Raw genomic sequence first — 57,671 nt, 5'->3', positions numbered from 1 at the left:
CGTGGCATCATCTTGCCGAACATTTTTTCTAAAAATCCTTTTTTCATCGGTACCATCTCATCCTTACGCAAGGCATTCAGCCCCCAAAATGTATGGAAAATGGTCACCTCATGATCATAGGCTGCTGCACCATTGGCAATAATATAAGCTGCCATCGCTTTATCATAATCTCCACTGAATAACACAATCGTCGTGCGTTTTTTCTGTTCTTCCATTCTGCTCCTCCTCCAACAATTACCTATGGGGGTATATAATAATCAAAAAATATATACATATACCGGTAAGGGTATATTACATCAAGTAAAAAAATCCGTCAACCTCCAAAGGCTGAGGAATTTCTTACCGGCTTTTCACCAATAGCTCAACTGCCTCTTTCACAAGACCTTCCGTATCCTTACCTTGTTCAAGACTTTCACGAACACATTGCTCAAGATTTGTACTCACAATCACACCCATTGCCCGATCAATAGCATTACGTGATGCAGACAGCTGAGTTACCACCTCGCGGCAATCCTTCCCCTGCTCCATCATCGCAAGAACCCCTTTAATCTGCCCTTCAATCCGGCGAAGACGATTCTTCATCTGCTGATTATACTCCATGAATAAGGACTCCTTTCTATTCTTTCTATGACAGATAGTATACCCTAAGAGGTATTTAGTCAAACGACTTGCCCTTTTCTTTTATAGAAAACGAATGTGAAAAGAATTGCACATTCCACCATTTATTGATAAAAAGTAAATAATCAACGAATAAGAAATCATTGAAGAAAAGAGGGCAACCCATGACTTTACAGCATTATATTGGATCAGGCAAAGAACTGCCGCTTGGTACCATTGGTCAAAATCCTACCTATAAACCACTCTCTGAACTCAATATCAAATTGTTTGATCAAAAACAAAAAAAGCACAAAACCTGTCAAAAAGAAGATCCTTTGATAAAAGTATTCGAAACAGAAGAGGATTTCGAAGGCATTCACATTGATTATTTAGATCCTTTCTATGAAACGGTAAGAAACAAATTCACACATCCTTTTGTTTATGAATTGGACATCATTCATTCTCTTCGTGCACTTTTTCGATTCATTGAAAAAGAGCTGTCAACAGGAGAAACCATCGAAATCTATTCTTGTCTAAATGAACTCGAAACGAAAGAAAAGGATGATCAATTGGATGTAGAAATTGACCTAAGCAAAAAACAATTTGGGAAACATATCGTTTTTAAAGACATTGATGAACTGATCGCTATGTTTGAATTAGAACACCTACAATATGTCTTAGTAAAGAAGTAGAGGAGAATTGACAAATTACATCAAAATGTTGTGCTATAAGAGATTGTAGAAGCCTAACAAAGATCAATTGAAGTTATGAATAGAAAAGCGAATATAAATGTAACAGGTAGTTGAAGGAACCAAAATTCCCTCAATTACCTCTTTGCAGATCTTCGTAAACTTTTTCAAAAATCTCTATTGGTATTGAATACTTCGTTGTCTTATCATTACGGTAATTAACCACTATATCAATATGATGTTGCTTTTTTTCAAATTCAATTATTGAATTCTCCCACCTATCTCTAACAGAAATAACACAATTACCGTTTTTCTTTTCCTTTTTCTTATAAACATAGTCCATTTTATCTCTCCGTTCGTTCTCATTATTTTGTATTAGATAAGCGAATATACGGCATGTCTCAATCAGAGATATCCAAGAAACATGAATATAAAGAAACTAAATGTAGTGAGCAAGTTTAAAAACGTATAAAGATAATTTCTACCATAAATACTTAATATAATACCAACTGGACCTAAGACATAATTCATTAACCAGATTCCGCTTCCATATCCAAATATCCAATTAGGGACCCAAAGTAGAACACCTATTACAAAGCATAGTAATGACAAATGGCTCATTGTTTTTTTAGACATCAGAACTCCCCACATTCTAAAATAGCAACCTATATTTTAACAAAATGATACACTCAAATTCTGACTTAGTCGCTACTCCTTAAGAAATTTAAGATGAAATTAAACTAATTATGGAAAAGCAGGTGACCCATGCCAAACAACCAAACACCCAACCCACTCATTACGGAAAAATCACCCTACCTCCTTCAACACGCCCACAACCCAGTTCACTGGTACCCGTGGGGGCAAGAAGCCTTCGACAAAGCCAAGCATGAAAATAAGCCAGTGCTTGTCAGCATCGGTTACGCCACTTGCCACTGGTGCCACGTCATGGCACATGAAAGCTTCGAAGATCAGCAAGTCGCTGACATCCTAAACGAGCATTTCATTTCAATCAAAGTCGATCGTGAGGAGCGTCCAGATATCGACTCGATGTATATGTCGGTTTGTCAGATGATGACGGGGCAAGGCGGCTGGCCGCTCAACGTGTTTGTCACGCCTGATCAAAAGCCTTTTTATGCGGGGACGTATTTTCCAAAAAGAAGTGCTTACGGACGCCCTGGCTTTATCGAGGCACTGACACAACTCTTGGATGCGTATCACAACGATCGCAATCATATCGAATCATTGGCAGAGAAGGCGACAAATAATCTGCGGATCAAAGCAGCAGGGCAGACAGAGAATACGCTCACCCAAGAGGCGATCCACAAAGCCTATTATCAGCTCATGAGCAGTTTTGATACGCTGCACGGCGGGTTCGGCTCTGCGCCAAAATTCCCGGCACCTCATATGCTTTCATTCTTGATGCGCTATTACGAATGGACTGGGCAGGAAAATGCGCTATATGCAGTCACGAAAACGTTAGATGGAATCGCAAATGGCGGTATATATGACCATGTCGGTTCAGGTTTTTCTCGTTATTCAACAGACGAAAAATGGCTTGTGCCGCATTTTGAAAAAATGCTGTATGATAACGCCTTGCTCATGGAGGCTTACACAGAAGCGTATCAGCTCACTCAACAACCTACATATGAAAAGCTTGTCCACCGCCTGATTCACTTTATCAAGCGAGATATGATGAATCCGGATGGCTCTTTTTATTCAGCGATAGATGCAGATTCTGAGGGGAAAGAAGGACAATTTTATGTCTGGTCAAAAGATGAAATCATGACTCATTTAGGCGAGGACCTCGGCGCATTATTCTGCGCTGTCTACCACATCACAGATGAGGGGAACTTTGAAGGGGAGAACATCCCTCATACCATTTCCACCTCTTTTGATGACATCAAGGCCTCTTTTTCAATTGATGACCAAACGCTCCAGTCTAAGCTGCAAGAAGCCCGACACATTTTACAATCTATCAGACAGCAGCGACCCGCGCCGCTTGTCGATGACAAAGTGCTCACATCATGGAATGCCCTCATGATCTCTGCGCTCGCCAAAGCAGGAAGGGTCTTTGTTTCAGAGGAAGCCATCCGTATGGCAAAACAGGCGATGTCTTTTCTAGAAACACACCTCGTCCAACATGATCGTCTCATGGTCCGATATAGAGAAGGTGACGTAAAGCATCTCGGCTTTATCGAGGATTATGCGCATATGCTAAAAGCGTATATGTCTTTATACGAAGCGACCTTTGAATTAGCATGGCTGGAAAAGGCAACAGCCATTGCCGAGAACATGTTTGAACTGTTTTGGGACAAGGAAAAAGGGGGCTTTTTCTTCTCAGGATCAGATGCGGAAGCGCTCATCGTTCGAGAAAAAGAAGTGTACGACGGTGCCATGCCTTCTGGCAACAGTACCGCACTCAAGCACCTTCTCATACTAAGCAGACTGACCGGACGTCAGGATTGGCTGGACACATTAGAGCAGATGTTCCAAGCCTTTTATGTCGATGTTTCTTCCTATCCAAGCGGTCATACAGCATTTCTGCAAGGGCTTCTCGCTCAATATGCAACGAAAAGAGAAATCATCATTCTCGGAAAAAATGGCGATCCTCAAAAAGAACAGCTTTTACAGGCGCTTCAAAAACGCTTCATGCCATTTGATATCATATTGACTGCCGAAACAGGACAGAAATTAGCAAAACTCGCGCCCTTTACAAAAGATTACAAAACAATTGATGGCAAAACCACCGTGTATATTTGTGAAAACTACAGCTGCCGCCAGCCAATCACCGATATCGACGAAGCAATGGCACAATTGAGTTTGTCATGAGATGACTATGAGAAGACAAAATGAGGACAAACAGATAAAAAACATGTCAATCCGCTAACAAATTGTCTGTACGGTTTTATTTTTCCTAAAAAACGGTTAGAATGCGCACTAGATGTTCTCATACCGAAGGGAGAGAAAATGATGAAAAAGGTATCATACACACTCATCGCTTGTTTGTTATCTGTTGGACTTGCAGCCTGCTCGTCAAACGATGCCAAACAAGATAAGCAAAACGATTCAGCCAAAAACAAGGAAACTACACAGGCTGACCAAAAAGAACAGCAAAAGCAAATGGAAGAGATGCAAAAGAAATTAGACGCACAAAAAATCGATGATCAAAAGGTCGTTGCGACCGTCAACCAAGACAAAATCACAGGTAATGAATATAATAGCGCTCTATCAACCATTCAAGGACAGCTTCAGCAATCTGGGCAAGACCCAACATCTAAAGAAGGCGCAAAAGCAGTTAAGAAACAAACCATTGATGCGCTCGTAGGTCAAGAGCTCATCCTGCAAGATGCTGAGAAGAAGGGCATCAAAGCCTCTGACAAAGAGGTAGATAAACAGCTAAAAGAAGAAAAGAAACAATTCAAAGACAACGCTCAATTTGAAGAAGCCCTTAAGAAAAGCGGACTCACCATGGATCAGCTGAAAAGTGACATTGCCGACAGCATCAAATACAGCCAGTATGTCGACAAAGAAATCAAATCAGCGTCCGTCTCTGAAAAGGATGTCAAAGCGTACTATGATCAATACGCTGATGAAATGAAAAAACAAAAGCAAAAAGCACCAGAGTACAAAGAGGTTAAATCACAAATTAAAAAACAGCTAGAATCTCAAGAAAAGCAGAAAGAAGTTCAAAAAGAAATTGAAAAACTAAAGAAATCTGCGAAAATTAATGTGTCTCTATAACAGCTAATTAAATCCGCCATTGTGCGGATTTTTTTCGTTACTTGATGAACTATTTTTCCAAAATAATGACAAAAGCCTCATCATAAACATCTTTTCCTTCCGATATGATGGGAGTACAAAAGAAAGCGTTATTAATTCTTTTGTCTCTTAAAAAGTACAAGATCAAACGCTGATCTCGTACTTTTGCTTCAGTCAATTGGACAACGAAAAGAGGAGGATCTTTATGTTCAAATGGTTTAAACCTGCTCCGCATATCGACAGGCTCGATGATGCCAAAACAGATGAGACGTATAAGAGGCTGCGGCTGCAAGTCTTTTTAGGCATCTTTATCGGGTATGCTGGCTATTATTTGCTGCGGAAAAATTTTGCTTTTGCTATTCCTTATCTACAAGAAGAAGGATTCACGAAAAGTGAATTAGGCTTTGTACTCGCAGCTGTCTCCATCGCTTATGGCTTTAGTAAATTCATCATGGGGATGATCTCAGACCGCTGTAATCCAAGATATTTTTTAGCAACCGGACTCTTTTTATCAGCCCTTATCAATATCCTATTTGTCTCATTTCCATGGGTGACGTCAAGTGTATGGATCATGTTCTTATTCATGTTTTTAAACGGCTGGTTCCAAGGCATGGGGTGGCCGCCATGTGGACGGACGATGGCGCATTGGTTTTCGGTTAGTGAACGTGGAACGAAAATGTCCATTTGGAACGTCGCTCACAATATCGGCGGGGGGATTCTGGCACCGCTCATCACCTTAGGGATCGTGCTGTTTGCGACGTGGAAAAGTATCTTTTTCTTCCCTGCCATCATTGCCATTATCGTCTCCTTCGTGATCATTCTTCTCGTCCGGGATACACCACAATCCACTGGTCTTCCGCCAATCGAGGAATATAGAAATGACTATCCGGCACAAAACTATGAGGATCAAGAAAAAGAATTAACAGTGAAAGAGATCTTATTTAAGTATGTGCTCAACAATAAATTCCTTTGGTATATCGCCATTGCCAACGTCTTTGTGTACTTCGTCCGTTACGGTGTCGTGGACTGGGCACCGACCTACTTAACAGAAGCTAAAGGCTTTTCACCAGAACATTCCCGCTGGTCATACTTTCTTTATGAATATGCAGGCATTCCCGGCACATTATTGTGCGGGTGGATTAGTGACCGATTCTTTAGAAGCCGCCGCGCACCAGCAGGCGTCCTCTTTATGGCTGGGGTGTTAATTGCGGTGCTTGTTTACTGGTTAAACCCTGCTGGCAATCCAATGGTCGATAACATCGCCCTCATCAGCATCGGCTTTTTAATTTACGGACCTGTCATGCTCATTGGACTTCAAGCCATTGACCTCGCTCCTAAAAAAGCGGCTGGCACTGCGGCCGGACTCACAGGCTTCTTCGGTTATATTGGCGGCTCTGCCTTCGCCAATGCGATGATGGGCGTTGTCGTCGATCATTACGACTGGACAGGAGGATTTATTTTATTGGTTGGTTCTTGTGTGCTTGCGATTGTCTTCCTAGCGATGACTTGGAATACAGGAAAGCGCGTAGAGCAAGCTTAATGAAAATCACATAAAAGATTCATATCCACCCAACATGCCCTTTACATCTATTTCTTATGATGAAGGCAGTTACCGTAAAAGGAGGATAAAATATGAAGAAAAGTAGATTACTTGCTTTCGTGTTGCTCTCTTTTGCTTTACTGTCTATTGCGTGGGTGCCGGCCACCGTATCGGCACATGAACATCTTTTATCTCCAGATCGTATTCTAACCGTTGCACATCGCGGAGCATCAGGGTATGCACCAGAGCATACCCTGGCTTCTTACAAACTCGCCACAAAGATGAATGCCGATTACCTCGAACTCGACCTTCAAATGACAAAGGATGGCCATCTCATCGTCATGCACGATGAAACCGTTGACCGCACCACAAACGGAACGGGCTCGGTTAAAGACCTCACACTTGCTGAAATCAAACAGCTGGATGCTGGTACTTGGTTTAATGAGGCCAATCCCGACAGACAAAATGCCAACTATATCGGACAGCGAGTCCTCACATTAGATGAAGTACTGCGCTATTTTGGCAAACGAGAAAATTATTATATTGAAACAAAAAAACCAGACATCTATCCGCAAATGGAAGAAAAGCTATTGGCAACCCTAAAAAAACATCATCTTCTCGGGAAACACACAAAAAAAGGGCAGGTCATCATTCAATCCTTTAGCCAAGACAGCCTGCTAAAGCTACAGAAATTAGCCCCACGCCTTCCAAAAGTACAGCTTTTAGACAGAACCCAAATGACGTCCATCACAGATGATCAGCTCGACTTCATCAAATCCTATGCAGTGGGGGTCGGACCGAATTTTAGAGCATTGACACTTGAAAACGTGCAACAGGTCAGAAGCCATGGACTCCTCCTCCACCCATATACGGTCAACAACGAAGCAGACATGACCCGATTACTGCAATACGGCGTCACCGGTCTTTTCACCAACTTTCCAGATGTCTTCAACCGTGTAAAAGCTTTGCTATAGTCTCATCTTATTTGTTAACAAAGCAGTCTATTAGTAACAAAACTAATAGACTGTTTTGTTATTTTTTATGCATATCACCTTTGTCTTCATACATGCCTCTTTCTTCTTATTGCATGATCAATCAACCTATGATAAATTGAATTTATACGATAATTGAAATAATAATCCGTTTATCGTATTAAAATGAAAGCGTTTTAAGGAGGAGTTCATATGAACAAGGCGTTAGAAGGTATTACTGTTTTAGACCTTGGTCAAATTTATAACGGTCCCTACTGCTCGCTAATGTTAGCATTTCAAGGAGCAAAAGTAATTAAAGTAGAGCCTTTAAAGGGAGAGAACTTAAGGGTAAGGCGAAAAGGGGACTGCCATGAATTACTTATGTTGAATTCAAATAAATACGGCGTATCAATCGATTTAAAAACCGATCAAGGTAAAGAAATTTTCCTAGATTTAGTGCAGAAATCTGATGTATTAGTTGAGAACTTTTCACTCGGCGTCATGGATCGATTAGGACTTGGCTATGATGTTTTAAAGGAAGTAAACCCTCGTCTTATCTATGCTTCTGGAAAAGGTTATGGGCTTAGTGGTCCTTATGCAAAAAGACCGGCGATGGATTTAACGGTGCAGGCAATGGCAGGAGTTATGGCGACAACTGGCTTTGCTGATAAACCTCCTGTTAAGGCAGGACCAGCCATTTGCGATTTCTTAGGGGGAATTCATCTATTTGGGGGGATAACGACCGCACTTTATCAAAGAACAATAACCGGAAAAGGTCAGTTAGTGGAAGTCTCCATGCATGATTCAGTCTATCCGACACTCGCTTCTGCTTTAGGTGCATATTACAGCCAAGGGGAGAAATTTTCCGAAAGAACAGGCAATCAGCATAGTGGGATGGCGACAGCTCCCTATAATGTGTATGAAACGAAAGATGGCTATATCGCTATTCTATGTGTCGCTGACAGACAATGGAGATCACTTTTAACCGTTATAGATAGAGAAGATCTTTTAGATGACAAACGATTCGAGACAAATATTGATCGATCTGCACACACACTTATCGTCGATGACATCGTCAGTAGCTGGACAACGAAACGTAATAAAAATGAGATTGCGGAGCTCTTTATTGAAGCCAACATACCTCATTCCCCTGTACAGACAATTGATGAGGTAGCAAACGATCCGCATCTAATAGAGCGCGAAATGATAAGAGAAGTTTCTCATGCTGTTGAAGGAAACATTAAGGTACCAGGTTCCCCGATTAGACTATCCGATTCACCTTTGGAAAAAGTTTTACCAGCGCCTATTATCGGCGAGCACACAGAAGAGGTTTTAAAAGACTTATTAGGCTACTCGGATGAACAATTAGAAATTTTCAACCATGAAGGTATTATTCGTTCAAATAATCAAGAGTTACAAAATAAGTAACCAAAGGAGGGCATTATGACTTCAACCATCTTAACAAATATAAAAAACCACGTATTAACGATCACCCTGAATCGGCCTGATAAAAAGAACGCATTTAATGCAGAAATGATTAGCGAATGGGTGCGTGCGCTTGAAGAGGCCAAAGATAATGACGATGTCCATGTCATTGTAGTCACTGGAGCAGGCAATGCTTTTTGTTCAGGTGGGGATGTTGGCGGGATGAAACAAGACCAAACTCCTTTAGATAATAAAAATAAGTTATGGGAAAATATCCATCGTATCCCATTGACCCTTAAACATATTGATAAACCTGTAATCGCAGCGATTAATGGCCCCGCTGTAGGTGCAGGACTGGACATGGCGTTAATGTGTGATATGCGTGTGATGATTCAAGACTCGAAAGTCAGTGAAGGGTATGTCAAGGTTGGCCTTGTTCCTGGAGATGGAGGTGCTTATTTTTTACCGAGAATTGTCGGGAAAGCGAAAGCTTTGGAACTTTTATGGACGGGGAACTTTATTTCATCTGATGAAGCACTAGCAATTGGACTCGTGAATCATGTTTATTCACAAGACCAATTCGAAGAGAAAACAAAAGAATTAGCAGAGCACATCGCTTCTGGTCCACAAATAGCCATTCGAATGACCAAACGTGCTGTTCAATATGCGGAGTCATTGGAATTAGAGGCAGCTTTAGACCTCATTTCATCTCATTATGCTGTTATCAAAGATACCTCGGATCACAAGGAGGGCGTACAGGCATTTAAAGAGAAAAGAAAAGCCGTTTTTCAGGGCAATTAATTTAAAGGAGAGTGTTTATTTATGGACGTTATTCACTATGAAAAAAAGGGGCAGATTGCTTACCTATACATCAATAAACCAGACAAGATGAATGCCATCGATTCAAAAATGTCTGATCTATTTTTAGAATTTTTAGAAGAGTATAAAAATGATAAAGACGCCAGGGTTTTAATCATAACAGGTGTTGGAGAAAGAGCTTTTTGCAGTGGCAGAGATTTAAGTGAAGTAAAATCAAATCCAGAGGCATTTAAAAAGAAGCCACTTAGGGGCCGGTTATTTAATGCCATTATCGAAACGTATAAGCCTGTCATATCTGCGATTAATGGCGCCGCTGTAGGAGCAGGCTTTGAGATTACATTGGCAAGTGATATTCGCCTAGCTGTTTCAAATGTCAAACTAGGTTTACCTGAAGCAAAAAGAGGAATGGGGGCTACTTTTGGAGCAACGATTTTACCTAAGCTTATTTCACCAAGTACTGCGGCAAAACTCCTTTTTACAGGAGCCCTAATAAAATCAGATGAAGCTTATAATCTACAACTGATAGATGAAGTCTTACCAACTGTCGAAGACCTAATGACAAGAGCCAAGGAATTAGCTGAGGAAATTTGCCTTTGTGCGCCTTTATCTGTACAGCGTATAAAAGAAACGATATGGAAATCAATGGACGTTCCCCTCTTCCATGCACTACAAATGGATATTGGACCTAATGTATATGAAAGCGAAGATAGATTAGAAGGAACACAAGCCTTTTTAGAAAAACGCCAGCCGATTTGGAAAGGTAAATAGACAACTATTTTGAAAGGAGGTTGATTGGATGTTTAAACATATACTTGTTGATGTTCAAGAACAAGTAGGAACGATAACAATTCATCGTCCAGAAGTAAGAAATGCACTAAATTATGCAACGCTTCAGGAGCTCGAACAAGCCCTAGATATGCTTAATGCACAAGAGAAAATCAGAATCATCATAATTACCGGCTCAGGAGAGAAAGCATTTGTCTCCGGCGCAGATATCAACGAGTTGAATGATAGAAAAGCGTTAGATTGTTTAAAACCAGGAATGCAAGGAGTTTATAAAAAAATGGAAGCCTCAGATAAAGTGACTTTAGCTGTTATAAATGGTCATGCTTTAGGCGGAGGGTGTGAACTTGCACTTGCGTGTGATCTTAGAATAGCCGTTGACCATGCAAAAATTGGACTACCTGAATTGAATTTAGCCGTTATTCCGGGAGCTGGGGGAACTCAGCGGCTAAGCAGAATGATCGGGAAAAGTCGAGCTCTTGAAATGATTCTTCTCGGAAAATTAATCACAGGAACAGAAGCAAAATCCATTGGTTTAGTTGCTCAATCATGTCCTCTCTCTCAATTAAATAAAGCAAAAGAAGACATGATCAAAACCCTCTTATCAAAAGGTCCTCTCGCTCTAAAATTAGCGAAAATGATCGTTCATCGAGGCTACGATTCAGATATAGATACTGCGTTGATGTTAGAAAAACTTGCACAATCAATAGCCTTTTCTACGGAAGATAAAACCGAGGGAATCAATGCCTTTTTAGAAAAAAGAACACCTGCTTATGATCGAGATGTCAATCCGCAGAATGAGAGTGAGGTTTAATATGAATAAAAGTGTCATTATCGATGCAGTCAGGACACCTATTGGGAAATTAGGCGGTGGTTTAAAGGACGCTTTAGTAGATGAGCTTGCAGCCAAAGTCATGACTGGATTATTTGAAAGAACTTCACTTCCAAAAGAATTAGTAGACGAGGTGATCCTAGGCCAAGCAAAGCAAAGTGCAGATTCATCAAATCTGGCTAGGCTCTCATTACTTCGAGCAAACTTTCCAATTGAGACCTCTGGCTATACCATTCATCGACAATGCGGTTCTGGCTTGCAGGCCATTAACAGTGCTGACTTACAAATACAACATGGTCTGGACGAGGTCATTGTAGCTGGGGGCGCTGAAAGCATGAGTACAGCTCCTTATTACTTGAGACACGCTCGGTTTGGCTATCGTTCAGGAAACGGGGTACTTTTAGATCCTAACACAGAAAGTCAGCCCTACTCTCAGCCTATTGAAGAATACGGATACTTAACAATGGGGGAAACTGCTGAAAACTTGGCAGAACAATATCAGATTGAGAGATCCGAACAAGATGAATTTTCTTTACGAAGTCAAGAGTTAGCGAATAAAGCCATAAATGATGGACGTTTTGACAGCCAGCTCATCCCATATGAAATCATCTCAAAAAAGAATACCACTCTATTTCAGAAGGATGAGCACCCTAGAAACACCTCTCTTGAACAACTATCTCATCTAAAACCAGTGTTCAAAAAAGATGGTACTGTTACCGCCGGTAATGCAAGTGGTCGTAATGATGCCGCTTCTGTTTTATTAATGACGAGTGAGTCTACTGCTAAAAAATATGATCTAACACCTAAATCTCGCATTATTGCACAAGCTTCTGTAGGGGTTTCACCTGAATATATGGGGATCGGGCCTGTGTACTCGACTAAGAAAGCATTAGCTCAATGTGGCCTTTCTATCAGTGATATAGGTCTTATTGAACTCAATGAAGCTTTCGCCGCGCAGTCGATCGCTGTCATTAGAGAATTAGCATTAGATATAAACAAAATTAATGTGAACGGTGGAGCAATTGCATTAGGGCACCCAATAGGGGCTACAGGAGCCATTCTTGCGACAAAGCTAATCCATGAAATGGAGCGACAAGGAACGAAGTATGGCATTGTCACACTTTGTACAGCAGGCGGGCAAGGAATCACAACGATATTTGAAAATCTACAAGTATAGGAGTGTATAAAATGACTCAAATCTCTATTATTGGGGCTGGTACGATGGGAAGAGGAATTGCTTATTCAGCTGCGTCCAATGGATTTACCGTCCTCTTATACGACATCGAAGCATCTTCTCTATCAAAAGCAAAATCTTCTATTCAACTAGAATTAGAAAAAAGCGCAGAGAGAAATTTTATTAAAACAGAGGATATTCATCCGACCCTACAAAGGATTTCGTATTCAGATAGTTTTGAGGAATCTGTTCGCTCAGCTGACTTAGTGATTGAAGCGGTGGTTGAAAACATGGCTGTCAAATTAGATGTATTCAAAAAACTTGATCAACTGACGAAGCCTGAGACAATTCTCGCTACCAATACGTCTACAATGAGCCCTACTGAAATTGGCGCAATCACCAATCGACCAGAGAAAGTTGTGGCAATGCATTTTTTTAATCCTGTACACAAAATGAAACTTGTTGAAATTATACGAGGACTAGATACCTCAGACGAAACAGTAAACTTTGTAAAAGAAGTGACGACACAATTAAAGAAAGAATATGTCGAAGTAAATGAATTTCCAGGATTCGTTACAAGCCGAATGAACTGCTTAATTGGGAATGAAGCAATGAATATGTTAATGGAAGGCGTTGCATCTGCCGAGGATATTGATAAAGCCTGTAAATTAGGCCTAAACCACCCGATGGGGCCACTAGCTCTGGCTGACCTGGTGGGCTTAGATTCTAGACTTCGAAATATGGAATATTTGCATCAAACTTTGGGAGAAAAATATAGACCTAGTCCATTACTTACTAAATATGTAAAGGCAGGAAAGTTGGGTGTAAAATCAGGTGAAGGCTTCTTTCACTATCAACAAAAATAAACGTGATCTTTCCATAAAGCGTTTATGCTCTATGGAAAGATCATACTACTCATCATAATTATTCATTAGAGAAGATATATCTTGAGCAGCTTCTTTTACAAGCATTGTGAAATTTTTTACCGTATCTTCTTTTTTTCGATAGGCAGGACAATGAATAGCAATACTAGCCAAAATCAAACCTTCTTTGGTCAAAATAGGAGATGATACATTTAAGGCACCTGCTGTAACTTCCCCTTCGGAGCAGCAATAGCCATTTTTCTTAATTAGTTGTAAGTCTTTTTTCAATTTCTCAATTTGTTGAAATCCTTGTTTTTCCGCTTCATCTATCACTAATTCTTGCTGTGAAGGAGTCAGGTAAGCCAAGATGGTCTTTCTTGATGCACCCTTATATAACGGTCTACTCAGCCCTACAGGTGAAGAAAATTTGATATTGTCTTTGCTCTCTACTGAGGCAATACAAACTCCTTCCATTTTTACAGGATCAAGTACATTTATACTAACGGTTTCATTCGTCTCAGAAGAAATTTTCTCTAAAAATGGGTGTGATTTTTCAACCAATTTCGGATTTGGATTAGCAAATATGCCCAATCGATAGGAGGACATACCCAATCGATATTTTCCATTTGAAACGTTTCTTGTTAAGTATCCCATTCCAACAAGTGTATTCACCAATCTAAAACCGATGGTTGGCGAGAATTTCAATATGTCGGAAATTTCTTTAACACTATATTCAGATTCACTTTTAGTATACAAATCTAATATCATGAGTCCCCTTTGTAGGGTTTGTGATAATGATTTATTGACCGTCATAGATAGACATCTCCTTAAACAATAGTAATCCAATTCCATTGTAACATCTTCATAATCAATATGATGATCATTCAGCATGATTTAAAATGATTGACTCATAAATAAACAGAATTTTAAGATTTTATTGTCTTGATTATTTTTTGATGTTATATTACAAATATCGGATTAAAAAACCGAATATCGATATAAACATGTAAATGAAAGCGTTTTACCATATAACCTGTGTTGAGGGGGAAAAACATGAGAAAAATGATGATGTTGATTAGTTTTATCAGTGTAGTGACACTTTTATTTTCGTGTCAGAATCAGCAAGGGGCAAATTACACGTTTCCAACTGGTGGCACTTCCGGTGTACTCTATTCAATCGGTGCTGCTTTTTCGCAAACAATGAATGAAAGCGATGTCCCAATCAATCTCACAAATCAAGTTTCAGGCGGAGCAATAGAAAATATACGTCTCATGGATAAAAAAGAAGCAGACTTCTCTTTATTTGGCGGAGATGTCGCTTTAGAAGCCTATGAAGGAAAAGGGATGTTTAAAGGGAATCCACAAAAAGATTCTTTAAGAAGTGTTTTTACGATCTATTCGCAGCCACTTGGCATCGTCGCTTTAGAATCCTCAGATATCCAATCAATAGATGACTTAAAAGGGAAAAAAATTGCTGTAGGCACACCTGGAAGTGGGAATGAAGTGCGGACAAAGCAAGTACTAAATGCTCTAGACCTTTATTACGATAAAGACTTTAAACCACAATTCCTTTCGATTTCAGAAAGTGTAGATGGATTAAAAGACGGTCAGCTTGATGCTATCTTTGTTTGGACTGGATTACCAACCCCAGGGATTATGGATCTAGCAAATATTCGAGATATAAAAATGATATCGCTTACAAACGACGAAGTGAATACAATTTACAGCGCCTATCCCTCTCTTTATCCTTTTGAAATTCCAGCTAAAACTTATAAAGGTGTAGATAACAACATTCAAACCATATCAGTTGATGTCAGCTTATTTGTTAATAAAGATGTCCCTGAAGATGATGTGTACCAATTGACCAAAACTGTTTTTGATCACTTAGATAATCTGCAAGGTACTGTCTCAACACTACGACAGCTAAATAAAGAGACTGCGGCAAAAACATTAATTGAGCTTCACCCAGGAGCAAAAAAATATTTTAAAGAAGCAAATGTAATCGATTAATAGAAGAGAAATGGAGGAGTCTTTATGGAGAATGTTCAATCGAAAGATCAGCCAGAAAGTGCTAGACGTATTACTATAAGAGTTATTCTATTGATCTCAATCATGCTATCTCTTTTTCATTTATTCACAGGTGGATTCGGTGTTCTAACAGCCATGATTCAACGTAATGTTCATTTAACCGTTGTTCTACTGCTAGTATTCCTAATCAAGCCACTAGCTAACAAAAAATTACGTTGGCTTGATACCCTTTGTATCATTATCAGTATCAGCTCTGGAATCTATATTTTTTATACGTATGATCAGCTACTTTTAAGAGTAGGAGCACCCAATGCATACGACATGTTTTTTGGCATCACTTTAATCATCGTTATACTAGAAGCAGCAAGAAGAGTGACTGGCTTTATTTTACCGCTAATAGGTTTACTGTTCTTACTCTATGCTTACTTTGGACATTACTTCCCTTCAATTTTAAAGACATCAGATATCTCACTAGAGAGAATCATTTCTTTAATGTATTTATCCACTGAAGGGTTATGGGGAACATCGTTAGGAATTGCTGCCACATTCATCGCTCTCTTTATTATTTTTGGAGCCTTTCTTAATACAACTGGAGCAGGAAAAGTCTTTATAGACTTAGCTTTTATCATTGGCGGTCGATTTAAAGGCGGTCCCGCCAAAGTATCCGTCATATCGAGTGCATTGATGGCCACGGTTTCTGGAAGTGCCGTCGCTAATGTCTCTTCAACTGGACAGTTCACCATCCCATTAATGAAGAAAGTAGGATTCAAGCCTCGTATGGCCGCTTCTATTGAGGCAGTGGCTTCTGCTGGAGGAAGTATTATGCCTCCCGTTATGGGCGCAGGCGCTTTTATTATGGCCGAACTCACAGGGATTTCATATGGAAAAATCATTCTTGCTGCACTTATCCCTGGCATACTATATTTTTTATCAGTCTTCCTTTTTGTCGATTTTGATGCGGGCAGAGCTAAAATGAAAGGAATAGAGAAAAAAGAGCTGCCTGTTTTCAAAGAGGTTTTTTGGAAGGGCTTTCATTTATATATCGGCTTAGGAACGCTCATTTATCTATTAGTTGTCTTAAATGCATCACCGATGTTTGCCGCTTTTTGGTCCATTGTTGCCTTAGTTATCTCTTATATCGCCATCTATTTTAGAAAGATTGACTGGAAATTTTTCCTTGAGGCTTTAGAGCAAGGTGCAAAAGGTATGCTGCTCATCTCAATGGCATGTGCTATTGCAGGAATTGTTGTAGGGGTGATTAACTTAACTGGTACTGCCGTAACATTAACATCTCTACTAATGAACCTCGGTCAGAACAGCATTTTACTCACTCTCTTCTTAACGATGATCGCTTGTGTCATTATGGGGATGGGTTTACCTTCTACAGCTGCTTATATCATTGTAGGTGTTCTTACTGCACCGGCTTTAATTGATTTAGGGATTGATCCTCTACTAGCACACATGTTTATCTATTATTTTGCAAGTCTTGCACCAATAATACCGCCTGTCGCACTTGCATCGTATACAGCTGCAGGAATTGCTGGAAGTGATCCATTAAGAACTTCTTTTACGTCTGCACGAGTAGGTTTAGTTTCATTTATTATTCCTTACATGTTTGTGTTCGGACCAGAACTATTAGGACAGGGTAGTGCAGTAGAAATAGCATTGGCTGTAACAGGCGCTTGTATCGGTGTCATTTTTTTCGCTGCTGCTTTAACAGGCTGGCTCAAAAGAGACTTGTTCTTTTATGAGAGAATCCTCAGCTTTGGAGGAGCATCCCTTTTAGTTCATACAGGTTTGTTAACAGATCTAATAGGTATTGGGATCATCGCCGTTCTATTAACATCTATCTTGATTCGAACCCAATTCAATGAAAAACCGCAAGATACGTACGAAGTGAATCAGTAAAATAAAAGTATCTAAATGAAGCTGTTTTAGCAATCTAATAAAAGCTAAGCAGCTTTTTTATGTAAAAATAAAATGTTCTATCTTTCTCGGTGTACCTACCCATTATGAAAATTCAATCATACAAAAAATACCCCAATCGTTAGGTTTCTCTAACTTTTGGGGTATTCCGCTAAGTGATAAGATTGTTAGTTACTTTGAATTTGTATCCATTGAAGCATCTTGGATCGGTTTCCGTTTCCCGATCCCAAAGACATAGAAACTTAGCGCTACTACAATCAAGAACCCAATTGCCACAATCAGAGAAATACGCGTATCCTGATTAATGAGCATAAATACAAGCACCATCAGTAAGAAACCGATTGTCAGATAATTAGAAAACGGAGCTAGTGGCATCTTGAATGGATGCTGATCAAGCGCAGCTCCCTTCGCTTTTCTAAAACCGATATGACTAATCAAAATCACAAACCATGGCACCATACCCGGAAGTACACTCGCACTATACACATAGACGAAAATGTTTGGTGGCGCAACGTAATTGAGGACAACTCCTACCGCTAAACCAATCAGCACAGCCAATGTTCCAAAATACGGCACACCATTCTTCGAAATTTTGGTGAAGAAAGCAGGCGCCTGCCCGTTCACACCTAGTGTATAAAGCATACGTCCCGCACTGAAAATCCCACTGTTACAGCCGGACATCGCTGCTGTAATGACAACAAAGTTAATAATACCAGCGGCGGCTGTAATCCCAATTTTCGCAAACGTCGCCACAAATGGACTGCCAAGGGTGTTCAGCTGATCCCAAGGATACACTGTCACAATGACAAAGATCGCACCAATATAGAAAATCAAAATACGCCAGATGATACTTTTGATGGCATTGGTCAGTGTCTTTTCTGGATTTTGCGCTTCACCTGCTGTAATCCCAATCAGCTCTACACCCTGATAGGCAGCAATCACGAGCGACAATGCAAACAAGAATCCGGTAAATCCACCTGTAAAGAATCCGCCGTGTGCCCACAGATTAGACAATCCAATAGGCGTTCCGCCATTTCCAAATCCAAAGAAAATAATGCCTAGACCTGCAATGATCATTAAAATAATCGTCACAATCTTGATCATGGCAAACCAAAATTCGAACTCACCGAACGATTTAACCGAAATCAAATTGGCCGCTCCCAAAATAATCATCGCAATTAATCCTGGAATCCACGCTGGCAGCTCTGGGAACCAATATTTCATATAAGCGCCTACGGCAATAATTTCCGACATCCCGACAATGACCCACTGGAACCAGTTACTCCAAGCTGTCATATACCCCGCAAGCGGATGAATATATTGATGACCGAATGTAGCAAATGAACCTGTACTCGGTTCAACGTATAACATTTCTCCCATCGCACGCATAATAAAAAAGATAAAGATACCACATACTGCGTACGCGAGAAGAACCGATGGACCTGTCCATTGAATGGCCTTGGCTGACCCCATAAATAAGCCAACACCAATCGTGCCGCCGAGTGCGATCATTTGAATATGGCGGGCACTTAACCCTCTTTTTAATTCCTTTTGAGCCACTTTTCTTCCCCCTCATCAACAAACAACATAAAAAATAAAAATCAGAATATTCATTCTGATTGAGAAACATCAATCTTTCGATGTATATTATCATAATAAATCTACCCTTAAAAAACAATTGTTTTTTTGAGGAAAACACTATTATCGAAATATTTCGACATAAGAAGATGCTCAAATTGTTTTATATTGATATAATCAATAACCAGAAAAATCTTCAAAAAAAGACCGCTCACACGGTCTTCTAAGCTCAAACTTTGAATTTATAGGAACATCGGCAATTGCTTTCCTAAAACACTTTTTTCTGGTAAATTGCAGTAGACAGTCCCCAAGACAGCAAGTAGATAAGCATAATCAGTACAGTTGACCCCGTATATACAATAGGGATCGATAAATTCATAATAAAATCAGTGATCCCACTGAATTGCTCTGCTAAATAGAGAACAACAGGCGGTCCCATAGCAGATAATACGATAAAGCCAATGATCACTGCCGTTGTGATATAACCAGGCTTTAAGATATAAAACAATGGAAACGTACATGCTGCGAACAATAAAAACAACCCGCTGCCAATCGCAATATCTGACAGCGAAAACAGCTTCCCAAACACAAATAATGCAGCACTTGTCAGCACGATCGCAATACTCATATAGAAAACGGCGCCAAGATAACGTGATGCAATAATTTCTTTACGTGTATAGGGCAAGGAATTTAATAGAATATTCGTTTCTGCCTTCTCATCATAAGCATATGTGTTAAATGGAATGAAGACACTAGCGACTAGAAACGTCAATACTGGATGGACATCCATGAAAATAAAAAATAAAATAAACGGAATAAAAATAAGTAACTGCTTCTTTTGCAAAATCACATCACGCTTAATTAAATGAAACATGCGCAACCCCGCCTTTCAAATAAAACATGATATCCTCAAGCGACGCTGGTTCAATCACAACAGCATCCCCAAAAATAAGTTTCACCTCATCAATTCGATCTGTTAATGCTTCAAATCCGGCTGCCGTTCGCTGAATATGGATAAACGACTTTTCTGTGTCTCGATCCAACAAATCTAGGCTCCCCTTCACCAGCGCATAATTCTCCGCTACCTCGTGAATCGACTGTTGAAAGACCAATCTTCCATTTTGTATAAACGCAATGTAATCTGCGATGCGGTCTAAATCAGTCGTCACATGCGTCGAGAAAAAGATCGTCCGATTTCCATCAATCATCAATTCTTGTAACGTGCTGAGCAGCTCTCTTCTAAAGACCGGATCCAACCCAGCAGTTGGTTCATCCATGATAATCAGCTCAGCATGATGCGACAGTGCAATCGCAAGGGACGCCTTCATCTGCATCCCTTTTGAAAAGGTTTTGATCGCTTTATTCAGCGGCAGACCAAACTGTTCAATATATTGATAAAAAAGCTGGTCATCCCAGCGTTTATAGGCAGGTGCCACAATTCGTTTGATGTCTTTTAAATTCAATCCTGGGAAAAAAACATTGGCATCGTAAACAAAGCCGATTCGTTCCTTAATCTCTTTTTCATGGGTGCGATAATCCAATCCGAAAATTTTAACCTCACCCGAATCTGGTTTTAATAAATTCATGATCATTTTAATCGTCGTCGACTTACCGGCGCCATTTTCTCCAATAAACCCAGTAACAAAGCCTTTTTTGACCTGTAAATCAAGATTCTGAACAGAAAAGTCCTTGAACCGTTTTGATACTCCTTTGAATTCAATTACATGCTCCACTCATCTCACTCCTCATACAAGAACTTTAATAACTGCTGCAATTCATCAAAAGATAAGCCTAATTCCTTGCCGTTTGTGACAACCGCTCCAAGCTGTTCCTCAATCACCTTCAATTTTTTCTCTCTCATGACCTCTAGGTTTTGCTCGGCAACAAATGACCCCTTACCGACAATCGAATAAATAAATCCTGCCTTCTCTAACTCTTCATATGCTCGCTTTGTTGTGATGACGCTGATTTGTAAATCCTTCGCCAACTTTCGAATAGACGGCAGCGCCGCGCCTTCCACCAGCTCACCCGTTAAAATCATCGATTTGATTTGATTCGTAATTTGCTCATAGATTGGCTCCTTAGAGTGATTTGAAATCGTAATTTGCATATAAAAACCTCTTTTTTCTGTACTGGTGTTTGAAACAAAATATTGTATATATACTATATATACATTATATACACACTGAAAGAATAATCAACTATTTTTTTAATTGCAACTCAATTAAAAAACCGCACAGCTCTTCAGCTATGCGGCCTTCCCAAAAAAATTTATCTCCAATATACCCATTTTCCCATCATCCACTCCACCGGACCTCTTCTCCATTTTTTCAAATAGAGATAGCTGATGAACAGCTGTGCAGTATACAGTCCGAGAGCGAGTAGCAGCCCAAACATTGATCCCAATTGTCCAAATAGACCAAGTCCATAAGAATAGAAAATTGTTGTACAAATGATCGACTGCGCCAAATAGTTTGATAGGGACAAACGACCAAGCCCTGCAAGCAGACGTTTAAGGCCTTGGGCTGCTTTCGAATAGTAGAATACAATAAAAGCTTGAATATACCCGATCGCCAACACATATCCACCGAAAATCATAACAAATTCACTCCAAGGCGCATCAATAAACGTTGCACATTTTAGTGCAAGCCCAACGACAATCATCCAGACCCAGCCTTTTCGATAGGCCATACCTCGATCTTCTTCTGTCAGATGTCCACGTTTACCAATCACCATACCTAGCAATGCGAACGGCCCCACCATCATCGTACCGAAAAGAAACCCTAGTATCGGCATAAGCGTAATGGTCACGATCGCCAGAATGATGGTCACAATCAGCATATCGTCTTCAACCGTAACCCGGCTGAGCAAAATATCCCCATACGCTCCCTTCGCATACACCTCAGTTAAAAGTTCATCGCTCCCATAAACGAGTTTCATCATATATGGCACAACAACTAAAGACAACGCCCCTAACACACCCGACCAAATCAGCATTGTCTTGATCCGGCTGCTCAAAAACATCATCAAGAAAAACGTACATGCTCCATAATAAAGAAGAATGTCGCCATTCCAAATAAAGATATAATGCAGCATTCCAAGCACAATCAGACCAAAGCCTCGGCGAACGACAATGGCATTCGTATTGAGTCCCTTAGCTTTTGTAGATTCAATCAGCTTGATAAAAGAATACCCAAACAAAAAGGAGAAAATCGGATAAAACGACCCCTGGAACAAAATTTCCGTTACATAAACGCCAAATTCCTGCCCCCAAAAGCTCGAATCAAACATTTTCTCAAAATCATAATCATATTGGAAATTAAGCATATTCACAATCAAAATACCTAATAAACTAAAACCACGTAAACTATCAATAAACTCAACCCTAGATCCCTTCAACACGACAGCTCCTTCGGACAATATAAAGATAAAGCATATTTATCCTACCACACTTTTTAAAAATTGGTTCATATCCCCATGTGAAAAGGTGTGTTTTAAGGTAATTTTAATAAAAAAACCTAGAATATACATTCTAGGTATCATACTGATGAATTATGAATGATGATTTTCTTCTTCTTCCCGCAGCACACGCTTCAAATAAAACAAAATTCCCAAACCGAATAAAATCAACGCCATTTCCAAGTCTGCAGAAATCGACAACCATTTCAGCATCATTAAAATCAACAAAACCGCTCCAATCCCTGCGAAAAAAATGACGTTTCTTTTTAATTCTTTGTTTGATTGAAACAACACTCTCTCCTCCACTATTTATCAATTGAATGTTTTTCTAACTTTTTCAATATTCTTTCCCAGCCGGTATCTCCCATTTTCCGATCTATTAACTGCCCCTCTTGATTAAAGAGGCAAAAGCTAGGTAATCCTTGAATCTTATACTTTGCAACAATCTCATAATCCTGATCCAATACAATAGGATCGGTCATATTCTTTTCCTCTGCATACTCTGAAACAACATATTCCGATTTTTCCTCTTCTGTATATGGAACATGGACACAGGTTAAATGAATACCCAGCTCATTCACACGTTGTAGAATATGATTGGTTAATTCTTCACAATTAGGACAGTTGACTGACCAAAAATAAAGAAGCTGATGCTGTCCCTTAGGTAAACTCCTTTGATCTGAAGGGTAAATCCAAGGTAGATTCTCAGGCCAGTTGAGTTTCTGCGTTTCCACTATTCATCCCCCTTTTCCTTTAGCTGAAAAGCAATAATCTTCCCTAATGCTTCCTCTGCTGCAAAAGGAGTAACGCTGCCTGTTGGATTTTCTTGTTCTTGTTTTAAGCACTCGTACATGTTTTTTTCAATTTTTGATGGATCAATCCAAGAGATACACCATGATGCCCAGAAACAAGTCGGTCCCTCATAACGTTTAGCCAGTGCCAGAAGGAATGGCAAGCTAGGCTGCCCAATCCTCATGAGTGACATGGCAGCGGCCATTCTTGTATCTTCTTCGTCACTTTCTAATAGCCGAGCTAGCGGTTCTGCTGCGTCCCCCGCATCTGCTCCAAATTCACCAAGTACAGCTGCTGCAATGTTCCGCAGAGAGCCTTTTTCTTTTAAAGCCTCAACAAGGACGGGCACTGCATCTTTTCCATATTTTCTTAAATCTCCTATTGCTTGAACGATCGTTACTTCATTTGTATTGGCCAATTGTTGAACGGATTGAGACAGCTTATTTTCTGGTTTCATTTACAATCAACTCCTCTTTTTAATGAACCGCACGGTATCGATAACAAAGCACATAAAATCCAGCTCCAGCCACTAGGGATACAATTGTAGTCAACAAGCCATCAGTGATGAGATGAATGCTAATAATGACCATAGCACTCATCACAGACGCAAATAGTAAGGATCGATAATAGGCGGCCAAAGCAAAACTCCTTTCTCGTCTCAGAGGCTGCATAAAGGCAAAGAGCCGTATGGCCAAAAACCATATATAAACTCCTCCACCAAATAAGGTCCCATACAATACATCCTGAATACCAGCCAATAAAAGAGAAACCAAGTAGAACGCATACAGCCAAAAGGTTTGAAACACTTCTAACAGAATGATTTTTTGATATAAAGCGCCTGGAAAAAGGTAGAGCACTCCTGTTTGTGCGTGTCTTACAATCCCTGCATAATATGAACTAAAAAGAACGGATGCCGCAATGACGATCAAGAATAGATTCAGCCAATCTGAAAAATAAGTAAAGACAACATAGTAAGTACCAATTAACAGCATGGTAAATAGCACATGGAAGGTGATATATTTTTTTATCAGCAATAATTCAATCCAAAGAAAAGCCCAAATGCCCGTTAATGTCAGAAGTCCCCACCATGTCCTGCTCTTTTTTTGAACGATTGGACTTGATTGAATATGTTTCCCCTCAAATTCCTCCCAAAATACTGCTTCCTTGACTAAAGACTCCTTCATCTCTAAACGATGACTAGCCCTGTACATCATCGTGAAAGATAGGAACATCACTCCCACAAAAATGAAGAAAGAAAGGATGGAAAACTGTTCAATCATACGTCCAGCTTGAAACATCAAAGAATCAGCAAAGTTCATCAAAGAGGGCTGTTTCATCATCAACTGATTCAAAACAAGCAGTGCAAAGCTGAAAAACATCAATACAAAGCCGAGTAAGAGCAGTCGCTTGTATACTCGAATGGTTCTAGCACAAGACACCGCAATCATCCAAGTTTCGACCAAACATAACAGCCCTGTCAGGATGAGTGATTTGCCAAGCAGAAACGGGTACTGCTGCGTCATAAAAAACAGAAGAAAATCCGCAGCCAAAGCAGAGATAATAAGAAGAGCACCTCGCCAGAAAAGGTGATACATCCACACACTGATAACAACCGTCCATAAAGAAGCGCCATTTCCATATAACCAAATGATATCGTTCATCTGACTAGGCAGCCGATTCGTAAACAAACCAACCCCCGTATAAAGAACAAACAGACAATGATCCATCCTGCTGCACTCGTATCCCAATCACCCATACTTGAAACCGTGCTAAGCTGAAAACCAATTGCCGTAATAAAGAGAAGTAAGATCAGAAAAGGCATTTTCTTTTCTTGATTTTTACTGATAAAGCGCCTTTGAGATTTCATCCATAATAGGGAGAGTGTGTTATTCACTTGACCACTCCCCCAGAAGTTGAATGACTTCTGCCCTCCAATCACTCTGTTCTTCCTTTAATTGAGGAACATCCATGTTCTTCATGATGGCACCGTCTCGAATCAATACCACCCTGCTGGCCGTATCGAGAACGAACTCCAGACTATGAGTCGACACAAAGACCGACCCACCTTGACTGCTTTTTTGTCTTAGCCAATCCGACAGCCACTGTTTTGACGGTATATCTAACCCAACAGTCGGTTCATCTAATATAAAAAGGGAGGCATCTTGAACAATGGCCCCTGCTAAGACAACACGCTGCTTTTGGCCTCTTGACAGCCTTCCGCACAGTTCATTCATCTTTTTTTCCATATTTACTTCTTTCAACGCTCCATATACCTTTTCCTTGATCTGTTTTAAGCCTTTATGATATCCACGTGCACGGAATTGAACATGTTCAGCAGCCGTTAGGTCTGGATACAAATAGGGGTGATCAGGAATAAGCGCGACTTGTTTTTGAACATGGGAATGACCAGGCGGGAAACCCTCTATGAGAATTTCCCCTCCATCTGGTTTATATAGACCCGTTAAACATCGAATCGTTGTCGTCTTCCCGGCACCATTAGGCCCAAGCAGTGCCACAACCTCACCTGCTTCGATGGAAAACGACAAATCCTCTATCCCATCACCATTGCTATATCGTTTGCTTACATTCTGAACCTCCATGAATGGCATCAAATCTCTCCCTTTGATTAGAGTGATGTATGCTTATCTATGGTGTGTTATAAAATCAAAAAACGAATGTCATTAGGCCTACTAATCTCTAACCCTAATATTACCATATAGAGAATAACAAGGTAATAGGAATGAGGTAATCTATTCTATATACAACGGAAAAAGAAAATAGATTATGTACAAAATAAAAAAAGATTGGGTTGCAGTATCCCAATCTTTTATCTATTAACCCAAAACTATCTCCTGACACGCCCAAGCATCCACCTCCGCCTTTAAAGCAGGAGAAGCCAATGCCACCACATAAATCATTGTCATACAAGGCAGATGATCGCCTAAAAACTGCCCCATGATTCGTTTCCTGCTCTCAGCATCGAACTCACCTACCAAATAAAACACTAGCTTCGTTATATCTTCTACTTTCATATCTGCCGCTTCTAGATTGCGTTTTACATTCTCTAACGCTAGCTCGAGCTGTTCCATCGGGCTTGCTGGGATGTTCCCATCGACTTCCATCCCCACTTGCCCCGATAAAGTTAACCACCGCTGCGGCCCCGTTGTTTCTATTTGATGAGTGTAGGGCGCAACTGGCGGGTGAATGGTCTCAGGATTACGTGATGTTCTCATGAATAAAATCCCCTTTTCTGAAAATACAGTCAATTTTTATCCATCATATCAAACTATCTACCGTATTCAGAGTTTTATGCTCATAGTAAACCTGAAGAAACAATTGCAATGGCAACCTATAATTCTTGTTTTCTAAAAAGAAACCATCCGATGAGAAAAAAGAAAATGATCAATACCGATACACCTAGCAAGCTTGTAAGCGCCTGATCCGAATAAGTCCCTCTATGAATCATCTCCTCAGCTGCACTTGTTACGCCTTTAGGTGCAAACTTCCCTAATGTTTCCTCATAAAATGAAGGAACGGTAAATAAAATAAGGTTGATCAAAAGCGATACACCGCCAGCTGTGACGGAACGCGTAAAGAATGCCGAAGCACAAATGGTTGATACCACAATCAGCAATAAGTTTGGATAATAAAGAAGCGTGCCTTTAACCACATTGCCCCAATCCACATGCCCAAATTGAATGTCCACATAATAAACAGAGGCAAGCACCGCCACCACCAAACTAAACAAAGTCAAACAAGCATAGGCACATATTTTTGAGACATAATAACTCATTCGACTGATCGGCTTCACCATAATCATCGCCGTCACCCCAGAGGCACGCTCTCCAGCAATCGTCCCCATCACGATCATAATGAGGATAAACACGCCGAGTGAATCAAATTTACTCAATGCACTGGCTAAAGCCTCTCCAGCACTAGGCTCTGGTATATAAAATGTAGACCCTTCAGGTAAATTAGCGGATTTCGATAAAAGATCCGGCAGCATTTTGAGCGTAATAGGCTGTGTAATCATTAAAATCGTAAAAATGATCGGCACAAATAAGATTTTATAACTAGTGAATAACTCCCTAAATTCCTTTTTCAACATCATCATGCCGTCACAACCTTCATGAAAATATCTTCAAGCGTTATCTTAGATAGTCGATATTGGAGAAGAACACCGCCAGTTTCAGTGATGAGAGCCGGCAGTTCCTTCAATGCCGTTTGTTGATTGTTGACTCGCACCTGATAAGCGTCTTCTGTCTCCATGCATTCCTCCACCCAATCCCGTTCTTTTAACAAAGCCATTAGTTTCGTATTCTGTTGTTCTAATTGAAATTCAATCACTGGCTGGATATAGTCTTCTTTGATCTGTTTCATCGAAGAGGACATCTCAATTTTGCCGCTGTTGATCATGATAATATGATCCGCCACACGTTCAATGTCATCTAAAATATGGGTCGACATAAAGATCAGCATCTCATGCTTTAGACGCTCAATCAAAGTCAGGACGTCTTTTCTTCCCATTGGATCAAGTGCAGAGACAGGCTCATCTAGGATGAGAACCTTCGGGCTGTTGATCAGTGCCTGCGCAATGGCAAGCCTTTGCTTCATCCCTCCGCTATAGCTACCAATGGCTCGATCCTTCGCCTCGTATATGCGGCAAAGCTTCAATAGCTCCTCTGTTTTGGAGCGAATGATGTTTTTCTCTAATTGAAATAATCCGCCAACCCAATGCATCCACTCCTGCCCTGTCATATCCTGATAAAATGCAGGCTGCTGCGGACAATAGCCGATCACATGACTAATGTCATCCATGTCCTTTGTCACATCCATACCTGCCACCTTTACGACACCTGACGTAGGACGAGCAAGCCCCGTCAGAATCCGAATCGTCGTTGTCTTCCCCGCTCCATTGGCTCCTAAAAAGCCAACACATCCAACCTCCCCAACAGAAAACGAGACATCTTTTAACACTTCATGCCGTCCATACGATTTCGTCAGCCCGTGACACTCCAACATATTCAAGCGAATCCCCCCTACTAAGATTGTTTACGACCAAAAATGAAATACGTAATAGGGCCGGCACTCGCCACAAACACAATCACCAAAGCCCAAACCCACTTCACCTCTCCTCTGATTCTCGATGGGTCTCTTTTCAACAAATCAAACAAACCAATCACCATCAAAATCGCTTGCAGCAAAATAAGAGGTAAAATCATCTTCATATCCATCCACGCCACTCCCTTTTCAAACGCCAATTTGTTTTGATATCACTTCTTTTGACGACATGAAGAGAGGATTCGTTCAAACAGATTTTATTTTTATCGATCGAATGATCTATAAGATATAAAAAGCCCAGTGAAGGTTAGTTCACTGGGCCTGCTTGTGATGATCATGACAAATCTCGCAAAATCTTTTCCATTTTCTTTCCCTTGGCTAATTCATCAATCAGCTTATCTAAATAACGAATGTTCTGCATGGTCTCTTCCTCAATGTCCTCTACTCGAATACCACAGATGACTCCTTTGATTAAACTGCGGGAAGGATGAAGCTCAGGAGCCTCAGCAAAGAAGGTTTCAATGTCTATCTGTTTATCTATCTGTTCCAGCAACTCTTCTGGACTGTACCCTGTTAACCAACAAATAATCGTATCGACTTCAGCCTTTGTTCGTCCCTTTCTCTCTGCCTTTGCGATATAGAGAGGATAGACTTTTGCAAAGCTCATTGAGTAAACTTTATGTTTGGTCATGTGCTCTTCTCTCTTTCTTTTTTAAATATTCAAGCTGTATTGCCTTCTCTAGGTGCCGCTCTCTTAGTATGCCTATTCCCTTTTTATTACCTGCATCTTTATTGAACGAAACGGAATCCTAGAAATATACTAATCAGTCCTTCGACCGTGGCAGGAACGCCAATCAACAAATAAGATCTTATAAACAATGCGATTTAAACGATATAGAAAAAAATAATTCCCCGTTTTTCTTTTTAAAGTACCGAATAAAAATAGCATCGCCCCCTTGAAAACGATCTATCTTTTGTGAAGAAAAGCAGCCTTAGATAGAAATTCACTAATATTATTCTAATACTTGTATACTTTATCTTTCTAAAATAAAAACTCATTAATGATTTATCTATTCGATACTTCATTAATGAGTTTGCTAATTATTAGAAATTCAATGCAAGTTGTTCTGACATTAATTCTGCTTGTTCGAGCACGGTTTCGACTGCTTGTTTACTAATTTCTGGTGGGTAACCGTATTTTTTCAATAGTCGTTTAACAATGACACGCATTTTTGCACGTGCAGAATCACGTAGATTCCAATCAATGCTCATATTTTCTTTAATAGACTGTGTTAGTTCATGGGCAATAATTTTTAACGTATCATCACCTAAAACTTGTTCAGCTGTATCATGCGAAGCTAACGCATCATAGAAAGCAATTTCTTCCTTCACCATGCCATTTTGCTCTCCACGTTTATATGCCTCATCCATTTCTTTTGCCAATACAATTAATTCCTCAATAACTTTTGAAGTTTCAATAGTACGTTTGTTGTATTTATTTAGCGAATTTGTTAGCATTTCTGAGAACTTACGCGCCTTAATTAAGTTACTACGCTGTACATTTTTCACTTTACCGTTTAATAAACGATTCAGTAATTCCACCGCTAAGTTCTTTTGTGGTAAAGCTCGAACATCTTCTAAAAATTGGTCCGATAAGATCGAAATATCTGGATTCTCTAAACCAAGCTCTTTATAAATATCAATCACATCTTCAGAAATAACTGATCTTGAAATCAGTTGATTAATCTGCGCATCCATTTGTGTCGCTGTTTTCTTTTTACTACCATCACTAATGGTTTTCACAATACTTGCTTTTACAGCCTTGAAGAAACCAATTTCATCATTTAGTTCCTCAGCTTCTTTCGACGTTGCACATAGCGCATAAGCTTTAGATAATTCTGTAACCGTATCTAAAAAACGTATCTTTTCTTCTTTACCAAGACCTATCACATGATCCATTGTATTGATAATAGCCTTAATGCGTTGTGATGACTTTTCAGATTTGAAACCCGAATAATCATGACCATACAACATTTCTAAAATTAGTTGATGCTTCTCTAACATTATATCTACTGCAAGTGCTGTATCGACACCAGCCGTTTCACGATCACTATCAGTATATTGTTTCAATGCTTCTTTTAAATTATCCGCAATACCAATATAATCGACGACCAAGCCACCTGGTTTGTCTTTAAATACACGATTCACACGAGCAATAGCTTGCATTAAGTTATGGCCTTTCATCGGTTTATCAATATACATCGTATTCATTGCAGGAACATCAAACCCTGTTAGCCACATATCTCGGACAATAACGATTTTTAACGGATCATCATTATCTTTCATACGACGAGCTAAAAATTCACGACGTTTTTTCGTACCGATGAATGGCTGCCATTCTACTGGATCGCTAGAGGAACCTGTCATAACAATTTTAATTGCACCCTTATCATCGTCATCTGAGTGCCATTCTGGTCGGATTTTAATAATTTCTTTATATAAATCAATCGCAATACGGCGTGACATCACAACGATCATTGATTTACCAAACATGGCTTTTTCACGTTCTTCATAATGATGAACTAAATCTTGTGCCATTTTTTCAACACGTGAACTAGCGCCAGCAACTGCTTCTAAACGTGACCATTTTGACTTTAGCTTTTCTTTTGTTGATAATTCTTGGTCTTCTGTAATATCTTCATAATCATCATCAATCGCTAATCCTTCTGGTAGCTCTAAAGGAATAACACGTGATTCATAGAAAATTTTAACCGTCGCACCATCTTCCACAGCCTGTGACATATCATATACATCAATATATTCACCAAATACAGCTGGTGTATTACGGTCTGTTGATTCTACTGGAGTTCCTGTGAAACCAATAAATGAAGCATTTGGTAATGCATCACGAACATATTTTGCATAACCATATTTCATTTCACCTTCATGGTTTTTTTGTTGCGATAACGCTGCACCAAAACCATATTGTGAGCGGTGAGCTTCATCTGCCATGACAATGACATTTGTACGGTCTGTTAAACACGGCATTTCACCTGTTTTTTCATCTGGTGAAAATTTTTGTAATGTTGTAAAAATAATACCGCCAGATTCTACACTTAGTAATTCTCGTAAAGAATCACTCGATTTCGCTTGGCTTGGTGATTGACGTAAAATATCCTTGGACACCGAGAACGTTTTATACAACTGATCATCTAGATCATTACGGTCAGTTAAAACAACTAATGTCGGATTATTATTCATAGTCTTAATAAGTTTACCTGCATAAAAGACCATCGATAAACTTTTACCAGAACCTTGCGTATGCCATACGACGCCAATTTTCTGGTCGCCATCTTCTTTTGTTGCTAGTTGTGCTTTCTCAACTGCTTTGTTGACCGCATGATATTGATGGTATGCCGCTAAAATTTTTAAAGTATTTTCACCATCAGATTGGAATAAAATAAAGTTTTGAATAATGTCTAATAAACGATTAGGCTCTAACATGCCATTAATCATCACTTCAAGTTGAGGTTCAGCTGGTCTTGCTAATGAAGTACCATCAACAGTACGCCATTTCATAAAACGTTCTTCATTTGCTGTAAGAGAACCAACGCGCGCATTAATACCATCGCTTGTAATTAAGAAAGCATTGTAACGGAATAGTGTAGGAATCGCTTGTTTATACGTTTGAATTTGATTGTATGCATCGGAAATATCAACATCTTCATTCGTCGCATTTTTGAGTTCCATGACGACAACAGGTAACCCATTGACGAACACAAGTACATCAGGGCGTTTATTTGATTGCCCTTCAATAATCGTAAACTGATTGACTGCCATAAAGTCATTGTTTTTATAATTTTCAAAATCAAATACATAGACAGAAACAGTGGGGTTATACCCATCTATTCCTTGTACTTGTATCTCAATACCATCTGTCGCAAGCTTATGGAATTGTTTATTATTCAAAATTAAATTTGGTGAAGCATTCGCTACAATTTTTTGAACGGCTTCTTCAATCACTTTTACATCAAGTGTTGGATTAATCTTTCGAAGCGAATCACGCAACCGATCAACTAATACAATATCTTGAAAACTAGCACGCTCTGGACTATCACCATCCGGTGCAATATCTGGCCCCTCTACAATGTCATAACCTAGTTCTTCTAACCACTCTAATGACGCAACTTCTAATTCTGATTCATTGTATTTAAACACTGATTACACCTCAGTTCATCAGGAATTTCGATTTCACCCGAAAGAAGTTTTGGAAGGAGAGTGTCGCGGACTTTTCTTAATATTAATGTTTCTTCTTTTAATTTAGTCATCATTTGCATATTTGGTTCACTGATATCTGTAAACTTTTTGATTAATTCATTTGGAGGAATAGCAATTAAATAATTTATAAGTGTTTCTGCCTTTACTCTTTGTCGTCCAGAACTGCCGTTCATATTTTTGATGGCATAATTTTTAAAATTTTGTTCAGATGCAAAGTAATAAGAGAATGAAGAAGCAATATTATTTTTCGTTCGAATCGTGATAAATTCTGTTGATCCCCATCCTACTTCATTTTCATTTAAGAAATCTACAAATCCAATTTTGCCATTTTCTAAACAGGGAGTTATTCGTGCTAATAGAGTATCCCCATTTCTGAACTTACTTCCAGATTTAAAAGGCTTTTGAATGTAATCGTATACCATTGCAGAAGTATTAAGATTTTTCATTTCTACAAATGTAGCTGTTTTATTTTTAGCTATCTTTTCTATAGGTGAAAATTCTAAAATATTGCCTGCCTTACATATCACCCAATCTTTAGGTATCTCCCCCAACTCACTTTCTACCATTTTTCCACCACTTGATTTATAAGGCTGTCCTTCTTCATTTGGAAATTCAAAATCGATAAACCAGTGTTTGAAAAGAGTTTGAGAGAATTGTTCTAAATTACGTATAATATCATTATTTTCTTCAATCTTAGAATCAAATAATGATAAGATATATCCTATTTTCTTTTGTTCAATGATATTTGGTAAAGACATCGAATAATCTAAAATAGCTTCTTTTTGTGCTCGTTGTCTACCAGAAGTTCCAGTCATTGATTTAATAGCGGCTTCTCTTACTTCTGGATGACGCATTAAATAATAAATAAATTGTGGATCACCTTTACCCTCTTTTGCTCTAACAACAAAAAATTCTGTTGAACCAAACGCAACTTCGTTTTCATCTAGAATATTTACAAAAGCTGTTTTTCCATTTTCTAAACATGGTGTAATACGAGCTACAAGAGTGTCTTGATTTTTAAACTTTGAGCCACTTTTAAATTCCGCTAACTCGTAACCTTTTATCCGCTTTATATTTTCATTTAAATGCTCCATTGCAATTTTTTTAGTTATAGTGCCTTTTTTTAATACCATTCTTGGATTGATTTCAAGTATATTACTTAATGGCTGTTCTTTAAAATTCATACCCAATACCACCTAACGCTTTGCGAATCTGTTCTTCTAACTCTTTTGACTTCGCAAATTGCCTTGATAATTCACTTGTTAAGTGTGCCATTTTTTCTTCAAACGGTTCACTGTCATCATCTTCTTGTTCTGCTAAACCTACATAACGTCCTGGTGTTAAAATATGGTCGTTATTGCGTACTTCTTCAACTGTTGCCTCTTTACAAAAACCTAATTCATCAGTATATTCTTGTTCATTCGTACCACGCCACGCATGGAATGTGCCAGCAATCTTTTGAATGTCTTCATCAGTAAATTCTTTATGTGTACGATCTGCCATAAATCCTAAATTACGTGCATCAATAAAGAGCATTTTATTATTGCGTTCACGTTTGCCAGTCTTCACTTTATTTTTCGATACGAACCATAAACATACAGGAATTTGCGTTGAGTAAAATAGCTGACCTGGTAGTGTCACAATACATTCAACTAAATCATTTTCAATTAAGTTTTTACGGATTTCACCTTCTCCACCTGTATTAGAAGACATGGAACCATTTGCCAAAACAAACCCTGCTGTTCCTGCTGGTGCTAGTTTTGAAATCATATGTTGTACCCAAGCATAGTTAGCGTTACCTTCTGGTGGAATTCCAAATTGCCAACGCATATCATCTTTTAGTTTATCGCCGCCCCAATCTTTAATATTGAATGGTGGGTTCGCTAAAATATAGTCTGCCTTTAATCCTTTATGTAGATCATTCAGGAATGTATCTGCATTATGCGGTCCAATATTCCCATCAATTCCTCGAATTGCTAAGTTCATTTTACAAAGTTTCCATGTTGTCGGGTTCGACTCTTGGCCATATACAGATAAGTTATCAATACGTCCTTGATGTTCTTTTACGAACTTAGATGATTGAACAAACATACCACCTGATCCACATGCAGGGTCATATACTCGTCCCTTATAAGGCTCTAACATTTCAACAAGTAAACGTACGACTGATGATGGTGTATAAAATTCCCCGCCATTCTTTCCTTCTGCACTTGCAAAGTTACTTAAGAAATATTCATATACGCGTCCGATAACATCTTTCTCTCGACTATCTTCATCTCCGACTTTAAAAGAGAATAAATCAATTGTTTCACCTAGACGTGTTTTATCTAATTCTGGGCGAGCAAATGATTTAGGTAATACGCCTACTAACGATGGGTTTTCTTTTTCAATTGCAACCATGGCTGCATCAATTAATTGACCAACTTCTGGTTTTTTCGCGTTGTCTTTAATGAATGACCACCGCGCTTCTTTTGGTACAAAAAAGATGTTATCTGCAACATATTCATCCCGATCTTCCTCATCTGCCCATTCATCTTCTTTTAACTCTAAATACTTTTCTTCAAAAGCATCTGATACATATTTTAAAAATAATAATCCTAATACGACGTTTTTATATTCACCAGAATCCATTGATCCTCTTAATTTATCTGCCATTCTCCATAATTTTTCTTCGAATCCCAGATTTGCTGTTGCCATGTTGTTGTCCTCCTGTAACCTATATCTTATCTATGTCTATTATATCATTTAAATCAAATATTAATTGAAAAAATAACAATATATTCTAATTCACCTCAAACTTAAGATAGAGACTTCTTGAATGTTCGACGTTAGCTTATAATCTGATCAGTTCCAGATCCTCTACCCTTTATCAACTGATTTTCAAATATTGAATTCTAGTTCTTTTATCACAAAATACCCCTTTAGAAAATGATATCTAAAGGGGTATCAAAAATCCGATTTTATTTAATTCCTACTCCACCGTCACACTCTTCGCAAGGTTACGTGGTTTATCTACATCACACCCGCGGTGAAGGGCTGCGTAGTAAGCGATTAGCTGTAATGGAACAACAGATGCAAGTGGTGCAAGTGCTGGATGTACAGCTGGAAGGACGAAACGGTCGCCTTCGTCTTCTAGGCCTTTTAGTGAGATGACACATGGGTTTGCACCACGTGCAACGACTTCTTTGACGTTACCGCGAATGCTGAGGTTCACGTGCTCTTGTGTTGCAAGGGCAATGACCGGTGTGCCTTCTTCAATTAAAGCAATCGTGCCGTGTTTGAGTTCTCCTCCAGCAAAGCCTTCTGCTTGGATGTAAGAGATCTCTTTTAGTTTGAGTGAACCTTCAAGGCACACATAGTAGTCAAGTCCTCTTCCGATAAAGAATGCGTTACGTGTCACTGTGAAGAAGTCACGAGCGATTTGTTCCATTTCATCCTTTTGATCCACAAGGGCTTCCATTGCGTTTGCTACAATTCCAAGCTCTTTCACAAGGTCGAAGTCAAGAGATTGACCATTTAATTCAGCTGCAACAGATGCAAGGATCGCAAGAACAGCGATTTGCGCTGTGTAAGCTTTTGTTGAAGCCACTGCGATTTCTGGTCCTGCATGAAGAAGCAATGTGAAGTCCGCTTCACGAGAAAGCGTAGATCCTGGTACGTTTGTGATCGTTAATGCTTTATGACCAAGCTCTTTGACTTGAACAAGTACAGCACGGCTGTCCGCAGTCTCCCCAGATTGAGAAAGGAAGATGAACAACGGCTTTTTCGATAGAAGCGGCATGTTGTAAGAGAATTCACTTGCTACATGGACTTCTACAGGTACTTTTGCCCAGTCTTCAATATATTGTTTACCAACAAGTCCTGCATGGTAGCTCGTTCCACAAGCCACGATGTAAATGCGGTCTGCTTCTGCTACTGCGCTTGCGATATCGCCAGCGACTGACAGTTTGCCGTTTTCGTCTTGATATTCTTGGATGATTTTGCGCATAACAAGCGGCTGCTCATCCGTTTCTTTTAACATGTAGTGAGGATATGTGCCTTTCTCGATGTCGCTTGCATCTAGCTCAGCGATATAAGAAGGACGTGTCATGATATCACCGTCAAGGTTTTTAATAATAACCTCGTCTTTTGTGACAATGACCATTTCTTTATCCATTAATTCCGCATATTCGTTTGTTACTTGAAGCATCGCCATTGCGTCAGAAGCTACAACGTTGAAATCTTCTCCGAAACCAACCAATAATGGGCTTTTGTTTTTCGCCACATAGATTGTTTCTTTGTTTTCGTTATCGAAAAGAGCAATTGCGTAAGAGCCTTTTAGTTGAAGAAGCGTTTGACGGAAAGCTTCCTCTGTATCAAGACCTCTGTTCACAAATTGTTCGATGACTTGAACAACAACCTCTGTATCTGTGTCGCTTTTTAGTGTGACGTCTTGTAAATATTCGCGTGTCAATTGTACATAGTTCTCGATGACACCGTTATGAACAAGCGTAAAACGGCCAGAAGCACTTTGATGCGGATGCGCATTTAGATGGCTTGGTACACCGTGTGTTGCCCAGCGTGTATGTCCGATTCCAGCTGAAGATGCTACGTTTGCATCAACAACTTCACGAAGCTCAGCGATACGTCCTTTTTCTTTGAACACATGCACGCCTTCTTCGTTTGCCACAGCGATACCTGCTGAGTCATACCCACGGTACTCAAGCTTCTCTAAACCTTTTAATAAGATTTCCTTCGCATCATTCTGACCAATATAACCTACGATTCCACACATAAATATTCTTCCTCCCGATCATGTGAAAGGGACAAAGAAAGCCTACTACAATAGAAGGGACATTTCTTCGTCCCTCTCTACATGTTTAATTTGGGAGATCATGTGTATTCCCTTTGTACAAAGAGTCACCTCTTTGCTTTAAAGAAACACTTACGGCTGTGATCTCTTTTTGATCAGCCGGGAGGCATCCGCCGAAAATTCGATAACCTCCATCCTCGTCAACTAAGCATCTTTCGTCCGATCGCTTAGTTCGGGCGCTATAATTATAAGAGAGTTGCTGAACATCTACCCTGCCTTTCCTGATAGAATAAAAATCCAGTAACACAAGGATGATTGTACTATAAGGTCTGACCTCCGTCAATCACAATGTAGCGGGTGATCCCTTTCAAGAAAGTAAGACCTCCATACACTATATGCGATGAGGCTTGTCACGTTCTACCTTTGATGTGCTCTCCTATGTATGAAGACAACAGTAAATTGCCCTCGCATATAAGATTCGTACAAATCCATCCATTTATGACGTTTATTCGAAAAAAAGCAAACCGCTACTAGCGATTTGCTTTCATCTATTACTCAATACCCATTTCCTCTTTCACAACAGCGGTAATGCGAGTCACATATTCATCACATAGCTCTTTTGTTTTCGCCTCTGCCATGACACGTACAAGCGGCTCTGTTCCAGATGGTCGAACAAGAATACGGCCGTCACCGTTCATCTCTTTTTCAACCTCTTGAATGACTGCTTTTACTTTTTCATTTTCTTCTACTTTATATTTATCAGACACTTTCACATTCACTAGAAGCTGCGGGAATTTCTCCATTTCAGCTGCAAGCTCTGACAATGTTTTCCCTGTTGCTTTGAGTGTGTTGACAAGCATAATTGCAGAAAGCATGCCATCACCTGTCGAATTGTAATCAAGGAAAATCAAGTGGCCTGACTGCTCACCGCCGACATTATACCCATCCTTTTTCATCGCTTCAACCACATAGCGGTCACCAACAGCTGTTTGGATGCTCTTAATGCCTTGTTTTTCGAGCGCTTTATAAAAACCTAGGTTACTCATGACTGTGGATACGACAGTGTTATCCTTTAATCGGCCTTCGCCCTTCAAATAACGTGCACATATGTACATAATTTGATCGCCGTCTACAATATCACCTTTTTCATCGACAGCAATCAGACGGTCACCGTCACCATCAAACGCAAGACCAATATCTGCACCCTTCTCCTTTACAAAAACAGAAAGCGCCTCTGGATGAGTTGAGCCTACACCATCATTGATATTCAATCCGTTTGGTGATGTTCCCATTGTGGATACATCCGCATCTAAATCCGCAAATAAATGTGTCGCTAGAGAAGAGGTTGCGCCGTGTGCACAGTCAAGTGCCACATGAATACCTGTGAAATCCTCATCTGCTGTCTGTTTCAAGAATTGCAAGTATTTCTGGCCGCCTTCAAAGTAGTCATTTACTGTTCCAAGGTCCGCTCCAACTGGGCGTGGCAATTGATCGACCGGCTGATCCATCAGCTGCTCAATTTCATTCTCCTGTTCATCAGACAACTTAAAGCCGTCACCGCCAAAGAATTTAATTCCGTTGTCTTGAACTGGGTTGTGAGAAGCAGAGATCATGACACCCGCTTCTGCGTCCATTGCTTTCGTTAAATATGACACTCCAGGTGTTGAAATCACACCTAGACGCATCACTTCAGCCCCAATTGAAAGTAAGCCAGCAACGAGCGCTCCTTCTAGCATATGGCCGGATACACGTGTGTCTCGCCCAACGAGTACCTTTGGACGTTCTTTATCCTTCGTGAGCACATAGCCGCCAAATCTCCCAATTTTAAATGCGAGCTCTGGCGTTAATTCGCTATTCGCCACACCCCTTACACCATCAGTTCCAAAGTACTTGCCCATGTTTCAATCGCTCCTTTTTTACCATTCAAGAGGACGATTCGTCCTCTTTTTTATCTTCTTTGATCCGCTGTCTTTGACTTGATTCTTTCTTTGCTTTATCTTGCGTGGTTTCTTCTTTACTCTTCTCTTCCTGATCATCGTCATCAGAAGATGGCTTCTTCTGATCATTTGTAGACGCTGGCTGATCTTCTGTCTCAGTAGAGGTCAGTTTCACTTTGACCTTTGATCTCGATAATGTCCACGTCACATTTTGAGGACCATTCACTTGAACTGTGACTTCATGTGTTCCTTCATTCAAGTCCCCGACATTGATATAGGCTTCAACATCTGAAGCCTTTAGTTTATCAATCGCACTCTTTGATCCTTTTGCTGTTAACGTGAGCCGTCCAAAAGATGGGCTCACAAATTCAGAGGTGAGATCCTTGCTCAGACCTACGATAGAAATTGGTACATTATCGATCTTTTTTTCTTGCGCTGTTGCAACCTTCACTTTGATCTTCACCGTTTCGGGCGATACCTTTTTCACACCATCTGGTATGGGAATATCGGCATCAATCTCCGTATCATCTTTGATCTTACTTAAGTCCAGCTTGACGCCATCAATAAAATCAAGAGAATCAAGCACTTTTTGAGAGCCGTACACTGTGACCTCACTCGGGCTTGTCTCAATACTTGAGATACTGATCCCATCCGGCAAACTGCCAGTCCTCTCTATTTTAAACGGAACCTTTTTGCTTGGACTTGAGATAGGAACTGTAATATTTACCACAGACGGACTTAATTCGACTGGCAGCTCATTCCCGCTGCTATCATACACAGTGAGTTTCGCTTCCTTTTCAATTTGCTGATCGACATCCTCTAGGTTCACAAATGCTTTAATGACAGAAATTTTGTCGATCACGTCCTTAGAACCTGTAACTGTCACTTTTTTTGGATTCACAATAGGTTGTTCAGGCGAATAGCCATCTTTGATTTTATTTTGATTATAAAATTCGGTTTCAACAGGAAATTCTGCTGTTGTCTTTTCTTGTATCGTCACCGTCGTCACAGATGGATTGATCGATAGTGTGAGTCCTTTTGATACATCTCTTGCTTTCAGCTCCACTTTATGAGTACCTGTGGATAAATTCTGCATATCTGCATATATTTCAAAGTTCTTTGTTTGTCTTGCTGTTTTCACTGCACTCGTTGACCCTTTAATTGTCACATTGACTGTTTGCGGCACACCAGTAACGACGTACTTCTCGTCATCATAATACGCTTTAACAGGAATGTCTGTTAGGGTTGCTTCATCTGTCGTCGATGTTGGGAAAAAGGATTCACCGATTTTTTTCGGCGTGGGCGCTTGCGCTGAATTGACTGCACCATACAGCAATAAAGCGAAGACCAATGCAAGAAGCTTTACAGCCCAGCGATTATTCAAAATCTTATCCATTTTTCTTGCCCCTCCAATACCATTTGGTCGAGGAAGCATCTTTGCTGTTCTTACTAAATTCAGCAATCAGCATTTCTTGAAGCGCTTCTTCTGTCAATTCTCGGTGGAGATCACCATTTCTTGCGACAGAAATGCCACCTGTCTCCTCAGAAACGATGACGGTCAAACTGTCTGTCACTTCGCTAATTCCGACTGCCGCCCTGTGACGCGTCCCAAGTTCCTTTGAGATAAAAGGGCTTTCTGACAGCGGTAAATAACAAGCCGCAGCTGCAATCTCATCACGCTTCATAATGACAGCACCATCATGAAGCGGGGTATTTGGAATGAAAATATTAATGAGCAGCTCTGAACTCACCTTTGCATTCAAAGGAATTCCAGTCTCTATGTAATCATTCATCCCAGTATCACGCTCAATTGTCAGCAGCGCGCCGATTCTACGTTTTGCCATATAGTTAATTGCTTTTGTAATTGCCTCGATCGTTTTCTGCTGCTGTTCCTCTACAGGTGTCCCGCTTCTTGAGAAGAAACGGCCGCGCCCAAGCTGCTCAAGCGCTCTCCTTAGCTCTGGCTGAAAAATAATAATGATCGCAAGGAATCCCCACGTAATCGCTTGATCCATCAGCCATTGAAGTGTGTTAAGACCGAGATACGCACTTCCCATCCTGACGAGAACAATGACCACAATTCCCTTTAAAAGCTGAACCGCTTTTGTTCCGCGGATGACCATCATTAATTTATATATCACATACCAAACAACGAGAATATCAACAGCATTACCGAGGTACTGCAAAAAAGGAATATCCCCTAAAGCCATTTCCTCGTCCTCCAGAATTTTCAGTTATTCTTCGTTTGATGCATTTTTAATAAAAAAAGAACCTATGTGTAAATACATAGCGTGGCTATTATACCACATTTTGTTTCAGCAAGGAAAACAGTTGCCATATATGGCTGGCGTGCTATTTCGGGGATACATTCAGACCTATGATATAGAAAAAGAGCAGCCCCTAAAGAGACTGCTCTCGACCCGTATGATTACTTTTGCTCCTCTGGTCCAATGACCCGCATCACATTTTGTGCTGTAGATTTCATTTTGTACCAAATCCAATCAAACACTTCATTAATTTCATTAATTTGACCAGTGACTTGTCCGGCAGAAGCAGTCAGCTGTTCCCCATTGACGACGGTGACATTTCCATCAACCTTGCCTTCTACAATCAGCTTGCCATTTTTGACAGTGACATCACCTTTTACGGTTTCCCCTTTAGGTACGGTCACTGTATCATTTACAACGACGAGATTCGGCTGTTTTGACACACTGAAATTATGATCCGTATTCCAGCTTGTAAACAGACTACCTCCCATCAAAATGAGAAAGAGGGCAGCGGCCACCATCAGCGGATGAGCTTTGATCCATCTTTGAATCGACACACGCTTTTTTTCCTTTGGAAGACCTGCCATCACCTTTGCAGTGAAATCAGTTGGTGCTTCTATATGAGATGTACTCTGCACAAGCGCGATGGATTTCTCAATTTGTTGAAAATGAGTACGGCACTCCTCACACGATTGCAGGTGGCTTTTTAATTCTTTTTCGTCTTGGGGATCAATGTCCCCGTCTAAATACTGATGCATAAGCAGGACGATTTTTTCCTGACAGCTCATCAAAATCACCTCACTCAAAGGTCTCTCAACTGTTTCCGGAGAGCCTCTCTACCCCTGTGTATTCTCGTTTTCACCGTACCAACTGGTATATTTAGGATCTCACTAATTTCTTTTAACGAGAGTTCATCAATATACTTTAATACGATGACCGAACGATATTTATCGGGTAATCTTAGAATTTTTTGCTGAATGGTACTCGATAATTCAAGAGACACCACCTCTTCCTCTGGCAAAATGCCATCAGCAGCAATTTGAGAATACATATTTAATCCTTCTGTTCCTGCCACCTCTGCATCTAAATAATAATCCGGCTTTTTTTTGCGAATACGATCGATGGTCAGGTTGGTTGCAATGCGGTACAGCCACGTAGAAAACTTACGATTCACATCAAAGCTTTCAATATTCACATAGGCACGAATAAACGCCTCCTGTGCGATATCCTCTGCTTCGTGTGCATTCCCAAGCATACGGTAGCACAGCTGATAAATTTTGTCTTTATACAGGTCTACGATGTCTGCAAATGCGTTCTGGTCGCCTTTTTTCAATTGCTTAATTCTCTTTTTAATCATTGTGTCCATAGTATATTCAACCTCTGCCTTCACCGGTCTTTATGTATACGAACCTCTTTCCAAAAGGTTTCATTCTCCTCTAAAAAATAGTGTAACAAATTTTTGACAGCGTGTTACGTATATCCACCAGTAAAAACCTTAATATATCCTTAAATTTATCCAAAACAAAAAAGAACGGGAACAAGTCCCGCTCTACAATAGCTTTTCGCCCATTAATGATCCAATCAGCGCAACAGCTGCCTCGGCTGTTTTATTTTTTTCATCCAAAACCGGATTCACCTCAACAAATTCAGCTGAAGTCAAAATACCCGCTTCCTCTAAAAGCTCCATGGCTAGATGACTCTCCCGGTAACTGATGCCGCCTGCCACAGGAGTTCCTACACCTGGACACTCGGCTGGATCTAATCCATCTAAATCAAGTGACAGGTGGACACCATCCGTTCTTTCCTTTAAATATGAAATGGCCTCCTCCATCACCCTTGTCATCCCTAAACGATCTATTTCATGCATCGTATACACTTTAATACCTTTCTCTCTAATCAATGCCCGTTCTCCTTCATCTAAGGATCTAGCACCAATTAAAACAACATTCTCAGGCTTCAATTTTGGAGAATAACCACCAATGTTCGTCAAATCAGCATGACCAAGGCCAAGACTGACTGCAAGCGGCATACCATGTATATTTCCAGAAGGAGAGGTCTCCTCTGTATTTAAATCACCGTGTGCATCATACCAAATGACACCTAAGTTTTCATAGTGCTTGGATACTCCCGCAAGTGTGCCAATGGCAATGCTGTGATCACCGCCTAAAATGAGCGGGAATGAGCCTGATTGCACAATACTGTCAACCTTCTCAGCCAGCAGCTGATTCGCACCAGCATTCTCCGTTAAATTTTTTAGCTTTTCACTTGAATATAAACCCTTTTCATCATCTCTTTGTTCAACCGGAATATCTCCGAGATCTTCCACTTCAAATGAAAGCGATTCCAATTTTTCTTTTACGCCTGCACACCGAATCGCACTCGGTCCCATGTCGACACCCCTTCTCATCTGACCCAAATCCATTGGAACCCCGACAAGTGTGACTTTCTTTTGCTCTCCCATATGTACATCCCCTTTCCGTTCCTGCTTATATTTTACTTTCTCGATGCCTTATGACTCAACTCAACAATATTTTGAATAGTTATACATTCCGCTACCAACATAAAAAAAGACACCTTTTTCAAAAAGGTGTCTTAACTGGGCTAGCTGGATTCGAACCAACGCATGACGGAGTCAAAGTCCGTTGCCTTACCGCTTGGCTATAGCCCAAAAATGGTGGAGGGGGGCGGATTCGAACCGCCGAACCCGGAGGGAGCGGATTTACAGTCCGCCGCGTTTAGCCACTTCGCTACCCCTCCACATATGAAATTGATAAAGAAAAACAGTGCCGGCAAGAGGACTTGAACCCCCAACCTACTGATTACAAGTCAGTTGCTCTACCAGTTGAGCTACACCGGCATATGGTGGAGGATGACGGGCTCGAACCGCCGACCCTCTGCTTGTAAGGCAGATGCTCTCCCAGCTGAGCTAATCCTCCACATCAATGGTGACCCGTACGGGATTCGAACCCGTGTTACCGCCGTGAAAGGGCGGTGTCTTAACCGCTTGACCAACGGGCCAATTTGTCAAGTTTGACTGTTTCCTTGAAGCTGACAAAAGTTATTATATACAGGTTGTCCCCCTTTTGTAAAGGGGATTTTTATTTTTTTTATTTTCTAACTATTCACCTTCAATAAGCACCACTTTTTGTTTGAAATATAATTTCAGTATTTAAATATAATGTTGAAATTTCATATCATACTGAATATACTGAAAATGAAGAAATAAGGAGGAATGTCGCATGCAGCCATCTCAATTGCGTTCTTTGACAACAGAATCAAGAAATCCTAACACAATGGGAATATCACAAGCAGATCCGCTTGAAATACTCCAGATGATCAACGAAGAAGATATGAAGGTCGCTCAAGCAGTGAACTGTGTCCTACCACATGTCAAAACAGCAAGTGACTTTGCCTATGATTCCATTTCAAATGGGGGCAGACTTATTTATTTAGGGGCCGGGACAAGCGGAAGACTAGGTGTGATGGATGCTGTCGAATGTCCCCCTACCTATAGCGTCTCACCTGATGTGATTGTCGGCATCATGGCAGGCGGAGACTCTGCTTTTTCACATGCTGCCGAAGATGTGGAAGACAGTGAAGAAGCCGGCAAACAGGATTTAGTACACATTCACCTGACATCAAAAGATACAGTCGTCGGTATCGCTGCCAGCGGCAGGACACCCTACATCATCGGTGCTTTAAACTACGCTAAATCCATCGGCGCAAAAACAGTAGCCCTCAGCTGTAATGAACAATCAAAAATCAGCGAACTGGCAGACTGCGCCATTGAAGTCATTGTAGGACCAGAAGCCATTACTGGGTCAACACGAATGAAAGCCGCATCCGCTCATAAAATGATTTTAAATATGCTTTCCACCTCTGTCATGATCAGACAAGGAAAAGTATATGAAAACTTGATGGTTGATGTAAAAGTCAGCAATCATAAATTAAAAGAACGCGCCATCACCATCATTCAACATGTGACAAACGCTTCCTATGAACAAGCCTTGAAAACGCTTGAAGCGGCAGACTTAGAAGTCAAAACCGCCATCGTCATGCTTCAAACAAACACAGACAAGAAAACAGCCAAGGATTTACTCAACAAAGCAAATGGTCATATCGACAAAGCCATCTCACATCATCAATCCTAAAGGAGGCAGAGCTCATGTCAGCAGGTGGACTCACTCTACTTCACACAATGAAAGCAAAGCTCCCCCAATCTGAAAAAATCATTGCAGACTATATCCTTGCCCATCCTGACAAAGTCATTAAAAGCACAGTACACGAGATTAGTCAGGCAGCCGGTGCAAGCAGCTCTGCAGTCATTCGCCTTTGTAAATCTCTCGGTCTAGATGGCTACCACGATTTAAAAATGCGAATCGCTGGAGACTTGATGCACAGCGATAAACAGGGCTACCGTGATATCGAACAAGATGAACCAATTCAATCCATTATTCAAAAAACAGCAGGAAACTCGATTCAATCGATTAAGGATACTGCTTCTATCTTAAATGCAGATGCATTAGAAAAAGCTGTTCAATTACTGCTTCATGCAAACCAAATCCATTTTATCGGCGTCGGTGCATCTGGCATCGTCGCAGCGGATGCCCAGCAGAAATTTCTTAGAATCAATTATGCAGCGACTGCCTTTACTGACATGCACATCGCATCAACGGTCATCGCAAATGCAGGAGAGAATGACATCGTGTTCGGTATATCTTTTTCAGGAGAAACGTTAGACATCATTCAAGCCCTACAGCTCGCAAAAGACAATGGAGTGAAAACCATTGCCTTGACGCACCCAGGCCATACAAGCGTTTCTGCCTTATGTGACGTTCACCTCTCGACGTCCGGTTCCAATGAAGCACCTTTTCGCAGTGCAGCCACTTCCTCTAGAATGGCACAGCTCTACTTAATTGATGTCTTGTTCCTCAGCTTAGCTTCCCGTCAATATGAAGAGACAGCGCAATATATTGATAAGACAAGACACGCCATCCGCTCCATGAAACGAAAATCAAAGGGGGATTCAACATGAGTCATCAAACGAAATATCAACAGTTGGCGAAAGGCATCCTTTCTCTCTGTGGTGGTTCTGAAAACATCTCTTCCCATACACATTGTATGACGCGTCTCCGAATTACACCGATTGACAATGAACAAGTTCAGATCAATGCAATCAAAGAACTCGATGGCGTCATTGGAGTCGTTGAGGCAGAAACGCTGCAAATCATCTTAGGTACTGGTGTTGTTAACCAAGTATCAAGTGCGTTTGAACAACTGCTAAATGCCACTGGCTCCTATGATTTAAACAACGAAGCACAAAAAAACAAGCAAGCCATTTCACAAAAGAACCGTACACCGTTCAAGCTGTTCTTACGACGAATTGCCAGCATTTTCATTCCTATTATTCCAGCACTCGTTGCATCAGGTCTTATTACAGGGATTACAAAAGCAATCGTGCAAGCAGGCTGGCTTGATGAAAAATCTCAAGCAGCGATCATTTTAACCGTTATTGGTTCAGGGTTGTTCGCATATCTCGGTATATTAGTCGGAACAAACGCCGCAAAGGAGTTCGGGGGCTCTCCTGCATTAGGCGCATTAGCTGGGATCCTCATTATTAACCCAGCCTCCGCAGACATTATGCTATTTGGCACAAATATTCTACCAGGCAGAGGCGGACTTATCGGTGTTCTCCTAGCCGCTATTTTTATGGCAGTTGTGGAAACAAGAATCAGACGCTTTGTCCCGCAATCACTTGATATCATCGTCACACCAACCATCACACTACTTATTACAGGCATTTTTACGTACGTTGTCTTCATGCCAGTCGGCGGATTTATATCGGATGCCATTACCTCAGGATTAACTTATCTATTAAATATGGGCGGCATCTTCGCTGGATTTGTTCTTGGTGCGACCTTCCTTCCACTAGTTGTAACAGGACTTCACCAAGGGCTGACACCGATTCATATGGAACTCATCAATTCCATAGGAGATGACCCGCTTTTACCGATTCTCGCTATGGGCGGTGCAGGACAGGTAGGTGCAGCATTCGCCATTTATATGAAAACAAAAAAGAAAAAACTCAAAAGAGCCATCGCAGGTGGACTTCCTTCGGGGATGCTTGGCATTGGTGAACCACTCATTTTCGGTGTCACACTCCCGCTGGGACGACCATTTCTCACCGCTTGTCTTGGCGCTGGAATTGGCGGTGCATTTCAAGCCTACTTCCAAATTGCAACGAAGGCGATTGGTGTATCAGGTCTCCCATTAACCTTTATTGTTCACACACATCAAATGCTTCTTTACTTAATCGGACTCTTTATTGCTTATGTCGCTGGATTTATTTTCACATACTTATTTGGTTTCCATGATGATATGGCTGTTGAATTTGAGGAAAAATAAGCAATAGGAGGGCTAACTCTTGAAGAAATACTTTCTATTAATAACAAGTCTGCTCATGCTCCTTGGATTACCAGCACAAACATTTGCAACTAGCTCCCATCCTGTATCGTCTTTGTCTAAAACAGCACCTGAAGAATACCCCGTCTTAAAAAAGGCAAAACGACCGGAACATGTTGGTTTTTCTTCCAGGCAGCTTAGGAAGGTTGATCACATGATTCAAAAGGACATCAAAGAAGGATTTCCTGGAGCCGCACTCATCATTATCAAAGACGGAAAAATCGTCCATCAAAAAGCCTATGGCTACAGGCAAAAATACAACGGTACAACAGAACTCAAATCCTATAAGAAAATGAAAAAAAATACAATGTTCGACTTAGCATCCAACACCAAAATGTATGCGACAAACTATGCCCTGCAAAAACTTGTCTATGAGAAAAAACTAGATGTGAACGAAAAAATACAAGCCATCCTGCCAGATTTTAAAGATGAACCAGATGCAAAGGTAACCGGCAAAGATCAGCTCCGTGTAAAAGATCTTCTGACCCACTCTGCCGGACTCCCTTCCAGTGTCTTATTTTATAGCAAAGAAGCAGCCGGCACCTTTTACTCTCAAGATAGAAAGACAACGATGAAATGGCTGCCGAAGGTTCCTTTGCAATACAAACCAGGCACCCAGCACATTTATAGTGACATTGATTACATGCTGTTAGGCATGATCATTGAGAAAAAAACAGGGATGCCTCTTGATCAATATGTAGAGTCGACAATCTACCAACCGCTAGGTCTCAAACACACCATGTTCAATCCGCTGCAAAAAGGTTTTAAACCGAAGCATTTTGCAGCAACCGAACGTGTAGGTAATTCGCGAGATGGTGTCATTGATTTTGAAAACATTCGCAGATACACCCTGCTAGGCGAAGTACACGATGAGAAAGCATTTTACTCAATGGCAGGAATCTCTGGTCATGCTGGACTTTTCTCTAACATATCCGATATGGCCGTGCTACTCCAGCTCATGCTGAACAAAGGAGGCTATGGAAAAACCACCATCTTTGATCAAGCTTCTATTGATCTCTTTACAGCCTCTTCTGATACAAACCCAACATACGGGCTAGGCTGGCGTAAAAACGGTCATACTGACATGGAATGGATGTTTGGAAAATACGCAAGTAACGAAGCCTATGGACATACTGGCTGGACTGGAACCATGACATTGATTGATCCAAAACATAATCTAGGCATCGTCTTGCTGACAAATAAGAAACATTCGCCTGTCGTTTCACCTGAAACCAACCCAAATCAATTTGAAGGTGACCTTTTCCCAACTGGCACTTATGGAGGCATCATGACCGCCATCTACGAATCTTTTAAGTAAAAGGAGGAATTCGATGTTAAAAGCACTGTTCCCCGCTGCTTTGGTTTTAGCTCTGCTCACCTCTTCTATTCCAACGGAAAAGGTGAGTTCTGCCCCTCTGCCAACCGCAAAACAAATGGTACAAAACATGTCTTTGGATGAAAAGATAGGCCAAATGCTCATGCCAGACTTTCGTAATTGGCAAACAAAAGATGAATCCACACCTGCAGGCTTTACTAAGATGAATAAAGAAGTGTCACACCTTGTAGAAAAATATCATCTAGGCGGTGTCATTTTATTTGCTGAGAATGTCGTTGATACGAAACAAACCGTCAAACTCACCCATGAATTTCAAAAAGCATCACCAAAGATTCCATTACTCATTTCAATTGATCAAGAAGGTGGAATCGTCACAAGATTACAAAAGGGAACACATTTCCCAGGAAATATGTCGATTGGTGCCTCTAGAAGCAAGAAAAATGCATACGACACAGGGAAAATCATCGGTAAAGAATTAAACGTACTAGGGATCAATACAAACTTCTCTCCTGTGCTAGATGTGAATAACAACCCAAACAACCCCGTCATTGGTGTCCGTTCCTTTAGCTCTGATCCTGCTCTTGTCACAAGGCTCGGTCTTCAAACCATGAAGGGACTTCAAAAGGAGAAGACGATTTCGACACTCAAGCATTTCCCGGGACATGGTGATACAGCAGTCGATAGTCACTACGGCTTGCCGCTCGTAGAACATGCTCTAGATCGTCTAAAAAAAGTGGAGCTGTATCCGTTTCAACAAGCGATCAACGCTGGTGCGGATATGGTCATGACCGCTCATGTTCAATTTCCTGCTATTGATGATACAACGTATAAAAGCAAAAAAGATGGCGAGGACATTATGGTTCCAGCAACCTTATCGAAAAAAGTCATCACAAATTTATTAAAAGAAGAGATGGGCTTTCAAGGAGTTGTCGTAACAGACGCCCTAAACATGAAAGCGATTGCAGATAACTTCGGGCAGGAGGAAGCTGTAGTGATGGCCATTAAGGCTGGCGCCGACATCGCCCTCATGCCAGCACCAGTCACCTCTCTAAAAACAGAGAAAAATCTTGAGAATGTGTTCAATGCGGTAAAACAGGCAATTGTAAAAAAAGAAATCCCGATGTCTCAAATCAACGAATCTGTTGAAAAAATTCTTCAATTGAAGATCAAACGTGGCATCATCTCTTCAAAAAAACCTATGACCCTTGAGAAAAAAATCAAAAAAGCCACTCAAATCGTTGGGAAAAAATCGCACCGGAAAGCAGAACAAAAAATGGCACGTGAAGGGATCACCCTGCTTAAAAACAACAATAAGACCCTACCCTTCAAACCTAAAAAGAATGACAAGATCTTGGTTATGGCACCTTACGAAGATCAGACAAAAGCCATGTCTGTCACAATTGACTCTCTGATTAAACAAAAAAAGATCAAGCCTGTACGTATCCAATCATATGCTTTTGCGGATAAGTCCTTCAACAAAGAAACAGCCAAACTCATACAAGACGCTGACTATGTGATTACAGGATCTTACGTTGTCCAAAATGACCCAGCTGTGAATGATGGTGTCATTGATGATAATGTACAGGACCCGAAAAAATGGGCGACTGCTTTCCCACGTGCTGTCATGAAAGAAGCTGCCGCACAAAACAAAAAAATGGTCGTCATGAGCCTAAGAAACCCTTACGATGCGGCAAATTTTGAGGAGGCGGATGCCTTACTAGCTGTTTACGGTTTTAAAGGCTATTCAAACGGACAATTCAACCAGCCAAATATTCCTGCTGGATTAGAAGTCATATTTGGCACTGCATCACCTAAAGGCAAACTGCCTGTAGATATCCCATCTGTCACTCATCAAAATCAAATCCTATATCCATTCGGCTATGGACTTAACTTGAAAGGGAAGCAGATCAAATAGGAGGGATTCTCTTGAAAAAAACAGCAAGCTTGATACTCGCAAGCATTCTTATGATGAGCACATTGACCGCCGCCTCCCCCGCAAACCAAGAACGAACAGATACAAAAGGAAAAAAAGCGGCAGTCAAAACAGGGATTGAAACACTACTCTCAGGCAAACTTTCATGGTTAAAAGGGAAAAAGGTAGGCCTCATTACGAATCCAACTGGTATTGATGCAAATATGAAAAGTAGTGTCGATCTTCTATTTGAGCATCCAAATATCAAGCTTACTGCTCTTTATGGGCCTGAACATGGTGTGCGCGGCGATGCACAAGCAGGAGAAGGCGTCGAATCCTATACCGATGAAAAAACGGGTCTTCCTGTTTACTCTCTCTATGGAAAAACAAGAAAACCCACACCTGACATGCTCAAAAATGTAGACGTCTTGCTGTTTGATATCCAAGATGTTGGTGCTCGTTATTACACCTATATTTACACGATGGCCTATGCGATGGAGGCCGCGAAAGAAAACAACATTCCCTTTGTTGTCCTAGACCGTCCAAATCCCATTGGCGGATTAAAAGTAGAAGGCCCTGTCTTAGAACCTGAGTACGCTTCATTTGTAGGGCTCTATCCAATACCATTAAGACATGGAATGACCACTGGTGAACTAGCCACATTCTTTAACAAAGAATTTCGTATTAATGCTGATGTCACAGTCATCAAAATGAAACATTGGAAGCGGTCCATGACGTTTGATGACACGAAGCTGCCGTTCGTCCTTCCTTCACCTAATATGCCGACAGTGGATAGTACCTTTGTATATCCCGCCACAGGATTAATTGAAGGGACAAATGTCTCTGAAGGCAGAGGAACAACAAAACCATTCGAGCTCATTGGCGCTCCATATATCAATAGCAATGAGCTAGCAGATCATTTAAATCAATTAAAACTAAAGGGTGTGAAATTTAGACCCGTATCATTCACCCCCACTTTTTCTAAACATGCAGGGAAGCTATCACACGGTGTGCAGCTATACGTCACAGACCGCTCTTCATTCGAAGCGGTAAAAACAGGTTTATCCATCATCAAAACCATACATGATTTATATCCAAAAGACTTTGAATTCCTTCAAACAGGAAGCTTTGATAAACTCATCGGGAATGGTTGGATCAAAGAAGAAATCAATCAAGGGACTTCCGTCAAACACATCATGAAACGCTATCATCACGACCTCAAATCGTTCGAAAAGAAACGGAAGAAATATCTCATCTATTAATTCACAAAAAGACCTCCATCTCATAGGATGGAGGTCTTTTCATGTTAAAGATTTAGTCACAGCAGGTGCTTTCAGCTCAAAACGATTGAGTAAGTAACCAAACAAGGCAGCAAGTACTTGCTGAAACAGCATACCAATCACAACAGGAACAGCAACAGCAGGCGGGAAAAAGCTAATCGCAAGCACAGCTCCGGCACTAATATTTCTCATACCGCCCGTATACACAATGGCAACAATCTCCCCTTGAGTACATTTCATCACCTTTCCAATCAACCACGCAAATGCATAACCACTCATCGCAATGAAAAAGACAGTCGCTGCTTTGCTAAAAAAGGCAGCATCCAATTCACGCAAATATGGGGCGACAACAGAACTGTTAATCGATACGACAACAAACAAGCCTAATTTTGAAAAAGGTGCCAAGGTCTGACTCATTGCTTTTGTCACCGATGGCTTTGCATACTGACGAACGAGCATCCCTAAAATAGAGGGCAGCACCACCATACCGAAAAGCCCTTTCATGATTGCCACCATGTCCATATGGACCTGTGTACCGACGAAGAGTGACAAACTTACTGGCACAATCAATGGCGAAAGCAATGTATCTATTAAAATGATAGATAACGTTAATCCGACATTCCCTTTATACATTGACGCCCATATTAAACTAGACACACCTGTCGGAATCACCATCGCAAGCGTCAAACCAGTGATCGTCATAGAATCACCCGCAAATATCAAATGCCCCGCTGACCAAGCATACAGAGGCATCAACACATGCAAAATCATAAACGATAAAATCAAAGGCAATGGATGCATCACCGTATGTTTTAATGCTGAAAAAGTAGACGACAAGCTCCCTGAAAATGTCATAATAGCAAATACCCAAGGCACCATAAACGTAAAATCCTTTAAATAAGCCGCCAATAAAACACCAAGTAATACACTAATAGGCGTAATAAATGGCATCATACGGCCGAGCACTTGGTTCAAACGCACAAGCATGCCGGCCACCTCCATCCTTCACTTTCTTACCTTTTCTATTGTAACAAACAGAAAGAACTTATAAAGAACCATTCGCCTATTTCACAAGATTTCGACTTTGTGTATCCATTCCAACTATGTCTACTTGTACGCCAGCTGCATAATACTTTTCCTTTACACGTTCTATCACTGCCACACCCGATTCATCCCATATACGCGCTTCAGATAGATCAATCACAACGGTTTGGAGATCATTCCCCTGATGGAACGCTTGGATGAAATCAGTGACAGAAGCAAAGAAAATTTGACCTTTAATTCGATAAACCCAAGTCCCTGCTTGCCTTTCAGTAGAGGTAATATGAAGCTTCGATATTTTTGCCACAAAGAATACCGCGCTAAGTAGAACACCTGCAAAAACACCTTTTGATAAATCATGAGTTAACACCACCGTCACGACCGTAACAATCATCACAATAGAATCTGTTTTCGGATTCTTTTTTAGCTGCTGAAAGGAACTCCAATCAAATGTCCCAACGGAGACCATAATCATCACAGCCACAAGAGCAGCCATCGGAATCTGAACCACAACATCACCAAGTACAAAAATGAGAACCATTAAAAAGGCACCCGCTACAAAGGTAGAAAGTCGGCCACGCCCACCTGCCTTCGTATTGATCACTGATTGACCAATCATCGCACAACCAGCCATACCACCAAAGAATCCTGCAACCACATTGGCAATCCCTTGACCTCTCGCTTCCTTGTTCTTTCGACTAGACGTCTCCGTCATATCATCAACAATCTGTGCAGTTAAAAGAGACTCAAGTAAACCAACCATGGCTAGCGCTAAAGAATAAGGAAAAATGATAGCAAGAGTCTCCCAGCTAAACGGAACTTGAGGAATCAGAAAAGCAGGCAAAGTACTAGGAAGCTCTCCCATATCTCCAACTGTTCTCACATCAATATGTCCAAATACAGCAATGATCGTCATGACAATAATCGCAATGAGGGGGGAAGGTATCACCTTTACCACCATCGGCAATAAATAAATGATCAGCAAAGCACCGCCTGTCATGATATACATGGCCAATGATTCCCCAACAAAATGCGGAAGCTGAGCCATAAAGATCATAATAGCCAACGCATTCACAAAACCAACCATTACGGATCTCGGAATAAACTTCATCAGACGAGACACTCGGCAAAGTCCAAACACTATTTGAATCAGTCCTGTTAAAATCGTAGCCGCAAACAAGTATTGCAATCCATGATCAGCTACCAAATTAACCATAACCAAAGCCAGAGCCCCTGTAGCAGCCGAAATCATACCTGGCCGTCCACCAACAAACGAAATGACAATGGCAATACAAAACGAAGCATACAACCCAACCTTTGGATCAACGCCCGCAATAATCGAAAACGCAATCGCCTCAGGAATTAAAGCCAGAGCCACTAAAATACCCGCCAGCACATCCTGACGCACATATCCAAACCATTCTTGCTTTACAAATAAATCTTTCAAACCATCTACTCCTTTTTATATACATACCGTACACGGAAAAGAAGATCATTCAAACCTGGAGATGAGGAAAGGAAAATTAACAATGCTTCACTTTCGGGGAAAAAGAGGAACGTACAGAGTCTTTTGTTAGAGAGGATAATCATCACTTTAGTAAGAATATAAGAAAGGAACGAAGGAATCAAGCACAAAAAGAAGGAAAGTGTAGAAAATTGATACAAAGCTTCCTTACCAATCGATTTATTCCATCTTCATGAGTCTATTTGTCACTGAGCAAGTCCAACATTTTAAAACAAACAAAAAAGCCCCTATATCAAAGGGGCTTTTGGTTTATTAACGTAATAATTGAAGTACGTTTTGCGGCTGTTGGTTCGCTTGCGCAAGCATCGCTTGAGACGCTTGAGAAAGAATGTTGTTCTTCGTGAACTCACTCATTTCTTTCGCCATGTCAACGTCACGGATACGAGACTCAGCAGCCGTTAAGTTTTCAGAAGAAGCACCAAGGTTGTTGATTGTGTGCTCTAGACGGTTTTGAACTGCACCAAGTTTAGAACGTTGTGCAGAAACTTGTTTAATAGCTCCATCAACGATTGCTAACTGATCATCAAATCCACCATCTTCATCAGCTGCAATTGTTTCAAATTTTGATACATCGATATCTTTAACAGATTTACCTGTCTCAGTTTTACCATCAGTGCCTGCAACGCCTAAAGCAACAGCGCTCATATCTTGAATGTTTACCTTAATTTGTTGTGTAGCATTTGCACCAATTTGGAATACTAAAGCCTCACCATCAGTTGCTGGGGTTGCTGGGATTTCTGGTGTTCCAGCATCTGGATCTGCAGGTGTGCCAGGTGTACCAGGTGTACCTGTTCCATTAAACGTACCATTTAATAATTTTTTTCCGTTAAACTCAGTACGATTAGAAATACCATCGACCTCATCAACAAGCGCTGTGATCTCATCTTTAATTGCAGTTAAGTCTTCACCTTGCTGTGTACCAGTATTTCCAGCTTGAACAACTAGTTCACGAACACGTTGAAGGATTGAGTGAGTTTCAGTCAATGCACCCTCAGCTGTTTGAATAAGAGAGATACCGTCCTGTGCGTTTTTAGAAGCCATTTCTAATCCGCGGATTTGCCCACGCATTTTCTCAGAGATTGCTAGACCTGCTGCGTCATCTCCTGCACGGTTGATTTTAAGACCAGAAGAAAGTTTCTCCATGTTCTTTTGGCTCGCACCGTTGTTTGCAGACAAACGGTTCAATGTGTTAAGTGCTGCGATATTGTGGTTAATTCTCATTTCCTATTACCTCCATGTAATTTTTTTCGAGCTTGTCTGTAAAGTCCATTTAGATGAGAAGCTCTTCCTTAGAATTTCCGATTTCTAAGGCATGTGTTAGTAGTAATGCAGAGCACCTTTGGCTCTCTAACTTTACTACCATATGTAACACCAGTTATGGCAATAATCATGAAATCTCCTTCTTTCAATGCTCACCATAACAAAGAGTATTGTGTTACCTACTATAGACAGACTTACCACATATTTTAGTTTGTGGAAATTGTAAATTTCACAAATTAGACACATTTAACAAGCATATAGGGATGACGAAATTTAATGAACTGCTTTTTATTGAATATTAAGTAAAACAAAAAGAACATATTACGAAAACAGGAGCAGAAACATGATTAGTGTAAAATCGTGTGGAAGCAACACGTTTTCGTATACCCTAGAATCACTCGATAAAGTAACAGAGAAAAGAAAAAGGTTTTTGGGAGAAGGATTCACTTCAAAAGAAGAACAATGAAAGTGTTGCGACTGCAAAAGAATTGCAGCTTCACAGATTTTCAAACGATGAAAAATAAACACCAAAAAAGCCCCTATTCTCTATGGCTAGGGGCTTTACTTTTTTCATTTTTCCAATGTTTTTTTAGAGTTGCTTTTGTCTTCGGTCCATTCCATTTCTTATGCGGCAAAACGTTGGCCAATGGAGTTCCTTGCTAATTCATCAATTAACGAATTAGCATTGTACGTTCTCAACTGCCTTTTCAATTTTAAATAAAATGGTAGAATCGATATAAAGAAAATTCATTTGCATGTAATGCCTCTTACTCATGCTACTAAATCAAATCGACATATACCTGGTAGTCTCTCAGCGTTTAGGTCATGCGGATTGGTCCCCAAACAAATAAAAAAAGACATAAAAAAAAGCCTTCTCATCATCGAGAAACCCTGTCAGATCAACATTTAGAGGAAAGCTTCCAAGCGGGCTCGAACCGCTGACCTCTTCCTTACCATGGAAGTGCTCTACCTACTGAGCTATGGAAGCATGGCTCCGCAGGTAGGACTCGAACCTACGACCGATCGGTTAACAGCCGATAGCTCTACCACTGAGCTACTGCGGAATGATAAAGTAACTTCTTCCATTGGAAGGATATAAACAAAAAGCTTGGCGGCGTCCTACTCTCACAGGGGGAGACCCCCAACTACCATCGGCGCTGAAGAGCTTAACTTCCGTGTTCGGTATGGGAACGGGTGTGACCTCTTCGCTATCGCCACCAAACCTGATGGAGAGAATGTTCTCTCAAAACTAGATAACAATGTTCAAACTTCACAATAGAATATA

Annotated in this window: 52 protein-coding genes, 7 tRNA genes, 2 rRNA genes and 1 pseudogene (2 of these 62 cut by a window edge); 20 read left to right on the top strand and 42 right to left on the bottom strand. The window is 40.5% G+C overall.

Annotated features, from left to right (window positions below):
* Both MKX52_RS01280 and MKX52_RS01275 read right to left on the bottom strand, forming a co-directional pair.
* Positions 1-215: the start of a DsrE/DsrF/DrsH-like family protein gene (locus MKX52_RS01280; RefSeq protein WP_342491303.1), read on the bottom strand. The gene continues 268 nt to the left of window position 1, outside the view; 215 of the gene's 483 nt are visible here — the first part of the coding sequence; its start codon is at positions 213-215; its stop codon lies off the left edge, out of view.
* Positions 216-339: 124 nt separating this feature from the next.
* Positions 340-600, bottom strand: a complete 261-nt coding sequence (locus MKX52_RS01275) for a metal-sensitive transcriptional regulator (protein WP_003217059.1) — start codon at positions 598-600, stop codon at positions 340-342.
* A gap of 182 nt (positions 601-782) precedes the next feature.
* On the opposite strand from MKX52_RS01275, the gene MKX52_RS01270 reads away from it, so the two are divergent.
* Positions 783-1,289 (top strand): hypothetical protein, encoded by a 507-nt coding sequence (locus MKX52_RS01270; RefSeq protein ID WP_342491302.1) that lies wholly within the window; start codon positions 783-785, stop codon positions 1,287-1,289.
* Between the two features lie 130 nt (positions 1,290-1,419).
* Here the strand turns inward: MKX52_RS01270 and MKX52_RS01265 are convergent, their stop codons facing one another.
* A complete protein-coding gene (locus MKX52_RS01265) occupies positions 1,420-1,629 on the bottom strand; it encodes a hypothetical protein (RefSeq protein WP_088003747.1) in 210 nt (69 codons plus the stop codon).
* Between the two features lie 422 nt (positions 1,630-2,051).
* Here MKX52_RS01265 and MKX52_RS01260 point away from each other — a divergent pair.
* From MKX52_RS01260 to MKX52_RS01210, 11 genes and pseudogenes are all read left to right on the top strand, one after another.
* A pseudogene (locus MKX52_RS01260) lies at positions 2,052-2,543 on the top strand (thioredoxin domain-containing protein); the annotation flags it as partial.
* 84 nt (positions 2,544-2,627) lie between these two features.
* Entirely contained in the window at positions 2,628-4,115 is a 1,488-nt protein-coding gene (locus MKX52_RS01255; protein ID WP_342491862.1) for a thioredoxin domain-containing protein, read from the top strand.
* Positions 4,116-4,256: 141 nt separating this feature from the next.
* Entirely contained in the window at positions 4,257-5,027 is a 771-nt protein-coding gene (locus MKX52_RS01250) for a SurA N-terminal domain-containing protein (protein ID WP_251183994.1), read from the top strand.
* Positions 5,028-5,250: 223 nt separating this feature from the next.
* Complete coding sequence (glpT, locus tag MKX52_RS01245) at positions 5,251-6,585, top strand: glycerol-3-phosphate transporter (RefSeq protein ID WP_342491301.1); 1,335 nt, start codon at positions 5,251-5,253, stop codon at positions 6,583-6,585.
* A gap of 92 nt (positions 6,586-6,677) precedes the next feature.
* A complete protein-coding gene (locus MKX52_RS01240; protein WP_342491300.1) occupies positions 6,678-7,559 on the top strand; it encodes a glycerophosphodiester phosphodiesterase in 882 nt (293 codons plus the stop codon).
* A gap of 210 nt (positions 7,560-7,769) precedes the next feature.
* Positions 7,770-8,984 carry a CoA transferase gene (locus MKX52_RS01235; protein WP_342491299.1) on the top strand — a complete coding sequence of 405 codons (1,215 nt, stop codon included), beginning with the start codon at positions 7,770-7,772 and terminating at the stop codon, positions 8,982-8,984.
* A 15-nt stretch (positions 8,985-8,999) separates the two neighbouring features.
* On the top strand, positions 9,000-9,782 hold the full coding sequence (locus MKX52_RS01230; protein WP_342491298.1) for an enoyl-CoA hydratase: 783 nt from the start codon (positions 9,000-9,002) through the stop codon (positions 9,780-9,782).
* A gap of 21 nt (positions 9,783-9,803) precedes the next feature.
* Positions 9,804-10,568 (top strand): enoyl-CoA hydratase/isomerase family protein, encoded by a 765-nt coding sequence (locus MKX52_RS01225; RefSeq protein ID WP_151021510.1) that lies wholly within the window; start codon positions 9,804-9,806, stop codon positions 10,566-10,568.
* Positions 10,569-10,596: 28 nt separating this feature from the next.
* Complete coding sequence (locus tag MKX52_RS01220; protein ID WP_342491297.1) at positions 10,597-11,397, top strand: enoyl-CoA hydratase-related protein; 801 nt, start codon at positions 10,597-10,599, stop codon at positions 11,395-11,397.
* Position 11,398: 1 nt separating this feature from the next.
* On the top strand, positions 11,399-12,592 hold the full coding sequence (locus tag MKX52_RS01215; protein ID WP_342491296.1) for a thiolase family protein: 1,194 nt from the start codon (positions 11,399-11,401) through the stop codon (positions 12,590-12,592).
* An 11-nt stretch (positions 12,593-12,603) separates the two neighbouring features.
* Positions 12,604-13,455 carry a 3-hydroxyacyl-CoA dehydrogenase NAD-binding domain-containing protein gene (locus MKX52_RS01210; protein WP_151021504.1) on the top strand — a complete coding sequence of 284 codons (852 nt, stop codon included), beginning with the start codon at positions 12,604-12,606 and terminating at the stop codon, positions 13,453-13,455.
* Between the two features lie 45 nt (positions 13,456-13,500).
* On the opposite strand, the gene MKX52_RS01205 is transcribed toward MKX52_RS01210, so the two are convergent.
* Positions 13,501-14,265 (bottom strand): IclR family transcriptional regulator, encoded by a 765-nt coding sequence (locus MKX52_RS01205; protein WP_251183990.1) that lies wholly within the window; start codon positions 14,263-14,265, stop codon positions 13,501-13,503.
* Between the two features lie 240 nt (positions 14,266-14,505).
* On the opposite strand from MKX52_RS01205, the gene MKX52_RS01200 reads away from it, so the two are divergent.
* Positions 14,506-15,462 (top strand): TAXI family TRAP transporter solute-binding subunit, encoded by a 957-nt coding sequence (locus tag MKX52_RS01200; protein WP_342491295.1) that lies wholly within the window; start codon positions 14,506-14,508, stop codon positions 15,460-15,462.
* Positions 15,463-15,486: 24 nt separating this feature from the next.
* Positions 15,487-17,388 (top strand): TRAP transporter permease, encoded by a 1,902-nt coding sequence (locus tag MKX52_RS01195; protein ID WP_251183988.1) that lies wholly within the window; start codon positions 15,487-15,489, stop codon positions 17,386-17,388.
* A gap of 189 nt (positions 17,389-17,577) precedes the next feature.
* Here MKX52_RS01195 and MKX52_RS01190 read toward each other — a convergent pair whose 3' ends face one another.
* From MKX52_RS01190 to MKX52_RS01040, 31 genes are all read right to left on the bottom strand, one after another.
* Positions 17,578-18,966 carry an amino acid permease gene (locus tag MKX52_RS01190; RefSeq protein ID WP_151021496.1) on the bottom strand — a complete coding sequence of 463 codons (1,389 nt, stop codon included), beginning with the start codon at positions 18,964-18,966 and terminating at the stop codon, positions 17,578-17,580.
* A 286-nt stretch (positions 18,967-19,252) separates the two neighbouring features.
* On the bottom strand, positions 19,253-19,858 hold the full coding sequence (locus tag MKX52_RS01185; RefSeq protein WP_342491294.1) for an ABC-2 transporter permease: 606 nt from the start codon (positions 19,856-19,858) through the stop codon (positions 19,253-19,255).
* The gene (locus tag MKX52_RS01180) at positions 19,842-20,717 is read right to left on the bottom strand and encodes an ABC transporter ATP-binding protein (protein ID WP_342491293.1); all 876 of its coding nucleotides are present in this window, start codon (positions 20,715-20,717) and stop codon (positions 19,842-19,844) included. Before MKX52_RS01180 ends, MKX52_RS01185 begins: the two co-directional genes overlap by 17 nt.
* Positions 20,718-20,722: 5 nt before the next feature.
* A complete protein-coding gene (locus MKX52_RS01175) occupies positions 20,723-21,094 on the bottom strand; it encodes a GntR family transcriptional regulator (protein WP_342491292.1) in 372 nt (123 codons plus the stop codon).
* 161 nt (positions 21,095-21,255) lie between these two features.
* Entirely contained in the window at positions 21,256-22,383 is a 1,128-nt protein-coding gene (locus MKX52_RS01170) for a DUF418 domain-containing protein (RefSeq protein ID WP_342491291.1), read from the bottom strand.
* 153 nt (positions 22,384-22,536) lie between these two features.
* The gene (locus MKX52_RS01165; protein ID WP_249856755.1) at positions 22,537-22,737 is read right to left on the bottom strand and encodes a hypothetical protein; all 201 of its coding nucleotides are present in this window, start codon (positions 22,735-22,737) and stop codon (positions 22,537-22,539) included.
* An 11-nt stretch (positions 22,738-22,748) separates the two neighbouring features.
* Positions 22,749-23,177, bottom strand: coding sequence for a TlpA disulfide reductase family protein (locus tag MKX52_RS01160; RefSeq protein WP_342491290.1), 429 nt, complete (start codon positions 23,175-23,177; stop codon positions 22,749-22,751).
* Positions 23,177-23,692, bottom strand: coding sequence for a HEAT repeat domain-containing protein (locus MKX52_RS01155; protein WP_064498196.1), 516 nt, complete (start codon positions 23,690-23,692; stop codon positions 23,177-23,179). Before MKX52_RS01155 ends, MKX52_RS01160 begins: the two co-directional genes overlap by 1 nt.
* Positions 23,693-23,711: 19 nt before the next feature.
* A complete protein-coding gene (skfF, locus tag MKX52_RS01150) occupies positions 23,712-24,923 on the bottom strand; it encodes a sporulation killing factor system integral membrane protein (protein WP_342491289.1) in 1,212 nt (403 codons plus the stop codon).
* Positions 24,893-25,129 (bottom strand): hypothetical protein, encoded by a 237-nt coding sequence (locus tag MKX52_RS01145; RefSeq protein ID WP_342491288.1) that lies wholly within the window; start codon positions 25,127-25,129, stop codon positions 24,893-24,895. Before MKX52_RS01145 ends, skfF begins: the two co-directional genes overlap by 31 nt.
* Positions 25,122-25,844, bottom strand: coding sequence for an ABC transporter ATP-binding protein (locus tag MKX52_RS01140; RefSeq protein WP_342491287.1), 723 nt, complete (start codon positions 25,842-25,844; stop codon positions 25,122-25,124). Before MKX52_RS01140 ends, MKX52_RS01145 begins: the two co-directional genes overlap by 8 nt.
* Before the next feature lie 225 nt (positions 25,845-26,069).
* Positions 26,070-26,468, bottom strand: coding sequence for a RidA family protein (locus MKX52_RS01135; RefSeq protein WP_342491286.1), 399 nt, complete (start codon positions 26,466-26,468; stop codon positions 26,070-26,072).
* Positions 26,469-26,584: 116 nt separating this feature from the next.
* Positions 26,585-27,349, bottom strand: coding sequence for an ABC transporter permease subunit (locus tag MKX52_RS01130; protein ID WP_342491285.1), 765 nt, complete (start codon positions 27,347-27,349; stop codon positions 26,585-26,587).
* Positions 27,346-28,263 (bottom strand): ABC transporter ATP-binding protein, encoded by a 918-nt coding sequence (locus tag MKX52_RS01125; RefSeq protein WP_342491284.1) that lies wholly within the window; start codon positions 28,261-28,263, stop codon positions 27,346-27,348. The genes MKX52_RS01130 and MKX52_RS01125 overlap by 4 nt, the downstream gene beginning before the upstream one ends.
* Before the next feature lie 14 nt (positions 28,264-28,277).
* Entirely contained in the window at positions 28,278-28,469 is a 192-nt protein-coding gene (locus MKX52_RS01120) for a PLD nuclease N-terminal domain-containing protein (RefSeq protein ID WP_217609098.1), read from the bottom strand.
* A 161-nt stretch (positions 28,470-28,630) separates the two neighbouring features.
* Entirely contained in the window at positions 28,631-28,987 is a 357-nt protein-coding gene (locus MKX52_RS01115) for a DUF2200 domain-containing protein (RefSeq protein ID WP_342491283.1), read from the bottom strand.
* A gap of 413 nt (positions 28,988-29,400) precedes the next feature.
* Entirely contained in the window at positions 29,401-32,514 is a 3,114-nt protein-coding gene (locus MKX52_RS01110) for a type I restriction endonuclease subunit R (RefSeq protein ID WP_342491282.1), read from the bottom strand.
* Positions 32,487-33,758, bottom strand: a complete 1,272-nt coding sequence (locus MKX52_RS01105; RefSeq protein ID WP_342491281.1) for a restriction endonuclease subunit S — start codon at positions 33,756-33,758, stop codon at positions 32,487-32,489. The genes MKX52_RS01110 and MKX52_RS01105 overlap by 28 nt, the downstream gene beginning before the upstream one ends.
* Positions 33,748-35,271, bottom strand: coding sequence for a class I SAM-dependent DNA methyltransferase (locus tag MKX52_RS01100; protein WP_342491280.1), 1,524 nt, complete (start codon positions 35,269-35,271; stop codon positions 33,748-33,750). The genes MKX52_RS01105 and MKX52_RS01100 overlap by 11 nt, the downstream gene beginning before the upstream one ends.
* Positions 35,272-35,545: 274 nt before the next feature.
* A complete protein-coding gene (gene glmS / locus MKX52_RS01095; protein ID WP_008360582.1) occupies positions 35,546-37,348 on the bottom strand; it encodes a glutamine--fructose-6-phosphate transaminase (isomerizing) in 1,803 nt (600 codons plus the stop codon).
* A 569-nt stretch (positions 37,349-37,917) separates the two neighbouring features.
* On the bottom strand, positions 37,918-39,264 hold the full coding sequence (glmM, locus tag MKX52_RS01090; protein WP_342491279.1) for a phosphoglucosamine mutase: 1,347 nt from the start codon (positions 39,262-39,264) through the stop codon (positions 37,918-37,920).
* A gap of 25 nt (positions 39,265-39,289) precedes the next feature.
* Complete coding sequence (locus MKX52_RS01085; RefSeq protein WP_342491278.1) at positions 39,290-40,699, bottom strand: YbbR-like domain-containing protein; 1,410 nt, start codon at positions 40,697-40,699, stop codon at positions 39,290-39,292.
* Complete coding sequence (cdaA, locus tag MKX52_RS01080; RefSeq protein ID WP_012008741.1) at positions 40,692-41,513, bottom strand: diadenylate cyclase CdaA; 822 nt, start codon at positions 41,511-41,513, stop codon at positions 40,692-40,694. The genes MKX52_RS01085 and cdaA overlap by 8 nt, the downstream gene beginning before the upstream one ends.
* 218 nt (positions 41,514-41,731) lie before the next feature.
* Entirely contained in the window at positions 41,732-42,358 is a 627-nt protein-coding gene (gene rsiW / locus MKX52_RS01075; RefSeq protein WP_342491277.1) for an anti-sigma-W factor RsiW, read from the bottom strand.
* A 14-nt stretch (positions 42,359-42,372) separates the two neighbouring features.
* On the bottom strand, positions 42,373-42,936 hold the full coding sequence (gene sigW / locus MKX52_RS01070) for an RNA polymerase sigma factor SigW (protein WP_003217112.1): 564 nt from the start codon (positions 42,934-42,936) through the stop codon (positions 42,373-42,375).
* Positions 42,937-43,119: 183 nt separating this feature from the next.
* On the bottom strand, positions 43,120-44,031 hold the full coding sequence (gene rocF, locus MKX52_RS01065) for an arginase (protein ID WP_342491276.1): 912 nt from the start codon (positions 44,029-44,031) through the stop codon (positions 43,120-43,122).
* A 135-nt stretch (positions 44,032-44,166) separates the two neighbouring features.
* Positions 44,167-44,238 (bottom strand) — tRNA-Gln (locus tag MKX52_RS01060).
* Positions 44,239-44,242: 4 nt separating this feature from the next.
* A tRNA-Tyr gene (locus MKX52_RS01055) sits at positions 44,243-44,327 on the bottom strand.
* Between the two features lie 27 nt (positions 44,328-44,354).
* Positions 44,355-44,427, bottom strand: a tRNA-Thr gene (locus MKX52_RS01050).
* A gap of 3 nt (positions 44,428-44,430) precedes the next feature.
* Positions 44,431-44,506: transfer RNA gene (locus MKX52_RS01045), tRNA-Val, on the bottom strand.
* 7 nt (positions 44,507-44,513) lie between these two features.
* A tRNA-Glu gene (locus tag MKX52_RS01040) sits at positions 44,514-44,588 on the bottom strand.
* Between the two features lie 221 nt (positions 44,589-44,809).
* Here MKX52_RS01040 and murQ point away from each other — a divergent pair.
* Genes murQ through MKX52_RS01010 form a run of 6 tightly spaced genes read left to right on the top strand, consistent with a single transcriptional unit; the run spans position 44,810 to position 52,542 of the window.
* Complete coding sequence (murQ, locus tag MKX52_RS01035) at positions 44,810-45,721, top strand: N-acetylmuramic acid 6-phosphate etherase (protein WP_216889220.1); 912 nt, start codon at positions 44,810-44,812, stop codon at positions 45,719-45,721.
* 14 nt (positions 45,722-45,735) lie between these two features.
* On the top strand, positions 45,736-46,605 hold the full coding sequence (locus tag MKX52_RS01030; protein ID WP_012008736.1) for a MurR/RpiR family transcriptional regulator: 870 nt from the start codon (positions 45,736-45,738) through the stop codon (positions 46,603-46,605).
* Positions 46,602-47,975 carry a PTS transporter subunit EIIC gene (locus MKX52_RS01025; protein ID WP_342491275.1) on the top strand — a complete coding sequence of 458 codons (1,374 nt, stop codon included), beginning with the start codon at positions 46,602-46,604 and terminating at the stop codon, positions 47,973-47,975. The genes MKX52_RS01030 and MKX52_RS01025 overlap by 4 nt, the downstream gene beginning before the upstream one ends.
* 19 nt (positions 47,976-47,994) lie before the next feature.
* Complete coding sequence (pbp4b, locus tag MKX52_RS01020) at positions 47,995-49,350, top strand: penicillin binding protein PBP4B (protein WP_251183975.1); 1,356 nt, start codon at positions 47,995-47,997, stop codon at positions 49,348-49,350.
* A 13-nt stretch (positions 49,351-49,363) separates the two neighbouring features.
* A complete protein-coding gene (locus MKX52_RS01015) occupies positions 49,364-51,283 on the top strand; it encodes a glycoside hydrolase family 3 protein (protein ID WP_342491274.1) in 1,920 nt (639 codons plus the stop codon).
* A gap of 11 nt (positions 51,284-51,294) precedes the next feature.
* Positions 51,295-52,542 (top strand): DUF1343 domain-containing protein, encoded by a 1,248-nt coding sequence (locus tag MKX52_RS01010; protein WP_342491273.1) that lies wholly within the window; start codon positions 51,295-51,297, stop codon positions 52,540-52,542.
* A gap of 39 nt (positions 52,543-52,581) precedes the next feature.
* On the opposite strand, the gene MKX52_RS01005 is transcribed toward MKX52_RS01010, so the two are convergent.
* The 7 genes from MKX52_RS01005 to MKX52_RS00975 all read right to left on the bottom strand — a co-directional run.
* Positions 52,582-53,547: a bile acid:sodium symporter family protein gene (locus tag MKX52_RS01005; protein ID WP_224926011.1), complete on the bottom strand. Its 966-nt coding sequence runs from the start codon at positions 53,545-53,547 to the stop codon at positions 52,582-52,584.
* 76 nt (positions 53,548-53,623) lie between these two features.
* On the bottom strand, positions 53,624-55,048 hold the full coding sequence (locus tag MKX52_RS01000; RefSeq protein ID WP_342491272.1) for a SulP family inorganic anion transporter: 1,425 nt from the start codon (positions 55,046-55,048) through the stop codon (positions 53,624-53,626).
* Positions 55,049-55,378: 330 nt separating this feature from the next.
* Entirely contained in the window at positions 55,379-56,347 is a 969-nt protein-coding gene (gene hag, locus MKX52_RS00995) for a flagellin Hag (RefSeq protein ID WP_088003663.1), read from the bottom strand.
* Positions 56,348-57,301: 954 nt separating this feature from the next.
* Positions 57,302-57,374 (bottom strand) — tRNA-Thr (locus MKX52_RS00990).
* A gap of 1 nt (position 57,375) precedes the next feature.
* Positions 57,376-57,450: transfer RNA gene (locus tag MKX52_RS00985), tRNA-Asn, on the bottom strand.
* Between the two features lie 42 nt (positions 57,451-57,492).
* Positions 57,493-57,608, bottom strand: a 5S ribosomal RNA gene (gene rrf, locus MKX52_RS00980).
* Between the two features lie 61 nt (positions 57,609-57,669).
* A 23S ribosomal RNA gene (locus tag MKX52_RS00975) occupies positions 57,670-57,671 on the bottom strand (it continues 2,929 nt past the right edge of the window).

The sequence above is a fragment of the Bacillus sp. FSL R5-0422 genome (assembly GCF_038610765.1).
GTDB classification, from domain to species: domain Bacteria; phylum Bacillota; class Bacilli; order Bacillales; family Bacillaceae; genus Bacillus; species Bacillus pumilus_O.
Note: the sequence above shows the minus strand (reverse complement) of the source record. Positions and strands in the feature narration are given on the sequence as shown.

Coding starts and splice junctions, on each gene's coding strand:
- MKX52_RS01275 (WP_003217059.1), bottom strand. CDS start 600: ATGGAGTATAATCAGCAGATGAAGAATCGTCTTCGCCGGATTGAAGGG.
- MKX52_RS01270 (WP_342491302.1), top strand. CDS start 783: ATGACTTTACAGCATTATATTGGATCAGGCAAAGAACTGCCGCTTGGT.
- MKX52_RS01265 (WP_088003747.1), bottom strand. CDS start 1,629: ATGGACTATGTTTATAAGAAAAAGGAAAAGAAAAACGGTAATTGTGTT.
- MKX52_RS01255 (WP_342491862.1), top strand. CDS start 2,628: ATGAGCAGTTTTGATACGCTGCACGGCGGGTTCGGCTCTGCGCCAAAA.
- MKX52_RS01250 (WP_251183994.1), top strand. CDS start 4,257: ATGAAAAAGGTATCATACACACTCATCGCTTGTTTGTTATCTGTTGGA.
- glpT (WP_342491301.1), top strand. CDS start 5,251: ATGTTCAAATGGTTTAAACCTGCTCCGCATATCGACAGGCTCGATGAT.
- MKX52_RS01240 (WP_342491300.1), top strand. CDS start 6,678: ATGAAGAAAAGTAGATTACTTGCTTTCGTGTTGCTCTCTTTTGCTTTA.
- MKX52_RS01235 (WP_342491299.1), top strand. CDS start 7,770: ATGAACAAGGCGTTAGAAGGTATTACTGTTTTAGACCTTGGTCAAATT.
- MKX52_RS01230 (WP_342491298.1), top strand. CDS start 9,000: ATGACTTCAACCATCTTAACAAATATAAAAAACCACGTATTAACGATC.
- MKX52_RS01225 (WP_151021510.1), top strand. CDS start 9,804: ATGGACGTTATTCACTATGAAAAAAAGGGGCAGATTGCTTACCTATAC.
- MKX52_RS01220 (WP_342491297.1), top strand. CDS start 10,597: ATGTTTAAACATATACTTGTTGATGTTCAAGAACAAGTAGGAACGATA.
- MKX52_RS01215 (WP_342491296.1), top strand. CDS start 11,399: ATGAATAAAAGTGTCATTATCGATGCAGTCAGGACACCTATTGGGAAA.
- MKX52_RS01210 (WP_151021504.1), top strand. CDS start 12,604: ATGACTCAAATCTCTATTATTGGGGCTGGTACGATGGGAAGAGGAATT.
- MKX52_RS01205 (WP_251183990.1), bottom strand. CDS start 14,265: ATGACGGTCAATAAATCATTATCACAAACCCTACAAAGGGGACTCATG.
- MKX52_RS01200 (WP_342491295.1), top strand. CDS start 14,506: ATGAGAAAAATGATGATGTTGATTAGTTTTATCAGTGTAGTGACACTT.
- MKX52_RS01195 (WP_251183988.1), top strand. CDS start 15,487: ATGGAGAATGTTCAATCGAAAGATCAGCCAGAAAGTGCTAGACGTATT.
- MKX52_RS01185 (WP_342491294.1), bottom strand. CDS start 19,858: ATGTTTCATTTAATTAAGCGTGATGTGATTTTGCAAAAGAAGCAGTTA.
- MKX52_RS01175 (WP_342491292.1), bottom strand. CDS start 21,094: ATGCAAATTACGATTTCAAATCACTCTAAGGAGCCAATCTATGAGCAA.
- MKX52_RS01155 (WP_064498196.1), bottom strand. CDS start 23,692: ATGAAACCAGAAAATAAGCTGTCTCAATCCGTTCAACAATTGGCCAAT.
- MKX52_RS01140 (WP_342491287.1), bottom strand. CDS start 25,844: ATGCCATTCATGGAGGTTCAGAATGTAAGCAAACGATATAGCAATGGT.
- MKX52_RS01135 (WP_342491286.1), bottom strand. CDS start 26,468: ATGAGAACATCACGTAATCCTGAGACCATTCACCCGCCAGTTGCGCCC.
- MKX52_RS01130 (WP_342491285.1), bottom strand. CDS start 27,349: ATGATGATGTTGAAAAAGGAATTTAGGGAGTTATTCACTAGTTATAAA.
- MKX52_RS01120 (WP_217609098.1), bottom strand. CDS start 28,469: ATGGATATGAAGATGATTTTACCTCTTATTTTGCTGCAAGCGATTTTG.
- MKX52_RS01115 (WP_342491283.1), bottom strand. CDS start 28,987: ATGACCAAACATAAAGTTTACTCAATGAGCTTTGCAAAAGTCTATCCT.
- MKX52_RS01105 (WP_342491281.1), bottom strand. CDS start 33,758: ATGAATTTTAAAGAACAGCCATTAAGTAATATACTTGAAATCAATCCA.
- MKX52_RS01100 (WP_342491280.1), bottom strand. CDS start 35,271: ATGGCAACAGCAAATCTGGGATTCGAAGAAAAATTATGGAGAATGGCA.
- glmS (WP_008360582.1), bottom strand. CDS start 37,348: ATGTGTGGAATCGTAGGTTATATTGGTCAGAATGATGCGAAGGAAATC.
- glmM (WP_342491279.1), bottom strand. CDS start 39,264: ATGGGCAAGTACTTTGGAACTGATGGTGTAAGGGGTGTGGCGAATAGC.
- MKX52_RS01085 (WP_342491278.1), bottom strand. CDS start 40,699: ATGGATAAGATTTTGAATAATCGCTGGGCTGTAAAGCTTCTTGCATTG.
- cdaA (WP_012008741.1), bottom strand. CDS start 41,513: ATGGCTTTAGGGGATATTCCTTTTTTGCAGTACCTCGGTAATGCTGTT.
- rsiW (WP_342491277.1), bottom strand. CDS start 42,358: ATGAGCTGTCAGGAAAAAATCGTCCTGCTTATGCATCAGTATTTAGAC.
- sigW (WP_003217112.1), bottom strand. CDS start 42,936: ATGGACACAATGATTAAAAAGAGAATTAAGCAATTGAAAAAAGGCGAC.
- rocF (WP_342491276.1), bottom strand. CDS start 44,031: ATGGGAGAGCAAAAGAAAGTCACACTTGTCGGGGTTCCAATGGATTTG.
- murQ (WP_216889220.1), top strand. CDS start 44,810: ATGCAGCCATCTCAATTGCGTTCTTTGACAACAGAATCAAGAAATCCT.
- MKX52_RS01030 (WP_012008736.1), top strand. CDS start 45,736: ATGTCAGCAGGTGGACTCACTCTACTTCACACAATGAAAGCAAAGCTC.
- MKX52_RS01025 (WP_342491275.1), top strand. CDS start 46,602: ATGAGTCATCAAACGAAATATCAACAGTTGGCGAAAGGCATCCTTTCT.
- MKX52_RS01015 (WP_342491274.1), top strand. CDS start 49,364: ATGTTAAAAGCACTGTTCCCCGCTGCTTTGGTTTTAGCTCTGCTCACC.
- MKX52_RS01005 (WP_224926011.1), bottom strand. CDS start 53,547: ATGCTTGTGCGTTTGAACCAAGTGCTCGGCCGTATGATGCCATTTATT.
- hag (WP_088003663.1), bottom strand. CDS start 56,347: ATGAGAATTAACCACAATATCGCAGCACTTAACACATTGAACCGTTTG.